Raw genomic sequence first — 57671 nt, 5'->3', positions numbered from 1 at the left:
TTATCGGATTTATCGTTATGTACGTTGGAATCTTCTTTAGAAATTCCCCTCTTCTCATGACAATATTTATGCTGCTAGGAATGCTATTTATCCTCGCAAGCACCGGTGTATATTTTTGGATCGGCATGCTTTCAACTAAAACCGTACAGGTGGTTTGCCCGAATTGCGGCAGGCATACGAAAATGCTGGGCCGTGTTGATATGTGCATGTATTGCAAGGAGCCCTTAACGCTTGATCCAAAACTTGAGGGCGTTGAATTTAATGAAAAATACAACAAAAAAAATACGAAGCAGAGCTAATAACTAAACCGCTTCATATTCAAAATGGCCGGCCAGCTAATGGCCGGTTTTTTTTTATTATAAATTTTCGCACTCCCGGAGGACGTTGAATAAGTATCTTCGAATAAAACACCGCACAAAGAAAATGCGAATGAATTTTCGAGGAGCTCGTGCCTTCCGCTCTAATCAACAGGGTGCTAAAAACAACATAAGCTTTAACAGATCCTAAGAGAAAAGAAAAAGCTGTCAGCATCCAGCCGGCAGCTTTGTACTATTTGGTTAGTGAGCTTCTTTGCTTGCACATTCAGGGCAGGTTCCATAGATCTCCATTCTATGATGGCTGATTTTAAAACCTGTTACATGTGAAGCAAGATGTTCTACTTCATCAAGACCAGGATAGTGGAAGTCTACAATCTTGCCGCAGCTCTCACAAATGACATGGTAATGGTGAGTAGTTACAAAATCGAAGCGGCTCGATGCGTCTCCGTATGTCAGTTCCTTTACCAGGCCAACCTCACGGAATACTCGTAAATTATTGTAAACTGTAGCCACACTCATATTAGGGAATTTACCTTCTAATGCTTTGTATATATCGTCTGCAGTCGGGTGTGACATGGAGTTTATTAAAAATTCAAGTATTGCATGACGCTGCGGAGTGATACGGACTCCTGTCTCTTTCAAAGTATCCAGCGCCTCTTTTAATTCCATTTGCGCCACCGCCATGCACCTCTTTTCCAACAAATATTATTACTTTATAATCTTTATAAATAGTGTACTAATTTTTTACCACATTTGTCAATATTACAAACACCTTAATAGAGGGAAGTCAGCTTTTATCAGCATGCAATGTATGTTCACTGGATCCTAAGTGATGATTTACAAAGCGAGCTGAGACAAACAGCAAATCTGATAAACGATTTAAATAGGCCAGAACCAGCGGGTTTACATCTTCCCCCAGGGAGACCGCACACCGCTCAGCCCTCCTTACAATTGTTCTTGCCACATGGAAGGCAGCTCCAGATGGATGACCGCCTGGAAGAATAAAGTTAGTTAGGGCAGCAAGTTCTGCTTCCCATTCATCGATTTGCTTTTCCATGAAATCGATATCCTCTTCTGATATAACCCATTTAACTTCCCTGCCTTTGGGCGTTGCCAGCTCTGTCCCAGCGTGAAACAAGTCAGTCTGTACTTTGTGAAAAACTTTTTCTATCATTTCTTTATCTGTAAAAAATTCGGCTGTTAAGTGGCTTAATGCCATCCCAATCATGGAGTTAGCTTCATCACAAGTACCGTAAGCCTCTACACGAATATCATCTTTATTGACTCTCTGCCCGTATATTAAAGAAGTGGTTCCCTTGTCTCCAGTTTTTGTATAAATTTTCACCTTAATACCCTCTTTCTAGGTCAATCACATTAATGTAATCTTTGTTATTTTTTATATATGTATGAAGGTTATGCTTAAAAATTTCAAAAGATCGCGGTATTTTAGTAACGCTTGAGAGTTGAGGCATGACAGTTACATTCTCCATTTTCCAGAAAGGATGACCCTTTGGAAGCGGCTCGTTTCTTAAAAGGATTCCTTTTTGCTTGCAAGCTTTAAAAGGCATTTCATCCATTCCGGCGGACATCACCGTGTTCCATTTTAACCTCTTCGATTTATGTATATGGTCCTCCGTTAAATCTTCTCCATATGTAATCAATATCTCTGCATCATATAAAGATTCCCCGGCAGATTTAATTCCTCTAAAAAACTTAAAATCCGCTTGCAGAAATTCCTTTTGTACTTCTTCACGAAGGTTTTCCGGAGGCAAAATGGAAGAAACAATCTTCATAAAGTCACTTCAATACTGTTTTTTTATCATCATATCACCGATGTCTGAATTGTATAAACTATACATTGCTTGTTTTTGCAAACTTTTTTGCTTTTTAAACAATGTAGACAGGAGAGATTGATTACACTCCTTGATAATCAGCGAAGAGCGGAGTGGACTTGAATAAACACCCTCGAACCATCACCGCACGAAAGAAATGCGAATGCATTTTCAAGGATCTCGCACCTTACGCTCCATTCAACCAACCTTATTTATCAATGTTTTTATTCACAGATCTATTTAAAAACAGCAATCTTTTGGAAAACAGCCTTTAATAAAAAAAACGGACCAGATAAGGTCCGCTTCGAAAAAAGTATCTGAGGAGGTATGCCCTAATAAAATGATATGCAAAACTTGTTTTTAGGAATGGACAAAAGCCTTGGTCCCCTGAAAATAGGCCACCCATTTGCATATTTATCTTCTTTGCATTAGCCCTACGCCAGGTATTCTTTAATATATTCAAGAGCTTCTTCTACATGCCCTTTTACTTTCACTTTCCGCCACTCTTTAACGGGTTTGCCTTCCTGATCAATAATAAAAGTGGAACGTTCAATTCCCATATATTCTTTCCCAAAATTCTTCTTCAGCTTCCATACATCATATGCTTCTGCGGTTTTATGATCTTCATCAGCAAGCAGCAAAAATGGCAAGCCGTGTTTTTCGATGAATTTTTCATGTCTTGTAAGCGGATCGGGGCTTACACCTAATATAACTGCATTCACGCCCGCAAAGTTTTCATGCTGGTCCCTGAAATCACATGCCTGTGTTGTACAGCCTGGCGTCATGTCTTTCGGGTAAAAATATAGAACCACATTTTTACCGCGGTAATCTGAAAGCTTTATCTTTTTACCATTGCTGGCCTCCAGCTCAAAGTCCGGAGCAAGGTCTCCAATTGCAACTGCCATACTTTATCACTCCCGTTGGATAAGTTTTTCTTTCTTTAAGCCTATCCAACTTTTCACTTAAAAACAACCATTAGGCAGGCAGTTATGTCTGCTTTTCCACATCAAAAACAACTCTCGCCACAAAGGCTGCAGGTATGACGTAGCCAATCAGAGCTTCCAAAACAGCAATCATCCTGCCAATCCCAATCGGGCTAATATCTCCATATCCAACAGAAAATAGAGTTACTGCACTAAAGTAAAAGCCCGTCTCAAGCCGTTCCAGGAATCCTGCTTCTATATAGTTTGTACCATCTATTAAAACAACAAGTCCATGCAAATCAAGCAAAATGTAAATTAGTCCGAAACCAATCATGATTGTAGCATACAAACTAATCAGATAAAGGAAATTCTCCATAGAGACCCATCTGCCTTTTATCTTCGTGGATGAAAAAAGAGTTTGCAGACTCATAATCATGCATAAAACAATCAGAATTAACGACAAATAAAATGCCATAATGCAACCTCATTTCGAAATGGCTTCAACTAACTTATTTATACGCTTCTAAAGCATACTGTATGACTGCCTGTCTGCACACAAGAAAAGCGATTGCGCTGCAGCTAGACTATTATCGAAGAGGAAAGTTTTACATACACAAAAAAAGCCAGGGATATACCCCAGCTCCGATTTCAATTACCTGCTCCTCTATACCGTTTTACACCTGAATTCCAAATCAGAATTGAGATTCCAAAGAATACGATTCCGATTACCGGAGTTAAGAATGAGTAGAGAAACCACTCTTCCTTCCCCAAAAAGTAAGCGGCAGGATAAACACCGACAAAGGCGAATGGCAGCACCCAAGTTAATACAAAGCGAATAACACTATTATAAATATCTACTGGATACCTGCCATAATTTCCAATGTTGTACATCATCGGCATGATCGAAGTACGGGCATCAGCCCAAAAACTAATGCACGCAATCATGATGAAAATACCGCCATACACGAGCATTCCTCTTAATACAAAAAGAAGGAATAAGACAGGATCTGCCCAGGATAGCTCCAGGCCAAGACTGTTTCCCGCATAAACCATTACAGCGATTCCTGTAACGGCTCCGAAAAGGGATTCAAGCTCCATCCGTTCCAAAACAATTTGAAACAGGCTATGGATCGGACGGGTCAAAATCCTATCAAGCTCACCTTTGACAATATACCTTTCGTTAAAATCCCAGATATTAAAGAAAGAAGAAAACAGAGCATATGGGACAAGGAAAAATCCGTAAATGAAAATAATCTCATCCCTCGTCCAGCCTCCAAGAAGATTCGTATGGCCGAAAACGACCAATATAAGAATTAAATTGACTGCCTGAAATAATAGGTCTGAGATTATCTCCACAAATAAATCTGCTCGGTACTGCATCCTCGTTTTCATATATTGGGCGACATATTGGAAGAAAATTTTCAAATAAAACATCCGTCACCCTCCCTGAATAATAAGCTGTTTTTTCGCAATCACCCATAAAATCTGAATGGGGATTACCAGAATAATCACCCATACACCCTGAAGAATAATTGCTTGAATGGCTTCATTATTTGAAAAGCTATTTGTAAAGATCATACTTGGTACATAACTGATTCCCTGAAAGGGAAGATACTTCAATAAATCCTGAGCCCATATCGGAAAAAAGCTGATGGGAATAAGAAGGCCTGAAAAGAGATCAATTACAACTCTTTTCGCCCGTATAAGACCCGTATTATTAAATAGGAAGAAAGTGGTAATACCTGTCAGCAAATTAATTTGCGTATTAATAAAGAAACTTAATAAAATCGATATCGCAAAAAAGAGCCAAGTGGATAAATCTGCAGAAAACTGGAGCGGGAAAATGAACGAAACAATCACCATACCCGGAACCGAGAAGAAGAACAGGCGGAATATCCCCTCGCCAAGTCCCTGCATTGTTTTCATGCCAAGGTAATTGTACGGGCGTATCAGTTCTACCGCTACCTTCCCTTCTTTAATTTCCGCAGCCATTTCACGGTCAATATTATTAAAGTAAAAAGCCCTTGCCATCCACGCTACTGCTACATACGTAGACATTTGGATAACAGACATACCTTCAATCGCATCCTTTTCGCCATATATTGCCGACCATAAAAAATAATAGGCCCCGATATTAATGCTGTAAATCAAAATACCTGTATAATAATTAGTTCTGTAAGCAAGCATCATCAGGAAACGGATCCGGATCATTTCAAGATATTTATCCATGAACACACCCCCAGTTATGGAGCGGACGGAACCATTCCATTACGATATCCCCCTGTCATAAATATTTCGGATGATTTCCTCAGTAGAAGTTTCTTTAATATTGATATCTTTTATTTTTAAAGCGGCAACCACCTTTGCAATTAAGAGTGATATGAGCTCATCATCATCTTCCACCACTGCCGTAAAAATAGCCTTCTTCTCATCCTTCTCCCATTTCACTTCAGACGATGCGGTTATTTTATTTAAATTAGCCAGTTCGACTTCTTCGAGAAATTGGAATTCAATTTCTTTTCCTTCTCCCCATTTTTCCTTCAGGCTTTTTAATGCACCATCGTAAATGATTTTACCATCATCAAGCATAACCACCCGTTCACACAGGGCCTCGATATCTGTTAAATCATGTGTGGTCAGCAGAATGGTTGTATTATACTTTTCATTAATCTCTTTAAGGAACTCCCTGATTCGTAGTTTAACCAGCACATCAAGCCCAATGGTAGGTTCATCCAGAAACAGAAGCGGCGGGTTATGGATTAATGCGGCAGCAAGTTCGCATCTCATTCTTTGCCCAAGGGAAAGCTTCCGGACCGGCTTATCCAGCAGTGGCTCAATATCCAATGTTTTGATGACATGTGCCATATGGCTTTCATATTGTTCATCAGATACTTTGTACACCTTCTTCAGCAGCCTGAAAGACTCCTGAACAGCAATGTCCCACCACAGCTGCGATCTTTGTCCAAAAACCACACCAATAGTGCTAACGAACTTTTCACGGTCTTTATGCGGGTTCATACCATTTACAATGACTTCACCGCTGGTTGGGGTTAAAATTCCAGTCAGCATCTTAATGGTCGTTGACTTGCCTGCTCCATTTTCACCAATATAGCCGACCATTTCTCCTTGCTTCACATTAAAGCTGATGTCGTTAACAGCTGGTACAATCTTGTAGTTTCTTGTTAAAAGGTCCCGAAAAGCGCCTTTTAATCCGGAGCGGCTTGAATAGGCCTTAAACTCTTTCTTTAAGTTCCGGACTGTTATTGCATCTTTCATGATTACTCCTCCTGCCAATTAATGCCCTAATGAAATAGTTTAGACAAACACACACTGCAACACAAATAGAATGCACCTGATCTTTATGTAGAAATCTATAGGTCGTGTAACACATTGGGTTCATCTGGATCGCTTCATTAAGATACAGAATACTCTGCCTCCCCTTTTAGATTGGACTAATTGCCTTTCAATCATGTTAAAATAATAGCTGCACCATATTTGATTCATGTCAGGAGGAAAATAATGCAATTTACTAATTCTGAACGATTACATAAACAAGCTCTAGAACATATTGTCGGGGGAGTCAACAGCCCTTCCCGCTCTTATAAAGCAGTTGGCGGAGGTTCCCCGGTCGCGATGGAAAGGGCACAGGGCGCATATTTTTGGGATGTTGACGGCAACCAGTATATTGATTATTTAGCCGCATATGGACCAATTATTACCGGCCATGCCCACCCTCATATTACTGAGGCGATTAAAACTGCCGCAGAGCGCGGAGTGTTATACGGTACTCCAACCCCACATGAAGTGAAATTTGCGGAAATGCTTAAAGAAGCAATGCCTAATTTGGATAAAGTCCGTTTTGTAAACTCAGGAACAGAAGCAGTTATGACAACCATCCGTGTAGCACGGGCCTACACAGGGAGAGACAAAATCATTAAGTTCGCTGGCTGCTACCATGGACATTCAGACCTTGTACTTGTTGCAGCAGGATCCGGCCCTTCAACATTGGGCACTCCCGACTCTGCCGGAGTACCAAAGAGCATCGCCCAGGAAGTTATAACGGTTCCTTTTAATGAAATAGAGCCCTATAAGGAAGCTTTGGAAAAGTGGGGAGACCAGATTGCAGCTGTTCTCGTTGAACCAATTGTCGGCAATTTTGGGATTGTAGAACCTAAACCGGGATTTTTGGAACAGGTAAATGAATTAACCCATGCAGCAGGAGCACTAGTTATCTACGATGAAGTTATTACGGCTTTTCGGTTCATGTATGGCGGAGCACAGGATTTGCTGGGCGTTAAACCAGATTTAACTGCTATGGGTAAAATCATTGGCGGAGGCCTGCCTATAGGTGCTTATGGGGGCAAAAAGGAAATCATGGAAACCGTTGCTCCACTCGGACCTGCCTATCAAGCCGGGACTATGGCAGGCAACCCTGCTTCCATTCTGTCCGGCATCGCCTGCCTTGAAGTACTTAAACAGCCGGGTGTCTATGAGTATTTGGACCGCCTTGGCGAAAAGCTTGAAGAAGGCATTAGCGCCGCTGCAGCAGAATGTAACATCCCGATCACCATTAACCGCTTAAAAGGCGCTCTCACCATTTACTTCACAGAGGAAAAAGTTGTAAATTATGAGCAGGCAGAAAACACGGATGGCGAGATGTTTGCAAAGTTTTTTAAGTTAATGCTCAATCAGGGAATCAACCTGGCACCTTCTAAATATGAGGCGTGGTTTGTAACGATCGCCCATACAGAGGAAGATATTAACGCAACTATCCACGCAGTCCAAAATGCATTTCAGCAATTAAGCGCCGAATAAATATTCACTATTTTATACATTAGCGGGAACATTAAAGTTCCCGTTTTCTTTATTAACAACTATGAAAACGTTTACAATATTAGTGTTTTTTTATACACCATTCGTTTTGTCCCCCTAAACTCTATCCAACTTTTTGTATAAATAATTGATTTCTGAAAATTCATATGATATGATAGGAGAAATCTTTTCTGTAAGTGCGGAGTACGCCAGCAAAAAGATGGGTATAAAGGCAAAAACCTTTCCCGAATAATCAAACTATTCATTTAATAAATGCTTATGCATTTATCCTTTCAAAAGCATGACTTTTTGAACAACCTCATTTAAAACCCGTAAACAACTAATTTTTAATAGATTACTAATCAGGAGGTGAACGGCTTTAAGGCAAAGCCTTATTTTCAGCCGAATACTATGACATTACAACAATGGAGTCCTTCACTTTTTAAAGAGTTTAACCGTCAGGAACATGATGCGTGCGGCATCGTTTCTGCTATGGAAAAAAAGAAAGTACCTACACAGGAGAATATTTTCAGCTGTATCAATGCCCTTGTCACCATGAATCACCGTGCCGGCTTTATTAACGGAGAAGGAGACGGTGTTGGCATTCATATTGATATCCCGAGGGCGCTTTGGAAAGAAAAGTTAAAGGAAGCAGGAGCCGATCCCGCAGCTGCAACCAGTGAGGGGTTTGTCGTTGGACATGTATTTATGTCCAGAAGCAAGGACACTGAATCTTTTAAAAAGCATTTAATGCAAAAGCTTGCCGATTCTCAGCTTGAAGTCATCTTTGAATCTGAAGAGGTAACCGAATCCTCTGCCCTTGGTCCAATTGCCATTCAGGAAAATCCTGTATTTTGGCAGTTTGCCTGTTTATCAGAACAAACCGGGGGAGAGCTTTCCAAAAAGCTTTTTGAATTGATTGTTGATTTTGAAGAAAATGAGCATGTGCATGTCGCTTCACTAAGCCAGCATCATGCCGTTTATAAGGTAATGGGCGCTGGAGATATTTTGCCTAAATATTATCATGATTTAGCAAGCCCGCTTGTTGCTTCAACCATGACACTTGGACATAACCGCTATTCAACTAATACATTATCAAGCTTCTTTCGCGTGCAGCCATTCAGCATCCTTGGCCACAACGGCGAGATCAACACGATTGCAAAGCTAAGAGATGAAGCGAAAATGGTTGGCGTTCCGCTTGTAAAAGACGGAAGTGATTCCCAGGATTTAAGCAGAACGCTTGAAACATTTATTTGCCGTGATGGTTTTTCACTATTTGAAGCGATGGATGTTATGTTCCCGCCAATCGTGAATGAAATCAAGTCTTACCCAGAACACCTTCAGGATATGTATTCATATATTCGTGAAGCATGGGGCCATTTTGCTCAAGGACCGGCAGGAATTATCTCCCGCTTTGCTGACGAAGCTGTGTTTAGCGTAGATGCTTTGGGCCTTCGTCCGCTGTGGATGCTTGAAACAGGAAGCTCTTATCTGTTCTCATCTGAGCCAGGAATTATTCCATCAAGTGAATATGTCAACGAACCTAAGCCGCTTTCACCTGGTGAAAAAGTCGGACTTAAATGGGATGGCGATACTCTTGCTGTTTATGAACACAGCGATTATCAGGCTGAAGTTTTCGAAAGATTCTCAGTGCGCGTTAGTGCTGATAACTTCCGTATTCGCCTGCAGGAGCCAAAGTTAGAAAAAACAATTTCCGTAAATTATCCGGATAAAGTCCATAATGGACAATATAAAGCGTTCGGCTGGGAAAGAGACCATGTCCAGCTTGTCGAACAAATGGCTGAAAAAGGAGCAGAGCCAATCCGTTCACTCGGACACGACTCTCCTTTGGCTGCACTAAATCCGCAGCGCAAAAATATTGCAGATTTTATTAAGGAAAGCGTTGCAGTCGTTACAAACCCTGCCATTGACCGGGACCGTGAAACCGAGCATTTCTCTACACGCACCATTATAGGAAAGCGTCCGTCATTATTCGAAAAACAACAGCCTGGTGCTGTAATTGAATTACAGACTCCTATTTTAATAGAAGGAAAAGCAGGTTTTGAATGTTCCGAATCTCTAAAACAGCCAAGCTACGATCAGGTCACCAGCTTCTATCAGGAACAAAAGCTTATTTCTTATCTGTCTACCACATTTAAGAAAGATGAAACCGTAAAAGAAGCTTTGGACCGATTATCAGCAGAAGCAGTTGAAGCTGTACACAGCGGAAAAACCCTGCTTGTCCTCGACGATGCAAACGCACACCAGGAGGATGCTTATTGGATTGATCCGCATTTAGCCGTGTCTGCTATTGACCAGGCCCTAGTAAAAGAAGCCTTACGCCGTGAATGTTCCCTTTTGGTGCGCTCTGCTTCCATCAGGTCTTTGCATGATATCATCACTGCATTTGGCTTAGGTGCAGATTTGATCAGCCCTTACTATATGTTTATGACAGTGCTTGGCGATTCTGTAACGCCATTAACCAATTTATATTCAGCCCTTACTAAGGGTCTTGAAAAGGTTATCTCAACGATCGGCATCCATGAGTTAAGAGGCTATGGCCGGCTGTTCTCTGCAATCGGTCTGCATGAAGACTTGGCCGAGTATCTAAATATCGTAAACTTCTTCGGTTCAAAGGATCTTGCATTTAATTTCGACGCAATGAAAGAAGATGCTTTTGCGAGAGCAGAAGATTATCAAAATGAAAAAGAGAGGATTGGAAAGACGTTCAGCCTTTTCCCTCGTATCTGGAAAGCTATTGGCGAAGTTGCATCAACAGGCGACTATAGTGCATACAAAGAAAAAATCTCTGAGCAGGAGGATCAAAATCCTACGACAATCCGCCATTTAACCGGATTTAAAGAGACAGCCTCAAACCTAAAGCCGGAGGATATCAGCTTAAATGTAGGAGAGCATGACCTGCCGTTCGTAATCTCATCCATGTCCTTTGGTTCTCAGAATGAGACAGCCTTCAGGGCCTATGCAGAAGGTGCAGATCGTTTGAACATGGTCAGCCTGAATGGTGAAGGCGGGGAAATTAAGGATATGCTCGGAAAGTATCCAAAAACCCGCGGACAGCAAGTGGCATCCGGACGATTTGGTGTTAATGCCGAGCTGCTCAATTCATCCAACTTGCTTGAAATTAAAATCGGGCAAGGTGCAAAGCCTGGTGAAGGCGGACACCTTCCTGGCTCAAAGGTTACAGCAAAAATTGCTGAAGCTCGTAATGCAACAATTGGTTCAGATTTGATTTCACCTTCAAACAACCATGATATCTATTCAATTGAAGATTTGGCACAAATGATTCATGAGCTTAAAACAGCCAACGACAAAGCAAAAGTAGCTGTTAAGGTACCGGTAGTACCGAACATCGGAACAATCGCAGTTGGTATTGCAAAAGCCGGTGCAGATATTATCACACTAAGCGGTTTTGACGGCGGTACTGGTGCTGCCAGGATCCACGCGCTCCAGCACGTAGGCCTCCCTGTTGAAATCGGCGTAAAAGCTGCTCACAATGCCCTATTGGAAGCAGGTATACGCGATAATGTAGAACTTTGGGCTGATGGTGGAATCAAGAGTGCTGCAGACGTATTAAAAGTAATGCTTCTTGGAGCTAATCGAGTTGGCTTTGGTACGTTATCCATGCTTGCCATTGGCTGTACAACCTGCCGCGGCTGTCACCTTGACACTTGCCACGTGGGGATTGCTACACAAATTGATTCTGAAGCACAGGCAAAAGAGCATGGGTTAAGAAGATTCGTTCCTCGCCAATTTGACCTTGCTGTTCAAGGTATTATGAATCTATTTACAGCATTTGGCCAAGAGCTTAAAGCACTTGCAGCGTCAATTGGAGTAAAAAATCTTCAGGATGCTGTTGGACGTTCTGACCTTCTTGTCCAAACAAAAGGTGAAAATCAGCTTAATTTGACTCACCTGTTAAAAACACTTGAAATCGGCCAATTTTCTCCGCAGGAAGCTCCTGCTGCACTGCAAGAAGCACAGCTGCAGGTTGCTGTTGGAGCAGAATATCTAGATGCAAGTGTTGAAGAATTACATCAATCACGTGAATTCGAAAGCATAACTTCCGAGCAGCGTGTGCTTGGCAGCCGTGTTTCCTGCCACCGTGTAAGAGGCCGTTTGGATGGTTCCTATAAAGGTCTTCCGCCGGTTGACTTAAAATATAAAGGCGGATCTATTCCTGGAAATGGCCTGGGAGCTTACAACAGCTTCGGCATTAATATTGAAGTTGCTGGAGGAGCGCAGGATGGAATCGGTAAGACGTCATTTGGCGGCCAAATCAAAATCTTCAAGGCAAAAGGAAAGAACGGCAAGTTTTATAACGGTTCTGTTGGAAAAGGCTTTGGATATGGAGCACAGCACGGCTTGCTTGTAGCCCAGGGAAATGCTGATGCACGTGCAGGAATCAGATTATCCGGTGCAGATATGATTATTGGCGGCCAATTGAAAAAGCCGCTTCCTGAAAAGGAATACGGCAATATCGGAACAAACGCCAATATTAAGGGCTTTGCCTTCGAATATATGACAAACGGAAGAGGCCTCGTCCTTGGTGATCCTGGTCCATGGATTTGCGCAGGTATGACCGGCGGTGTTGTATACTTAAGACACCAGCCGGAAATGGGCTTAACAAAAGAAGCCATCCAGCGCAGAATTGCAAAAGGAGCAAAAGTTTCTGTCTCTTCTCTTTCAGAAAAAGGAACAGAAGATGTAAGAGAACTCCTTGGCCAATACATTGCAATGCTTAAGGATCAAGGCCAGGCTGATGAAGCATCCCAGCTTGCAGCCCTCCTTGATCATCCGGCAGACCACTTCGTACAGGTCATTCCGGTTAAAGAACAAGCTGACCCATCTGTTTCTACAGAGTGATTGTTTAGCAGCATAATGAAGAACCGTCCGTGCCTGCGGACGGTTCTTTTTATATTTATTAGTCGAAATCACAATTGATATACGGGGTTATTTATGTTTTATTTCCCAACCTTGGCTGTATTCCCCGTTCATAGGCATTATTTACTCGGCTTCAGCTCACTCCTATTCTCCTATGCTTCATTCAACGGCACTATTCCCTCGCTTTAAGTCCCTTCATAGCTCGGTTACTCCATCCAGCGGCACTATTCCACCGCTTTAGATCCCTTCATGGCTACTTTTTTCCGTTTTCAGCATTATTTCTCCCTATAACTCCAAAAAGTGCATTTAAGCTATCAAATACAAATACCCGTCTATTTACTTTTTCTTAATAAAATTTCATTAAAATGCCCCTTGAACTTCTTTCCATATCCCTGTATAGTACAATATTGTTTAATAATGAGCAAAAGAGTTTAAAGTAGTTATAATTAGTACTTTAAAAGGACCTATCGGTAAGACTATTAATCAACCAGAAGAAAAATTCTTCTGGAGGAAAGGACATATATTGTATGAAGCTTGGCGCCCGCATACTTAAGACGGGAATTGCAATTATTTTATCTTTATTTTTATCGGAAGTGTTTAATCTCCCTTCACCTATCTTTGCAGGGATTGCGGCTATTTTCGCCGTTCAGCCGACCATTTACAGATCTTATCTTTCCATTATTGAGCAGATCCAAGGGAATGCCATCGGCGCATTAATTGCCGTTATTTTCGTGCTTTTATTTGGAAATGATGTCTTTATTATCGGGCTTGCAGCTATTATGGTTATTACAATCAATTTGAAGCTGAAAATCGAAAATACGATTGGTTTATCACTGGTAACCCTGATTGCTATTATGGAAACACCAGGAGACACCTTTTTGCAGTTTGCACTTATTCGCTTTTCCACTATCATGCTAGGGGTTTTATCTGCATTCATCGTTAATCTTGTTTTTTTGCCTCCTAAATACGAAAACAAGCTTTACAACAGAATTTCCAACAACACGGAAGAGATTACAAAATGGATCCGGCTTAACATCCGGCATGCATCCGAGCACAAACTGCTGAAAAATGATATCGACAAAATGAAAGAAAGCAATGTAAAGCTAGAACAATTATATTTAATGTACAAGGAAGAACGGAATTATTTTAAGCGAAATGATTTGGTTAAGTCACGTAAGCTTGTGATTTACAGACAGATGATCTCAACCGTAAAGCGTTCATTGGAAACCTTAAAGAAATTGCATCGCTTTGAAAATGACTTGCAGCAGATGCCTGAAGACTTTCAGCATGCAGTTCAGCAGCAGCTGGATATTTTGATTCATTACCATGAGCATGTAATGCTCAAGTTTATTGGGAAAGTCCGGCCGAATGTTGTATTTGAGGAAGGGGATTTCAGCTTAAGCAGAAAAGAACTCGTAAATCTGTTTTTATCACAGCAAAAGGAGCTCAACCTTGAAGATGAATCAATACTCCCTCATACTATGCAAATCATCTCTGCTATTGTGGATTACGATGAGCATGTAGAGCATCTCGATAAGCTGATCACAAGTTTTCAGGCTTATCACAAGGACGAAAATGAGGTTACAATACAGGAGAATATTGAATAATAAAGAATGCTCAATAAAACCGGAGCAGAACATAGAAAAAGCAGCTGGGTCTCAGCTGCTTTTTTAGGTTAATTCTTCATTCTCGGATCGAGAGCATCTCTTAGTCCGTCCCCCATTAAGTTAAAACCGAGAACAGTAAGCATAATCGCCAGACCTGGGAAAATCATCGTCCATGGAGCCTGTACAAGATATGCTTTTGCATCAGCCAGCATTTTACCCCATTCAGGATTCGGAGCCTCTGCACCAAGTCCAAGGAATCCTAATGCAGCTGCTTCTATAATGGCAGTCGCAATAGCAAGGGTCCCCTGCACAATGATCGGCGCCATACTATTCGGCAGCACGTGCTTGAAGAGAATGCGGCTGTTGCTCATTCCAACCGCTTTTGCAGCCATAATATACTCTTCCTGTTTTACACTTAGTACCCGCGAACGGATAAGCCTTCCGAAGTTTGGTATATTAATGACCGCGATCGCAATCAGGGCATTTCGCAATGATGGCCCCAAAACAGCTACAATCGCAATCGCCAGCAAAATACTTGGGAAAGCAAGCATAATATCAAAAACACGAGAAATAATTGCATCAACCCATTTGCCATAGTAGCCTGCGACTACACCCAGAAGGCACCCGACAACAATGGATCCCATTACTGCCAGAAATCCGACCCATAAAGAGATTCTCGCACCATAAATAACCCTCGATAAAATATCCCTTCCAAAGTCATCCGTTCCAAACCAATGCTCACTCGATGGGGCTTGGAGCCTTTTTGAAAGCATTTGTTCATTTATCCCCTGCGGTGCAATGAGCGGTGCAAAAACAGCCAGAAGAATAAAGAATAAGACGATGATTGATCCAATCAAAGCCAATTTGTTTTTTCTAAAGCTCCTCCATGCTTCCATCCAGGGGGAAACCACTTTTTCATCAGCTGGCATAATCGGCGGCTGAAGGTCTTTTTGAGTTGAAAGTTCCAAGCTATTCTCCCCCTCCTTAGTTATATTTAATGCGCGGATCTATTGCTGCATAAAGCAAGTCCACCACTAAATTGATCATGACAAAGAAAAAAGCAATCACAAGAATTCCAGATTGAATAACGGGATAATCCCGGTAATTAATGGCTTCATATATATATCGGCCGATTCCAGGCCAGCTGAAAATCGTTTCCGTTAATATCGCTCCACCAAGCAACAAGCCCATTTGCAGGCCGATAATCGTTAGAACCGGAATAATTGCATTTTTTAATGAATGTTTATAAACAACCCAGAACATTCTTAAGCCTTTTGCCCTGGCTGTTCTGATAAAATCAGATCTCATTACCTCAAGCATCGTCGAGCGCGTAATTCTCGCAATTATAGCCATTGGTATGGTGGCTAATGCAAATGCAGGCAAAATCAAATGCTTGATAACATCCCAGAATTGATCCATCCTCCCCTGCAGAAGGGTATCAATCATATAAATATGTGTAATGGCCGTTACAGGGTTTCTTACCTCTTCCCTGCCGGACGTTGGCAGCCAATCCAGCTTTATCGCAAACGCCCATTGCTCCATCAAGCCAAGCCAGAAGATTGGCATGGATACGCCAATAAGTGCAAGCACCATGGCTACATAGTCAAACCATGAATTTTGGTACCAGGCACTGATAATACCTGCATTTACACCTATAAAAACTGCAATTAACATCGCTACAAATGTCAGCTCCATAGTGGCAGCCAAATACGGCCAAATTTCCTGGCTAATTTCTGACTTTGTTCTAATTGACTCTCCAAGGTCACCAGTCAAAAGCCCGCCTAGATATGTAAAATATTGAAGGTACCATGGCTGATCCAGCCCCAGCTGCTTCGTTAATGCCTCCACAGCCTCTTTTGTTGCCAATTGTCCCAGAATAATCTGTGCCGGGTCTCCGGGGATTGCCCGAATCATAAAAAAGACGATTAGGGAAAGTCCAAGTAATACCGGTATTAGTGAAAAAATTCGTTTGATCGTATAGGACATCATTACAGGTTTCACCTCTCTTGAAGGTTGGTACAATATTTTGGAATAGAAAAGGGAGATACAAAACTGTACTCCCCTTTCCTTGGATTATAAGAAGTATAACTCTCTTGCAATTTTCATTGTCATGACTGAGAGTCCGTAAATCTCCTCAGACTATAATCTTATTTAAATTCAACAGTTGATAATAAATCAGAACCTGTTGGATGCGGCTTGAAGCCTGAGATATCTGCTTTACCCGCAAGGATTGGCCTTGAGTGTACAAGCGGAATCCATGGAGCATCTTCTTTGATAAGAAGCTGAGCTTGTTTGTATAGCTCTTCACGCTCTGCCTGGTCTGCACTTGCTTGTGCTTTCACCAATAATTCATGCACTTCAGGGTTTTGGTAGTAAGAGTAGTTATTGGAACCAATGCTGTCCTGGTCAAGAAGTACGTATAAGAAGTTATCGGCATCTCCGTTATCGCCTGTCCAGCCAAGCAAGAATGTATCTGCTTCACCATTCTTGGCTTTATCCAGGTAAGTACCCCACTCATAAGAAACAATTTTAGCTTTTACGCCGATCGCATCAAAGTTGGCTTGAAGAGCTTCTGCCACTTTTTGTCCATCTGGCATGTATGGTCTAGGAACAGGCATAGCCCATAGTTCCATTTCAAATCCGTCTTCATAACCTGCTTCTTTTAAAAGTTCTTTCGCCTTCTCAGGGTTGTACTCATAATCTTGAACATCATCGTTATATCCTGCTACAACTGGAGGCATTGGGTTTTTCGCAGGTTCAGCAGCGCCAGCATAGAATGCGTCGATTAATGCTTGCTTATCAACTGCATAGTTAAGTGCCTGGCGTACCAGCTTTTCTTTCAATGGTCCGCGAGTGCTTGTTAATCCAAGATAAGCAACGTTTAGTGTTGGACGCTCAAACACCTGTAAATCAGGATTTCCTTCGATTTGTCCTACATCACTGAAGTTAACGCCATCAATCAGGTCAACCTCGCCTGTAGCCAATGCATTCAAACGTGCAGAATTTTCAGGAATAACTCGGAAGATTACTTGATCTAACTTAGGCAGTCCTTCTTGCCAGTAATCCTCATTTTTTACAAGAGTGATACGGTCATTGGGCTTCAATTCCTGGAATTTAAAAGGACCTGTTCCTACAGGGTTTTGAAGGAACTTATCCCCGTGCTGTTCAACAGCAGCCGGACTGGCAATGCCAAATGGAGACATAGCCAGATTCTTTAGGAATGGAGCAATTGGCTTGTTTAAAATAAACTCTACTGTATAATCGTCAACTGCTTTAACTTCAGAGATCTTATCTCCAAATTGAGAGTTGTAATAGTAGAATTGCTCAGCGCTTCCTGCTTTCCATCTTTCAAAGTTGAAGACAACTGCTTCCGCATTGAAATCTGTTCCGTCGTGGAACTTAACGCCTTCGCGAAGCTTTAATGTGTGCTTCAGGCCATCTTCGCTTGTTTCCCATTCAGTAGCAAGGCCCGCTTCAATTTCAGTATCCTGCTCACCGAAGTTAATAAGTGTTTCATAAATGTTTTTTGTAACTTTAAAAGATTCACCTTCTGTTGTAATGGCCGGATCAAGTGAAGTAGAATCACCGCCGCGTCCAAAAACAAGCGTACCTCCTGAAGATGTTTCTTCTGTATCTGTGCCTTTCTCATTATCCTCTTCCTTTGTTCCGCTGCTTGAGTTGCTGCTGCAGCCGGCTAGTGCCAGTGACAGAAGCATAGCTGCAACAAGGAACCAAATACCATTGCGCTTCTTCATTGTTTTCCCCCTTTTTCTTTCGCCTGCTTTGCAGGCATTTTTACATATTTATCATCCATGCAGCGCTGTCATTTTTGCCAGCTCATCAAGACCTGTATAAATGACAGGCTGCAAAGTGACCAGGTTCAATTTCCTCTAATTGAGGTCTTTCTGTTTTACAGATATCCATGCATTCTTTGCATCTCGTGTGGAAAGCACATCCTGCTGGAGGATTCTGCGGGCTTGGAATATCCCCGGTTAAAAGCTCCCTATCTTTCTTTAATGTCGGATCTGGAACTGGAACTGCACCAAGCAAAGCTCGCGTATACGGATGCAGCGGTTTATCGTAAAGCTGATCCGCTGTTGTGATTTCTACCAGCCTTCCAAGATACATAACTCCAACTCTATCACTGATATGTTTAACCACCCCCAGATCATGGGCAATGAATATATAAGTAAGCTGAAATTCCTTCTGCAAATCTTCAAGCAGGTTTAATACCTGTGATTGAATCGAAACATCGAGGGCTGAAACTGGTTCATCAGCAATAATCAGCTTAGGCTTTGTCATAAGTGCCCTCGCAATTCCGATTCTCTGCCTTTGGCCACCGCTGAACTGATGAGGGTAGCGTTTTGCATGGTAGCTGCTAAGGCCGACAACTTCAAGCATTTCCCTTACCCTTCGTTTTCGTTCCTCTTTGTCGCCAATGCCATGGACGATAAGCGGCTCTTCCAAAATCTGTTCAACCGTATGGCGGGGATTCAAGGAAGCAAACGGATCCTGAAACACCATTTGCATTTCCTTTCTCATTTTGCGCATTTCCCCTGAGCTTAAGCTTGTCAGGTCTTTGCCCTCGAAAACCACTTTTCCTTCTGTTGGTTCAATCAGGCGCATCAGCATTCTTCCTGTTGTGGATTTGCCGCAACCCGACTCACCTACAAGACCAAGCGTTTCACCTTTATTAACAAAGAAACTAATGTCATCAACTGCTTTAACATCACCTGTTTTTCTGCCAAAAAGTCCGCCTGTCACAGGAAAGTACTTTTTTAATTGATTAACTTCCAACAGCACTTCGGTCATTCACTACACCTCCTGACTCGTGCAGGAAACAGCGCACAGTGTGCTGTTCTGCCTCTTCAACATGGTAAAGCGGAGGACTTTCAGCCATGCAGCGGTCATGGACAAACTCGCAGCGTGCTGCAAATCGGCAGCCTGTCTTGATTGACCCCGGCTTTGGCACATTTCCTGGTATAGAATATAGACGATCTTTCTTTTCCCGGACATCCGGTACAGATAGAAGCAGCCCCTGTGTATAAGGGTGCTTCGGATTTTTAAAAATTTCTTCTACCGGCGCTTCTTCGACGATTTTTCCGGCATACATGACAATGACCCGCTCGCAAACTTCCGCGACCACGCCTAAATCATGGGTAATCATAATAATTGCTGTATCGAGTTTCTCATTAAGGTCCTTCATCAGGGAAAGGATTTGAGCCTGTATCGTTACGTCGAGCGCGGTTGTCGGCTCATCGGCAATCAGGAGACGCGGATGGCAGGACAAAGCCATCGCGATCATCACCCTCTGCCTCATCCCTCCGGAAAGCTGATGAGGATATTCCTTCATAATTTGCTCTGCTCTCGGCAGGCCGACAAGCTTCAGCATTTCAACTGCCTGCTGGAAAGCAGCCTTCTTGTTTACTTTTTTATGTATTTTAATGCCTTCTATTAGCTGATCGCCAATCGTGAATAAAGGATTCAATGATGTCATCGGCTCCTGAAAAATCATCGCCACTTCATTGCCTCTTATTTCCCGCATTCTTTTTTCTGAGGCGTTCACTAGATTTTCGCCGTCTAAAAGAATTTCTCCGCCAACAATTTTCCCCGGCGGCTGTGGAATCAGTTTCATTATGGATAGAGAAGTAACACTCTTTCCGCAGCCGGACTCGCCGACTATTCCAAGGACCTCTCCTTTATTAACTGAGAAGCTTATATCATCGACGGCAGGTACTTCACCATCCGAAGAGAAAAAGGAAGTCCTTAGCTGCTTTACATCTAAAACTGGAGCTTGAGTCACACGGATACTCCTTTCTTGATCGTCCCTTTCCTATGAAATAGGACATTTTTAACAATTTGGACTTTAGGTCACTCTTTTTTTCATTCTATAAAAAAAGATTGTCGAAGTCTACTCATTTTTCTAAATTATTTAAATATAGTAAACATTATATATATTTTGACGTCATTCTATATCTTTCCGACTAGAAATTTAATCGTTTTCTACTAATATCTATGAAAAAGCTGGACCTTAATGACAGTTTTTTACTACTTAAAATATTGTTACACTATAGCAATTTAACGCACTACCATAAAAGAGTACCAAAAAAGCCGGCTCTCTTTAGAGCCAGCTTTTAGTCCTAATGTTCAAGCTGCTGAACTTGAAATAGCTTATAATAATTTCCATGTTTTTTCATTAATTCTTCATGACTTCCCGCTTCCGAAATTTCTCCATGCTCTATTAGGATAATTCGATCAGCATGGGTGATCGTGGAAAGACGATGTGCCACGATAAAGGTCGTACGATCCTTTGCCAATTTTTCAAGTGCTTCCTGTATCAGATGCTCACTCTCAAGGTCTAAAGCAGAAGTCGCTTCATCCAAAACAAGGATAGGCGGATTCTTCAAAAAGATTCTCGCAATGGCAATCCGCTGCTTTTGTCCCCCCGATAGTTTGACACCGCGTTCGCCGACCTTTGTTTCATACCCATCAGGCAAATTCATGATAAACTCGTGTGCATTGGCAGCTTTGGCAGCTTCGACTACTTCTTCATCTGTTGCTTCCGGCTTGCCAAGAAGAATATTTGTTTTTACTGATTCACTAAACAAGATATTATCCTGGAGCACCATACCAATTTTATCGCGCAGGCTTCTAACTTTAAAGGAACGGATGTCCGTGCCATCAAGCAGAACTCTTCCTTCGGTTACATCATAAAAACGCGGGATCAGGCCGACCAATGAAGACTTTCCGCCGCCACTCATTCCAACAAGCGCAATTGTTTCCCCTTCCTTTACATCAAGTGATATACCTTTTAGTACAGAAGCTTCATTCTCATTGTATGAAAAGCTTACGTTTTCGAACTGGATATGGCCTTTTACATCCCGGCATTCAATGGCATCAGGCGCGTCATCTATATCGTATTCCTCATCTATCAATTCGAAAACCCGGTCCATGGAAGCAATCGATTGTGTTAAAGTTGTCGATGAATTTACAAGCCTTCTAAGAGGGCTGTATAGCCTGTCGATATAGGCAATAAACGCCATCATCACACCAAGTGAGATATCACCCTGAATTACTTGATAACCTGAATAGCCAATAACAAGAAGCGGTGAAACATCAGTAATCGTATTAACGACAGCAAATGCCTTTGCATTCCATTTTGTATGGTCGATCGCTTTCGTCAGGAAGTTTTTATTTTGTGCATCAAATTGGGTTTGTTCATAATCTTCAATGGCAAAGCTTTTCACTACAGCCATCCCCTGGACCCGTTCATGCAAATATCCCTGGACCTCCGCGAGAGCCTGTGAGCGGGCTCTCGTCAGCTTTCTGAGATTCCCGAAAAAGTATTTAACTGAAAAAGCATAAAACGGAAATAAAAGCAGCGATACAATTGTCAGGGTAACATCCATATTTAGCATGATCACAACAGCGATTAAAATAGTCGCTACATCAAGCCAAAGATTCATTAGCCCGGTTACAACAAAGGTCTTGGTCTGCTCCACATCATTAATAACCCTCGAGATAACTTCCCCCGTTCGGTTATTAGCGTAAAACTTAAAGCTCAGCTTTTGAATATGGGTAAAAAGCTTATCTCGGATATCAAATAAAATTTTGCTTGCCACCCACTGGGCAAAATATTGCCGGTAATACTCAATCGGTGGCCGTGCAACGACAAACACCGCGATCATGATTCCCATAACGATTAAAAGTGTATTTGTTTTGTCGCTCTGGCTTAATGCCTCATTGCCGATAATATCATCAATAACATACTTGATCAGAAGCGGAATCAACAGCGGAATGGCAAACTTAATAATGCCAATTATGATGGTTCCGATAATCTGAAGGCGATACGGCTTTACAAATTTTAAATATCTTTTTATACTGTCCAACCTGCTCGCTCCCCCTCTCTATCTAATTCTGCTTTACTAACGTTGAAATAAAAGCTGATCATTGATATATCCTTGTTTTCGCTGAAAAATGGAGCAAATTGTTTATTGCCCGTAATGCTCCCGTAAAAGTAAGAACCTGTTGATTTAAAAAGCTCCATCTCCTCAAATGGACAGTTATTTTCTTAAAATTACCCCTAATCCCAGCAAACATGCAAAAATAAGCCAAAAATAAAAACCTGCTGACCCGAGGTCCAACAGGCGTTATTTTGGCAATTTCACCACTTTTTTTAGCGTCTGTAAGTTAAGTATCGTTCATACCATATATCAATAAAATCCGGTGCAAAAGGGCCCTTTCTCTGGCGGATCCAATGGATGAGGTTATCCACATTGGATTTTAGGATGCTGTCAATTACATCGGGATAATTCATTTCCTGACGGTGCCGTTCATACTCATCTTCGTCCAATAGATTAAACGTCATATCCGGAAAAACCTTAATGTCCAGATCATAGTCAATATACTTTAACGCTTCTCCGTCAAAAATAAATGGCGAGCTAATGTTGCAGTAGTAATAAACTCCGTCCTCCCGAATCATTCCAATCACATTAAACCAGTGCTGGGAATGAAAATAACAAATGGCTGGCTCTCTTGTAACCCACGTTCTTCCGTCAGATTCTGTTACAATCGTCCGGTCATTACCGCCAATCACTAAATTTTGTGTCCCCTTTAATACGGTTGTTTCCTCCCAGACGCGGTGGATATGCCCATTATGTTTATAGCTGTGAATTTGCATTGGTTCGCCTTCTATGGGTACCGCCATTTTTTTCCCCTACTTTCCTATTCCGGAAGCTTTGCAACCTGTAAAAAAATTTCTGCGCATTTTTAAGCGCCATCTCCTCCATGCCGAAGCTTAACATATACAGCATGATTTCAATAATATACATAGACAAAAGGCAACAAAGTACGATTCCTGTTTTCTACTATTATAACGGTAAAAGGAAAATTTTAAAACAAAAGAGCCATTGAAATGTATCAACGGCTGACAAAAAAGGATATAATAGCTGAATTTAAATGTTTTTAAATCACTTAATTGTTTATCATATGATGCCGAATTATAGTCAAATAGAAGTTAGAGCTGCTCTTTATACGGTTACATTTACCTCCTGGTAGGAGCGGATCACCTCTTCGGTCTGTTCCTCAAAAACACTGTGAATCTCTTTCAGTTCAGTTTTCATCCTTGCAATTTCGTACTGGACACTTTCCAATTCCGTTTCCTGTTGGATCGCTTTAAGTTCTTCCTCAATCTCCTGGCATCTTTCCAATTCACTTTGCAGATAAAGAAGCTTTTCCATTGTTTTCATTTGCTCTGACACCAAACTGTTAAAGTTTTTCATGATCGATTCACCGTCCCGATTATTTTTCCTAGTATGTACTATTCGCTGCCCCTTCTTACAACCCTTTGACTACTTATGTTGACTTTATGGAAGTTTTGTCGATTCCTCTTTTTCTTAGGAAAACTGGAATCTTTTGATAACCGACTATTGAATATACGAGGAGTGATTATGATGAAACTTTATTGGACTTTGATATGTTTACTATTATTCTTATGGCTCATGATTTCCACTTTTTATTTAGAACCTGTTTGGTGGTCTATTTATTCATCAGACCGCTCAACGCATACTCCCCTAGTTGAGCAAATTTCATTGGATAAAGTTACGCTATTTGTGCTTATTTCTTTAGCATTGCATTATGTTTTGCGCAAAATGGGCGTATAGTTCTAATGCCCCCTATTAAACCAAACAACCAAGTGTTCCGGTTTATGGATAAAATAGAGTCATTTTTACCCAAAAAAAGAAACCGCCCATTCCAAATGAAGGGCGGTTTCAATTAAGTACAGCTAATTTTAATTAGCGGCTTTGACGGCCAGCGTTTTGGCCTTTTTTAGCTTCAGCTTGCTGGTTTTGCTGTCTTACTTCAGCAGCGTTAGTTTCGCTGGCAAATTCAGTACCGAATTGTCCTTGACCAGCTTGGCCTGCAGATTGAGCGTTTTGTTGTCTTACTTCTTGTACGTTAGTTCCAGCTTGAGTTTGGTTTGGTTGTTTAGCCATTGTAATCACCTCCACGCTCATTAATTTAACCCGGCGAGGAGGAAACTATCCTACTTTTTTCAAAACCAAAAATATCCAATTATTATTTTAAACCAGCAGAGAAATACCTCCATCCACAATAATAGTTTGGCCGCGGATCATGCTTGATTCTTCGCCAATTAGGAACATTACTGTATTTACCATGTCTTCAATTTCAACCATACGTCCCGCAGGAGTTTTGGACTTTGCTTCTTCAAGCAGCTCTGCACGATTAGGGAAATGCTTTAATGCTTCTGTATCAACCGCACCGCCTGAAACAGCATTTACAATAATATTTTTAGGTGCCAATTCAACTGCCAAATAACGTGTGAGTGCTTCTAAAGCTGCTTTAGAAACACCAACTGTCGTGTAATTTTCAAGATAGCGGATCGATCCCAGAGAGCTGATGCTTACTATTCTTCCGCCTTCGTTTTTTTCCATTAGCTTTGCTGCTTCCTGCCCACAGAATAATAAAGCTTTGCTGTTAATATTCATGGTCCAATCCCAATGGGATTCCTCCAGTTCCATCGCCGGACGCAAAACACCTGAAGCTGCGTTATTCACAAAAACATCCAGCCTTCCAAATTCGCGTTCAATTTCCTGAAAAAGCCCTTTAATTTTCTCCACATCGCCAACATTCGCTTTTACAACCAGCACCTTTCTTCCCAGTGCTTCAATTTCGGCTGCCGTCTCATTGGCGGCCGATTTGCTGCGGGCATAATTGATGACAATATCATATCCTTCCTTTGCAAGCCTGATGGCTGTGGCCTTTCCAATCCCTCTGCTGCTTCCTGTTATAAGCGCTACTTTTTGTGTCATGATTCATTTCCTTTCTTTTATGTATTCCTTTATCTAATCTGTTTAAGGATTGAAATTCCGGGAATTTTAAAATACATCCCCTGTTTCGCTTATCATTTTAGCTTTTTCCATGTATAGATGGCAATTCTGATTAAAACACTATCATTAATTAAATCGAGATGAAAGGAAGATAGTATATGTATGTTGGCCGTGATATGACCGAGCTTTCCATGATGCCAAAAACTGACTGGAAGGATAGCGAACTTGCTTTTTACCATCATTCATTTCAGCAAATTATGCCCTATTTGAATTCCGAAGGACAAACCATTCACAGAGAAATAGTCGAAGAAATTGAGAGCCGTGGCGGGCTAAAAAGGCAGGAAGCCGATTATACCCATGGAACACGTGTAAGTTACGATTGAGCGAAAATTTAAATTTAAGGGGGGATATCCCCCTTTTTTCTATGCTTCACTATTCAAAAACTGCTGGAACATCTTCTGGTGTGAAACCGGAAAAGGGAATTTTCTTATTTCATCAAGTGTAACCAATTTTAAATCGGCTTCTTCTTTTACAAGTGAAATAATTCTCCCTTTGTAAACATTAATGTTCCATGTTAAGTGGGAAAAAACATGTTCGATCTGGCCTGTCATTTCATCAATCTCGATTTCAGCACTATATTGAGTGTGAAAGGCATCCTTCATTTGCTCTTTTTCACTTACATATGCAAGATTTATCTCAACCATCGGAAACTCCCAAAGATTTGCAAGGAGACCCTTTTCCGGCCGTTTATGAATCAAGATTCTCCCCTGATCATCTGCGAGGACCGCCGCTGCCAATTGCACATTACGCTGCTTTTTGGTTTTCGTTTTCACAGGCAGCTCATGCTGAGTCCCTGTATGAAAGGCGGTACAATGCTCCCTGACAGGACATAATAAGCAGGAAGGTGACGTCGGTGTGCAGATTAAAGCTCCGAGCTCCATCAGCGCCTGATTGAAATGGGATGGATTTTCGTGTGAAATCAGTTTTCGGACCGCAGCTTCAAAAATCTTTCTTGTCGATGGCTTTGCGATATCGTCCCAAATGGAAAGAATACGGGAAAGGACACGCATAACATTTCCATCTACTGCTGGTTCGGGAATACCGTAAGCGATACTTAAAATAGCTCCTGCTGTATAGGGTCCCACTCCTTTTAATGAGGAGATTTCTTTGGGTGTGTCGGGGACTTTTCCGCCATATTTTTCATGTACTTCCCGGACAGCGGACTGCAGATTTCTTGCCCTTGAATAATAGCCCAAACCTTCCCAGGCCTTTAATACCTTTTCTTCTTCCGCTTCAGATAGATCTTTTATCGTAGGAAACTGCTCAATAAAACGGTTGAAATAAGGAATGACGGTATCGACTCTGGTTTGCTGAAGCATAATTTCTGATACCCAAACCTTGTAAGGATCCTGATCCTTTCTCCATGGAAGGTCCCTTTGTTCGTCTTGAAACCAGCTTAATAAATCATCCTGAAAACCTTTTATATCAATTGAATCAATATTGTTTTTGCTTATTTCTTTCAATTTTTGCTCCTCCTGATGTTAAACAATCGGAAATATGGGAATATATTAGTACAGTTGCTTTTTTAGAGCCCAGCAATCCATTTTGGCCAATCCGCCAGAAATAAATGGATCCAAACTGCCAAATACATTGTGCTTTTTGGATTTGCGAAGTTTTTTCAAAGCAAAGTAATGGGACTCAGTTGGAACAATAAAGGATTCAATAATCATGTACGAATCCTCATCATAGTGAGAGATATTAATTTCTGCCGCATCATAGGCAGGCAGCATATCAATCACATTTGACATCACTTCCTGATACTGGGAAAAAGATGAGTTTTTCACTTCATATTGCACAATCATTTGAACACTTTGTATCATTTTTAGCAACTCCTTTAAAGGTACCCATAATTAGCTGTTAATACAAGAATTTTGTTGATACACTTTAGAAAAGCGAGAGCGCCTTGGTTCAACGGAACGCAGACTAAAACCTTTGCGCCCTCCCAAAACTCACCTTCAGTCGTTCGAAGTATTTTGCTGCGGAGTTCTGGGGAGGAACTTCCAAGACCTCAGAGGGGTTACACTCTGCAGGTAGACAGGTGACGAAATTCAAAATTCACACAATTTACTTAAATCATGTTCCCAAGGAAGGAGGTACTTTCCTCTTGGATACTGGCACACATGTAGTAATGGGACTGGCGATTGGCGGTATTTCCACTCTTGATCCGATTGTTGCACAAAGTTCGGCTACTGCAACCAGCGTCATGATAGGAGCCATCGTTGGTTCACAAATACCAGATATAGATACAGTATTAAAGCTTAGAAATAACGCCGTTTATATACGCAACCACAGGGGAATTACCCATTCCATCCCAGCAGTTCTGCTATGGCCGCTGGTGATATTAGCGGTTATTTATCCGTTTTTTCCGGAAGCAAATTTGCTTCATCTTTGGATTTGGACATTTCTGGCCGTTTTCCTGCATGTATTTGTCGACATTTTTAATGCATATGGAACACAGGCATTGAGGCCTTTTTCGTCGAAATGGGTTGCATTGGGCGTTATTAACACGTTTGACCCGTTTATTTTCGGGATTCATGTTGTCGGATTATTTATTTGGGCATTTGGTGTACATCCAGGATATACATTTTTAGTCATATACGGAATTATAGTGGTGTACTATCTGCTGCGTTTTGCAGCCCAAAGAAGCGTCATGGAAGCTGTAAAGGCCATTATTCCTGATGCAACCGAAATCATCATTGCCCCAACCATGAGATTTAACCACTGGCGGGTTGCAGTAATGAGCAAGCATCAGTTTTTCGTAGGACGCGCTGTTAAAAATCACGTCCGGATTCTCGATCAATTCAATCGCATTCCCGTTCCTGAAACCCCGGTGCTTGAGGCAGCAAAAAAAGATAAGAACCTCTCTGCATTCTTATCCTTCTCTCCTGTTTACCGCTGGGAAGTGGATGAATATGATGATTATTATGAAGTTCGGTTCATTGATCTGCGTTATCGAAGCAATGGCCATTACCCATTCGTAGCTGTTGTCCAGCTGGATCGGGAATTAACCATCCAATCTTCCTACACAGGCTGGATTTTCAGTGAAGAAAAACTGCGTAAAAAACTGGATATTATTCCTGGGTAATCGAAAGATGCGCTGGGACCAAAGATAAACCGGCTGCCTTCAAAGGCAGCCGGTTTTTTAATTAAGTTTATTCATATCCTGCTCGAGCAGATGTTTATATTTTGGATTATTAGCCACAAATTCATGGAGCCTGCTTCCGTAATTTTCTACCCATTGCCTTACAATCCGCTCCGTCATTTCTCTGCCTCTATATTCTCTGCCGGCTTTAGCATAGGTAGCTTCAAAATCCTCCCACAGAAGTTCAATCCATGTTTGGGCCTGGCTGGCTGACAGCTTATCATTTTTTTCCAATAAAAGTTCATAAAGCTTTTGCTGGTATTCATTCATAAAAATCACCTCATTACCATTTATTAAAGGCCTTTATTTATCATAGCCTGTCAAACAAAAACAAATAATAGTACTACGTGATTAGCACCAAAGCTGATCACGCTCTTATTCCGGTTTAGGAGGCTGCTTATGCGCAATAAAGCGAGAAATTTTCCAAATCAAAATAACAATAAATTTGAGGGTGAGCCGCGGGCTAAAGCGGAGTACGCTTCACGCCGGGCTGACGGCACCATCAATACACATCCACAGGAACGGATGAGAGCTTCATCAAACCGAGAAAACGATACACCTGAATTTTAAAATTCGAGGAGGCTTGGTTATGGGAAACAGCAAAAACTTTTTTGGCGACAATCCGTATTCCAGTCCATTTACTTCACCGCACTTTAGGCCAAAGCGTGCGCATTCTCAAGTAAATGGAGAAACCCAGCAAACTCAAGACCTCATCATTTTAAAACGACAGATTCGTAAAAATTCTTAAAAACCGGAAAGAGGATGTTCAAATCATCCTCTTTCTTCTAATTTTTTAAGCATAGATATCGGCAAAGCCTCTTCACCCTTGCTTCCATTCAATCGAAATCCCCAAGCAAATACTCCATTCATATATTCAATCTTAAAATACACTCCTGGATCCCCTTCAATTTGATATAATTCCCCTGGCTTAAAATCATCCGGATTAAGCAGGTAGGACTTAGCCATTATCATTTTGCGCTCCAGTACCGCGAATTCATTCACCATACCCATCTGTTCTGCTTTCCTGGCTTTTTCATTCAGGCTGGCGATTTCCTGCTGCAATTCATACGTCGTCATTGTGCTATATCTTTTCTCCTGCATAACGATCCCTCTGACTTTCTCTAGATAATTAAATCCTGTTTTGAACACTCTAACCTATATAGGAGTTGTTATTTAAAAAACTATTCTACATAGCTAAGTATATGGGAAAAAACATGGTTAGAAAAGACTGGAGCTTTCAATCTAAAGCCTGCGAAAAGAAATACACTGCCGATTTTGTTAAAATATTTTTATAGAATAGTTCACAAAAGGAGTGATACAAAAATGAAATCCCTTATAGTTACGGGTGCAGGATCAGGGTTAGGAAGGGAGCTTGCATTATTATACGCGAAACAAGGCTTCCATATCATTTTGACGGGACGGACACACGAGAAACTGAAGAAAGTGGAAAGGGAAATACAAGATGCCGGCGGAAGCGCCCAATCCTTTGCTGTTGATGTAACGAAGCTTGCAGAAGTCCGCCAATTTATAAAGGATGCAGCCGGAAGCATTCCACTCTTCGGCTTGATTAATAATGCCGGTGTTGGCCACTTCGGACCATTTGAAGAAATGAAAGAAAAAGAAATAAGTGAAATGCTTGATACAAATGTGCTCGGCACCATTTATATGTCACAAGCAATTCTGCCTTATTTAAAAGAAAGAAACGAAGGATTGCTGATGAATATCATATCCACGGCCGGGTTAAAAGGAAAGGTAAATGAAGCTGGATATGTTGCAAGTAAATTTGCAGTACGAGGGCTCACTGAGAGCCTGCAGAAAGAGCTTGAGGACACAAATATCAAGGTGAAAGCCGTATATATGGGTGGCATGGACACACCTTTCTGGGATGAAAGCGAGCATATCAAGGATAAATCAAAGCTGCGTTCTCCTAAGGAAGTGGCTCAGATGATTTTAGAAAGCAATGAGGAAAATGCAATTGTGATTGAATCTAACAGAAAATAACACATGGCTTTATGCCATGTGTTTCTTATATTTCCTCGTCTTCCCTTAGATACTGCTCAATTAAATCAAAGGAAAATCCTTTGCGGAATAATGTTTGTTTCATTTTTTGCCTGTATTCAAATTCAGGGAGCTTTGCATATTTTCTCTTGGCTTTTTCTGCCTGGAATTTTAAGGCTGCCATCTCTTCGTCTTCTTCTTTTTCAAGCTCTGTTTCCGCAATGGCTGCTTGAATAATTTCAAAGTTAAACCCTTTACGCATCAGCATTTGTTCCAATTTTTGCTTGATGATCTTTGATGAATCACGGGAGAGTTTTTGTGCCTGTTTACCACAAAGCTTTATTGCTGTATTGAGCTCAGTTTCCCTCGGATACTCCACCAATGCTTCTTCAATTAATTTTGAAGAAATTCCTTTTTCCCTGAGTTCATTGCGAATTAATCCTTTGCCTTTATCTGAAGTATTCATTTGTGTACGCACGAAAGCCTTTGCGAATTCTTCATCGTTTAAAAATTTATAATCATATAATTTGTGTATAACTTCCTGTATGACAAGTTCTTCAACTTCTTTTTCAGCTAAATGTTTGCGGACTTCGGTTTCTGAGCGCATCCTTCTGGATAAATACTGAATAGCCGTGTTATAGGCTTTGCGTATATCATCCTTGTAGCCAATTTCACTTAGTGCGAACTCATCGAGCTCCAGCCCTTTTTTCAGCTGGTGTTTTATTAAAACATCTTCATCCACACTAAACGCGTATTCTTCACCCTTGCCATAATCCATATATATATTGTAGCGGTCTGTTTTCTTTTTCTGGACAGTGATTTTTGTAATAATCGGCATTTTCTCCACCTCTTTTTTAATGTAACACATTTAAAAAAGGTTTTAGAAAGAAAACGTCGTAAGATGTAAGAAAGTATTGCCACTTGAAAGGGGAATTTCCCATGAGAATAGCCATAACAGGAGGCACCGGTTTTGTTGGAAGCGCCTTGGTAAAAAAATTATTGCAGAATGGACACGACCTTTTGATTTTAACCAGAAATGCTGTAAACAAACAAAATTCCAAAAACCTTCAATATGTCCAGTGGCTGAATAAAGATGATTCACCGGAAGATGAGCTTGAAGGAATAGATGTGTTTATAAACCTGGCAGGGGAGTCTATTAACAGCGGCAGGTGGACAGAGGAACGCAAGAAGCGTATCTTTAACAGCCGGATTACAGCAACTAAGGAAGTACTGCGGATTATAAGCCGTTTGGCAGAAAAGCCCTATACCTTGATTAATGCAAGTGCAGTCGGATATTATGGGACTTCAGAAAAAGAAACTTTTACTGAAGCATCAAAAAAACCAGGCTCAGACTTCTTAGCTGAGACAGTAAGCCGCTGGGAAATGGAAGCCTCCAAAGCAGAGGAATGGGATGTTCGTACAATTTTCTGCCGCTTTGGCATTATTCTCGATAAAAATGATGGTGCCCTTCCACGAATGGCCCTCCCCTATAAATTATTTTCCGGGGGTACAGTCGGATCTGGCAGTCAATGGGTTTCATGGATCCATTTGAAGGATGTTGTCAGCGGGATTCTATTTTGCATAGAAAATGAACAGCTGCAAGGGGCGGTTAATTTCACTTCGCCCAATCCGGTTACAATGAAGGAATTTGGCAAGATTCTTGGAGAGGTTCTTCATCGTCCGCACTGGCTTCCTGCTCCAGACTTTGCTTTAAAAATAGTTCTGGGTGAAATGAGCACCCTTGTTTTAGAGGGGCAAAAGGTGCTGCCAGAAAAGCTGACAGCATCCGGATATGAATTTTTATTTAAGAGCCTGAAGCCAACATTAGCGGATATATACTCATAATTGGATTGTTGGAATTTTTGATTAGGCAGCAAAATCCATTTTTCGGTTAATCTCCAGTATCAATTCTTTCAAATAAGGGAAAAATAAGGAAAGACGGAAAGCATATTTGAAAGGATGAGCAAATTGGACAAAAAGAAGAAGGACAAATCAAAAAGTACATTATCCAGCATGCAGGAAGTAACCTATTCCAGAGAATTCAAAAGAGCGGACAAAGCCGGCGGATTTGCTGGAAGGCAGCCAAAACATTAATTACCATCTATACAGCCCTTAAAATGGCACATGATAAAAGTACGGAAGCATTCAGTTTCCGTACTTTTATTGTTGAAAGGGGTTTTCATAATGGGCCGTGCACATGGACATAAAACTCGTGACCGAAACAAAGCATCACTTCCACAAGTACCAAAAAACATGAAATCGGATGGTTTAGACGTCGAATTCGACCGCGATCTAGCCGATCACGATGATCTCGAGGCAATGGCACGTTCCAAGGCTGCTGACCAGCGTGCTAGAAGCAAACAAAAACGCTAAGTGGCCATTCATACACCTTCCCTCATGGAAGAAACTCTTTTTCAGCTATAAAAAAGAAGCAGGGCAATGTGTCCCTGCTTCTTCCATTTAGATTCAGTGATGATGTGCTTCTCTTTTACCGATGCCGTGTCCGCCTTTTTTCATCATTGTCTTGATATATGGGATTGCAAATCTATCAACGCCCCAGAAATACGCGCCGCTTCCTGTAAAGAGAAGGATGATTGCTGCAGTATATAATACTGGATTTGTGCTTGTAGTTCCTGCCATTAAGAAGTTAAGGTTCATAAATGCTCCTGCGATTAAAGCCGGGATGGTCGCTGCACCAAGGATAAGTCCAATACCAACAAGCACTTCGCCCCATGCGACTAAAAAGCTGAATAAATCTGCGTTAGGCACTGCTACACTTTCAAGGAATCCTGCATACCAGGCCTGAACTGCAGGATGGTCGCCGCCTGCTTTTGCAATGGCACCCTGCATAAATCCGCCTGCATCAAATCCATCTGCTACTTTATGCCACCCTGCTTCAAGCCACTGTATGCCAAGCCAAATTCTTAATATCGTCCACGCTGCTGCCGCTTGCGGAGTTTTCCACCATTTCATGATAATCATCTCCATATTTTATATTGTGAAGTTATTCACATGTTTAATAAAAAATTTTTAACCCCTATTGGGTTTTTAAAAGCCGGCCAGCTCTTTGGAAGAAAGGATACTTTAGCGAATCATTTTGTGAAATGTTTCACTATCTTTCTTCACTTTTAATATACTCCTTCTAACAGCATTCTGCAATGCACTTCACCAATTCTTCACAAATATTGGGCTAAGTTTGATCAAGTTGTGAACAGGCCTTTATCCACAGGGATGTGAGTAATGTTAATAAGTTGTATAACTGCTTTCACCAAGGTATATTACACATCCATATGGATGTTAACAAAATTCTGTGGGTAAATCCACCGAATCCTGTGGATAGTGTTGATAAGTTTGCGAATCTCTTTTAAATCAATATTTACTATGTTGATAAATTCGTGAATAAATAAACAGCCTAATTATCATACCTTTTTTTCCTCTTGCTGGGAAGGGGCCAGACGGCAAAAAAGTATTTGTGCAAATGGATGAAGATGGAAATGCTGAACTAAAGCTGCCTGAAAAATAGTTATGAGACTAAGGAACCGAGCTTTGTTTCCTTTTTTAGTATTAAAATTAATTCTTAGAATTTAGATAGCTATCGCCTTGAAGGGAATGAAAGTTCTTCTTCTAAAAGGAATTTTTAAAAGTACGATTTCTTCTGCCTAAAGCCGGGAATAGGAATGATATCTTTGCAAAACTTATTCAGATATAAGGAGGACCTTTTAAAATATGCTGGAGAATGTATTGAAGGATCTCATTTCAATTAACAGCTCAACCAAGGAGGGGGCAAACCGGGCAATCGAATATTGCCATCAGTGGCTGTCAGGCCATGACCTCCCTTCTGAATTGATTGAAAACAATGGGTATAAAATGGCTGTCTGCGAAATTGGAAGCGGCGATCAAACCGTTATCTTTAATGGCCATGTCGATGTTGTTTCAGGAAAGGATGAGCAATTTATTCCTGTGGAAGTTAGAGATAAAATATATGGACGCGGCGCAGCAGATATGAAAGCAGGAGTTGCTGCAATGATGTGTGCGGCTAAAGAACTTCATAAGAAGCCAATAGGCGTGAAAATACAGCTTCAAATTGTATCAGATGAAGAAATTGGCGGGTTTAATTGTTCAGGCTATCTTGCAGAGCAGGGTTATCGCGGTGATTTTGTCATTTGTTCCGAGCCGACACAGCTGGGTATCGCGCTGGAAGCAAAAGGCGTTATCAGGCTGGATATTGAAATAGAAGGTGATCCCGCACATGGAAGCCGTCCTTGGGAGGGAGTCAATGCCATTGAAAAAGCTTTTAAAGTTCATCAAAAACTGCTGAAATTGCCTTTTGCAAAAGAATCATCCGAGTTCTATCCCTATCCATCTATTAATCTGGCTAAAATAGATGGCGGTGATGTATATAATAAAGTTCCCGAAAAATGTGTGATATCCTATGATATCCGCTACTTGCCAACACAGAATCATGAAGACGTCATCAAACAAATTGAAGGCATTACAGATGGCGAAGTAATCGTTAATATGTTCAGCAAACCGCTTATTACCCAAAGGGACAACCCCTTTATTTTAATGCTCGAACCGATCGTCGAAAAACATACTGAAAGTAAAGCGGTGTTCTTTGGTCAGCACGGTTCTGCGGATACGGTCTTTTTCGCCAATTACGGAATACCAGCAATCGAGTTTGGCCCTTCCGGCTTAAACTGGCACGGGAATAATGAATATGTTCTTCCGCATTCTATTCATTTATATGAAAAGATGCTTATTGACTTCGCTATGAGGTTTTCAAATTGAGGAACATCTTAGAAGCTTTTAATTTCTCATTATGGTAAATTTTAGTTGTGATTATTTACTTGAGGAGAGATATTATGGGGTCTATAAGTTTATTAAAAAAGTCTGCCGGGGTCATACTGGAGAAAAAGAATTTAAACAATGTAACTGCCAGAGTCGGCCTTGTTCTGGATATTTCAGGCTCTATGCGGCGGCTATATAAAAACGGTACAGTACAAAAGGTTGTCGAAAGAATCCTGGCTGTTGCCAGCCAATTTGACGACGACGGGGCATTAGATATTTGGGTTTATGATAATGAATTTTCCCGGCTGAAGCCTGTAACAGAAAATGACTTTGAGGATTATGTGGATCGATACATCTTAAATAATGATCTAATTCATAAATTCGGCAGAAATGATGAACCTCCTGTTATGGAGGATGTCATTCAGAAATACACGGTCGAAGACCCAAGCAGAGATCCTGCCTTTATTGTTTTTATCAATGATGGAGGCTGCAAAAGAACCATAAAAAAACCAGTTGTTTCATCTTCTGATAAACCGCTATTTTGGCAATTTGTCGGGATAGGAGATTCCAGCTTTGAAGCATTGGAAAAGCTTGACGAAATGGATGGCCGTTACATTGATAATGCAAACTTTTTCCATATTAAAGATATTGAAACCATATCAGATAACGAGATTTATGACCTATTACTGACTGAATTCCCGGACTGGCTGAAAGAAGCAAAAGAAAAAAAGGTCATTTTATAGAAATCAAAAGCGGATTTGATTCTTACTCAAATCCGCTTTTTATTGGGGTAGACCGTGTTTTCTATCTTGCATTCACCGCAGCGGGCTGGGGACGAACACAGTCAAGCATGCGCCTCCGCTGCAGCTTTACCATGCAGCTGATAGTAAAAGCCCTCCTGCTTGAGAAGCGATTCATGCGTACCTTCTTCAAGAATACACCCCTCTTCAATTACAAAAATCTTATCTGCATTTTGAATGGTATTTAAACGATGGGCAATGACGAAGCTGGTCCGGCCCTTCATCAGCTCCTGCAGGGCATCCTGTATTTTTAGTTCTGTCACAGTATCAATGCTGCTTGTTGCCTCATCCAGAATCAAAATGCCTGGATTAGCGAGGAATGCCCTGGCAATAGATAACAGCTGTTTTTGCCCCTGGCTGATACCGGTTCCGTCCTGGCTTAAAACAGTGTCGTATTGCTGGGGAAGCTTCATGATAAAAGAATGGGCGTTAGCGAGCTTTGCTGCTTTCACCACTTCTTCATCTGACGCGTCCAGCCTTCCATAGCGGATATTTTCACAAACCGTACCCTTGAACAAGAAGGAATCCTGCAAGACAAAGCCCATATTCTTCCGTAGACTTTCTTTTTTCACAAGGGAGATATCCTGGCCATCTATTAAAATGCTTCCTGTGTCCAGCTCGTAAAAACGTGAAAGTAAATTGATCATAGTTGTTTTTCCTGCACCGGTCGGACCTACGAAAGCAGCCGTCTGCCCAGCTTTCACATGGAGGTTAACATTCCTTACCGTGTTGCCATCCTCTTCATATGAAAAAGATACATTGCAAAACTCGACATTTCCTTTAATATGCGAAAGCTCTTTAAGATCCTTTTCATTCTTAAACTCTTCCTCTTCATCCATAATGTCAAATACCCGCTCAGCTCCTGCGATCGCAGACAGCAGCGTGTTAAATTGGTTTGCCAGGTCATTCAACGGACGGGTAAATTGACGGGAATACTCGGTAAATATGACAATGACACCAATCGAAATCATACCGTTTAGAGCAAACACGCCCCCTATCCCCGCAATGATGGCAAAGCTAAGGTTATTCAGGACATTCATTAGCTTCGGAATAAACCCTGAATAGGTCTGGGCCCAAAATCCTGCTCTTCTAAGCCTTTCCCCTTTTTCATGGAATTCGGCAATGACCTTTTTTTCCTGTGAAAACGTTTTGATGATTCGTTGTCCTGATATCGTTTCTTCAATATAACCATTCAGCTCGCCCAGATTTCTTTGCTGCTCCTTGAATAGTTTTCCTGTCCTCTTTGTAATCCATTTCATGCCAAGAAACATTAATGGAACAATAATGAGCGTAATCAGCGTCAATAGCGGACTCAGCCAAAGCATCACAGAAATCGTGCCAATTAGGGTAAGCAAACTGGAGAACACCTGGATAAACGAGCTATTCAAGGTAGAGCTGACATTCTCGATATCATTGGTAACCCTGCTCATTAATTCTCCTTGCTGCCGTTTATCAAAGAAAGGAATCGGCAGCTTATGCAAATGTCTGAAAAGCTTTGTTCTCATCGTAAAAACAGTCTCTTGTGCAATGCCGATCATCCAATAGTTCTGGAACCAGAGTGAAAGCGAGTGAAACACATAAATCACTGTCAGCCCTGCCAGTAAGGTGATAAAACCATCGCCATTTTGTGTGACAATATATTCATCAATGGCCACCCCCACTAAAAATGGGCCTAGCAAAGCCAATGCCGAACTGATGAGCACCATGAGAAGAACGAGGAACAACAGGATCTTATTATAGGAAAGAAAGGTCCAAATCCGCTTTAAAGTTGCCCCCATATTTTTTGATTTCGCCTTTTTTCCTGGTGAAACCTTTTCGTCAAGCTGGAGAGGAATTTTTTTATATTGGAATGGTCTTTTCAGCTGTTTAAGCATAGTCTCTATTCTCCTCTCCTGATTGGGATTGGAAAATCCTTTTATATAATCCGGATGTTTTTAGCAAGCTGTCATGATCGCCTTCAGCCAGCAGCTTTCCATCCTCCAGAAGCAAAATCCGGTCCGCTTCAATTGCGGTGCTGATTTTCTGCGTGATAATCAATGTCGTGCAAGTATACTCCTTTAGAGCGTCCAGCAGCTTTGCTTCTGTTTTCATATCCAGCGCGCTTGTGCTGTCATCGAGCAGCAAGATTTTCGGAATTCTCACAAGAGCCCGTGCAATCGACAATCTTTGTTTTTGCCCGCCGGATAGATTAACACCCTTTTGCCCCACTCTTGTATCATATTGCTGAGGAAGCTTCATAATGGTTTCGTGAATTTGTGCATTTACAGCTGCTGCAGTAATCTCCGCCATAGTAGCCCCTTCCTTGCCCCATGAAATGTTTTCTTTCACACTTCCTGTAAAAAGCAAGGCTTCCTGCGGCACGAAACCGACCTTCCTGCGGAGGTTTTCCATTTTCATCTCGCGGACATCATGCCCATCAATTTTAACTTTTCCTCCAGTTACATCATAAAGTCGGGGAATGAGCTGGAATAAAGAGGTCTTGCCCGCTCCTGTGGCACCCAGAATGGCGACCGTTTCACCGGGATTGATTTGAAAGCTGATATCCTCGAGAACCTTTTCAGCCGTTCCCGGATATTGAAATGAGACATTTGTGAATTCAATTTTTCCTTCATTTACTGTTAAATCTTTGCGGGAGTCCGAAAGATCTGCTAAATCAACCTCTGTTTCCAATACCTCAGTGACACGATTTGCAGAGGCACGGGCTCTAGAAAAGGCCATAATAATCCAGGAGAAGATCGAAAAAGCTGCCGTTATCCTAGTCGCATAGTTGACAATTGCGACAACCTCTCCCACCTTCACATCCCCTGTATTGACCTGAATGCTTCCAAACCATAATACACCCAGAATAGAAAGGTTCATGATCAAAAGCAGCACCGGCATAGTTACTTCCATAAGCCGCAGTGCATTGACTGTTCCATCTCTGAGATCCTTATTGGTTTCTGTAAAACGTTTCACCTCGTGCTTTCTACGGACAAAAGCTTTTACTAAACGAATGCCTGACAAATTTTCCTGCATAACACTATTTACAGCATCCAGTTTTTCCTGAACCCCTTTAAACATTACTCTGCCTTTGCCCATCACCCAAAACAGGAAAAGAAACAGAAAAGGGGCCATTATTGATAAAATGAGCGCCAGTTTTACATTCACAACAAATGCCATCCCAAGGCCGCCGATAATTAATAGCGGCGCTCTCATCATAATTCTAAGACTCATGAAGACTGTATTTTGCAGCTGTGTAATATCATTAGTCATCCTTGTGATCAGAGAAGAAGTAGGGAAATGGTTAAAATTGGCAAAAGAGAAGGATTGCACTTTTTCATATAAACTTTTTCTAACATCAAAACCGAAGCTTTGGCTAACATGGGCAGCATAGAAGGAATTGATTACACCTGCAGCAAAAGCGGCAAAAGAAGCTCCGACCATGATTCCTCCCCATTTCATAACCTCCTGAAGATCATTTTTCATAATACCGTTATCTATGATCTTTGCCATTAACAATGGCTGAATAAGCTCCACCACAAGCTCTGTCAGCATCAGCAATAGAGCAACCATCACCGCAATCCTGTACGGCTTTAAGTATGATAAAATCCTCACCATTCGTAGTCCCCCAAGCTGTAGTTGCAAAATTTAATATATGTATAAAAAGGCATCTGAAATCCTTCGGTAAACTAAATAAAAGAATGCTATAAATATAATATCCCTTTTTACAAAATTTTTAAATAATTTAACAGTAAAAAAATTAGAAAAGGGCAGTCTCCTTAAACTCCTGTGTGAAGATGCCCAAGTTAACAGTCTATAAAAGCAGAAAGCTTGGATTACTCCAAGCGTCAATTTCCCTTATAGAGGGGTCCGATTAGATCAATCCGGTTTGTCCATATCCCCCCGGAATAGTCAGCAGGAAGCCGTTCCAGATCTGCTGGTTTATCAAACCCTTCAGACCAGCCGCCGTCGCCTGCAACCACGATGACATTTGTACCAGCTTGATCCATACGATTTAAAAACTTATTAGGCCAGCCCCACATCCATTTTGAATAAGCTTCAGGGATATGCAGCTGCGTGTCTTTACAGGAATTAGGAATATATCCTGTCCAGCCAGCAGCCAGATAGGGCAAGAGACAGCTCTTCAGGGTTGCCTTTGACATCACACGCATACCGGGCATTTTCTCCTGAAGCGCAGCAATAGGCTCATCTCCCCCATATACCGTTATCTCCTGCAGCCGGCTTTCCGGGAAATTTGAAAAATATTCAGCAAGCTGTCTTCCTTCATTCGGATCATTGCTTTTAATATGGATTAAAAACTTGCCTTCCGGAAAATACTTCATTACTTCATCAAGCGAAGGCATAAGCCCAGTTCCTTTTCCGCGAAACGGAAAAGTTATTCCCTTATCGGCTGTATAGCCGTATCCAATGTCGAACTGTTTCAGCTCATTCATTGTATGTTCCCTGGAACCCCCTGGCCATCTGTCCGGCATTCCAGTGTCCAATCATGAAAAACAGCAAACTGGCCATCTTTTGTTGGCTGAATGTCCAACTCTACTACATCAGCTCCGGCTTCAAAAGCTGCTTCCATGGATGGAATTGTGTTTTCAATAAAAGGATGTTCAGGTTCATAAATTCGCTCTGCCGTACACGTATCCCCGGTTATTCCTTCCATATAAAAGGTCTGTGTCATTCCTCTATGCGCCAGCAGCAAGGGCTTTTCGTCTCTTTCCTTAGTAAACAAGGAGCTGTTATTGGCAAACATAAACACAGCAAGAATGATAAGAAACAGGAACATTCTTTGAAAAAACTTTTTAATCCTTTTCATCTATCCTCCAAAATGGTTGCCTTAATATAAAATCGATTTTAACATACTCTTACCTTCCAACATACAAAAGACCAAATCAATAGATTTGGCCATCAATAAATAGATTAACTTGATTTCCGTCCCAGATAGGCTTCCATGATTCTTGGATCATTCAACAGCTCCTGGGAACTTCCTTCTGCTACGATTTTTCCGGTTTCCAGCACATATCCATAATCGGATATGCGCAGAGCCTGTCTTGCATTCTGCTCTACCAGGAGGACTGTTGTTCCAGCTTCATTAATTTCTTTTATAATTTTAAAAATATCAGCCACGATCAGCGGCGCCAATCCCATAGATGGTTCGTCAAGGAGAAGTAGCTTTGGCTTGCTGAGAATGGCTCTGGCAATAGCGAGCATTTGCTGCTGCCCGCCTGATAAAGTCCCCCCAAGCTGTTTCTGTCTTTCTTCAAGAATCGGGAACCTTGCCATTACATTTTTAATATCCCGGTCAATTTCATTGTCCTTTCGGTGATATGCCCCCATTTCAAGGTTTTCGAGCACTGTCATCCCTGAGAGGATCTGCCGGCCTTCCGGAACAAGAGCAATTCCTTTTCTCAGCAGCTGATCAGGCCGTAGCCCCTTTACTTCCTCACCTTGAAATTCAATGCTGCCCTGCTGCGGTTTCAAAAGCCCGGATATGGTCTTCATGGTCGTTGTTTTCCCGGCTCCGTTTGCTCCAAGAATGGTGACAATGCTTCCTTCTTCCACCTCCAGACCAATGTTCTTAAGGACCTGGATTTTACCATAAAAGGCGGAAATGCCGTTTACTTTAAGCATACAAATCTTCCTCCTCGCTGCCGAGATAGGCTTCGATGACATCAGGGTTATTCTGAATGTCGGCCGGTGTTCCTTCTGCAATCTTCTTGCCGAAGTTAAGTACCGCAATGCGGTCGCATAATTTCATCACAAGGGGCATATCATGCTCGATTAACAGCACAGTAATCCCCTGCTCCTGAATTTTTTTAATAAGTTGAAATAGTTCGCTTGTTTCTGTTTCGTTCATTCCAGCTGCCGGCTCATCGAGAAGTAGAAGCTTGGGGCTGCTGGCCAATGCTCTGGCTATTTCCAATCTTCTTTGCTGGCCGTATGCCAGGCTGTCCGAGATTACATCTGCATATCCTCCCAAACCAACAAATTCAAGCAATTCATTTGCTTTGCGGCGGATTCTCTCCTCTTCCTGACGCTGGTTTTTTGTCCGAAAGACACTGCTTAAAACCCCTGATTTGCTCCTGCAGTGCTCCCCTACCATTACGTTTTCCTCTGCAGTCATTTGCGGAAATAGACGAATGTTCTGGAATGTCCTGCAAATGCCTTTTTTCGTGATTAGATGCGGCTTCAGGCCATTTATGTTATCTCCGTTAAAAACAATTTCACCGGAAGTGGGTGAGAACATCGATGTAATCAAATTGAACATCGTTGTTTTACCTGCGCCATTCGGTCCGATCAGTCCAAAGATCTCTCCCTTATTTATTGAGAATGAGACATCAGAGAGAGCACTCAGCCCGCCAAAGTTTTTACATGCTTTTTTGACTTGAAGTACCATGCTTTTGCCCCCTCTTTGACGTTTTCAGCTTGATCCAGTTTAAGATATTTACATCAATGAGCCCCTGAGGACGGACAGCCATCATAATAATGATGATTAATCCGTAAATCATATAGCGGTATTCGCTTATAAAACGGAGCACTTCCGGCATGACGGTCAAGAATAGCGCCCCAAATACCGGTCCCCAAATAACTTCACTGCCCCCAAAGACTGCAAAAATTAAAATTTCGACTGCACGGTGATAAGCAAAATCAGCAGGGCTTATGTAAGCAAGCACGTGCGCAAACAATGTGCCGGCAAATCCTGCTACTAATGCGCCTTGTGCAAACGCAAGAACTTTGTAATAAGTAATATTGATCCCCATTGACTCCGCTGCTTTTTCATCCAGCTTAATCGCTGCAAAAGCCCGTCCCACACGAGATCGATTTTGCCTTCTGAAAAACAGGACAATGCTGATGGTAATGAGTAATAACAGCAGGAAGATCGTAAGGAAAACAAATTGGTTGTTTTGCAGGCCTAGCACCTTTGGATCGAAGCCAAAGCCTTTTAGTGTATTCAGGATTTCACGTCCCATATGTGGAATCCCTGATAAGCCAACTGCCCCCTTTGTCAGCGACTCCCAGTTAACAAAAATAACACGAATTACTTCTCCAAAGCCAAGAGTAACAATCGCCAGATAAACTCCCTGTAGCCTTAAAGTTGGAATTCCGATCATAATCCCGAACAAACCTGCCATTAAGGTTCCTGCCAATATCCCCACAATAATCGGCAGATCAAAATTCAGCGTCAAAAGTGCGGAAGTATATGCGCCGATCCCCATAAACCCTGCATTCGCAAGGGACAGCTGACCAGTTGATAGCGTAATATAAATGCTTACTCCTAAAATAATATTGATTAATATGAAGGAAGCAACCTGTAAATGATATGGATTGATTAATTCTGCAAGCATGGATTCACCTTCTTACGCTGAAATTTTTTGGCCAAACAATCCTTGCGGCCTAATGAGAAGTATGACGATAATGGCCACAAAAGCGATTGCGTCCTTGTAGCCGGAATTGCCGTAGACCACAACAAAGGTTTCTGCTAATCCAAGGATCAGCCCCCCTGCCATTGCACCTTTGACATTTCCCATACCGCCTAGAATGATGATGGCAAGCCCTTTCAGCCCTATGGACAATCCCATTTGCGGCGTAACAGAGTTAAAAGCCATCCCGACCAGGATGCCTGCAATTCCACCCATAGCCGATGCTATGATAACAGTCATCGTAATCGTTCTTTTTACATCAACGCCAAGAAGGCTTGCTGTTTCAAGGTTTTCAGCAGTTGCCCTTAACGCCTTGCCTGCCTTTGTTTTGCCAAGCCAAAAAGAAAGTGCGTACATAAGAATGACAGATATGATAAAGATGACAATCTGCACAAGGTATACGGTTATCGATCCGATCTGGAAGCTTATTTCAGCGAATGAAGCCCGGAATGGATGATTGCCTGGACCAAAGAGATGATGGGACAGGTTTTCCAGTAATATTGAAACACCGATTGTACTGATTAATGGCGCCAAATGTGAAACACCTTGTTTGCTTCGCAGCGGCCTTAGAGCAAAACGTTCAAGCATATACCCCATTGCAGCTGTAACCAATATAGCTGCAATGAAGGCGAGCCAAAGCGGCCCTTTGAAGGTAGCAGTCACCACAACACCTATAAAGGCGCCAAACATAAAGATTTCTCCGTGTGCCATATTAATAATGCCAAGCACTCCAAAGACTAATGTGAACCCTAGTGCAACGATTGCATAAATGCTGCCCAGGGTTATTCCGTTTATTAATTGTTCCACTAACAAGGCTATCCACCTACTATCATTTTTTATATAAAGCTTTGAATCTCATTTTTAAAAGTAAAGCTCTGGCACTATTTGGCGCCGGAGCTTTACTTGGAAACCATACTTATTCAAAAACCTTGAAAGCTCCGTCTTCAATCACCAGGACAGTTGGATCCATTACGACATCCCCTTCTTCATCAAAAGAGAACTCACCAAGGATTCCATTAAAGCCCTGGACCTCAGCCAATGCGTCCCGAAGTGCATCACGGTCATTTTCACCGGCATTTTTCAATGCTTCTGCCATAATGTAAAGCGCATCATAGGCCTGAGCTGCAAATTGGTCTGGCTTTTTGCTGTATTCTTCTTCATATTTGTTTACAAAATCCTGAACCTTATCATCTTCTTTTTCACCGTACCAAGGTGTTGCCACAATTAGCCCATTTGCAGCATCACCTGCGATATTGATTACTTCAGGTGAATTAAAGCCGTTTCCACCTACAAAAGGAACATCAATCCCCATTTTGCGGGCCTGGTCCATTATGACTGCCCCTTCGTTATATAGAGCAGAAGCCAAAATCAGATCTGGATTTAAACCTTTTATTTTCGTTAACTGTGCATTATAGTCGGATTGTCCTTTTTGGAAAGTTTCAATCGTTAATATTTCGAGGCCCTTTTCTTCTGCAGCCTTTTTCATCGTATCAAAGCCCGATTTTGTAAAAACATCATCATTTCCATATAGGATTGCTACTTTTTTAGCATCATATTTTTCAATCGCTTTGTCGATTGCAGCCGGGATGGCCAGTGCTTCAGGCAGCGAGTTGCGGAATACATAATCCCCGATTTGCGGGATGCCTTCTGCTGTAGTTGATGTTCCCATGATTGGCACTCCGTTTAGATCTGCTTCAGGGCCAACTACATTCATTTCTGTACTTAATGTAGGCCCGATAATGCCTGTCACATTCTCTGAATTCATCAATTTTTGAGCTGCTGTCAAAGCTTGGTCCTGCTTGCCGGCTGAATCTTCAATAACAAGGTTTATCTCTACCTCACCTTTGCTGTTAATCTCTTCCTGCGCTAGTTTTAACCCGTTGGTGATCGCTTCCCCATAAGCTGCTCCAGGTCCGCTGATATAGGAAATAACTCCAATATCCGCTTGGACTGCTCCTCCGCTGCTTTGCTCCTCTTTATCCCCAGCAGTCTGGTTGCCGCCGCATGCAGATAGGACCAGCAAACTGGACAATGCTGTAAATTGGGCAAATTTCTTTAACTGTTTCTTCATTTTTTAACCCCCATTTTTCAGAAATAAATAAATATTCAAAACTATATTACTATTTAAATACAAAAGCTTGGCAATGTAAATAATAATATGGAAACTTTTCTTACATATTATTTTTAAATCTATATCGGCATCTCGGCATTTTGGAAAATCTCACCTTCTATTGTCTTCTATCAACAAAAGTTGGCCAAAATCTTTGTTTTTCCGGAACATTGCCGGTACTTGTCACAGAATTGTAAGATTAATCTAAAGATAACCAAATGGAGGTGCTTGATGAAATGGAAGCGATTACAAGAGACTTCTTTCTATTTTTATCTAAAAATAGCTTTTTAAATAAACTAGCCCAAAATAGAGGCGGAAGTTTTGCGGCAGGAAAACTAATAGGCGGTGTGGATTTTAAAAGCAGTGTACGCTTTATAAGGGACTTGAACACTCAAGGACTTTCGGTTACTGTTGACCATTTGGGCGAATTCGTTGATTCTGTTGAGGTGGCGAATGAACGGACAGAGGAATGTATCTCTACTATTGAAATGATTAGCAGAGAAGGATTGGATTCTCAAGTATCCCTTAAAATGACCTCTCTCGGTCTGGATATTGATCATGATCTCGTTGTTAAAAATATGACTAGAATCCTGGACACAGCTGAAAAGCACAATATTATGGTTACGATTGATATGGAGGATGTTCCCCGCTGTCAGGCAACGATAGATTTGTTTAAGCTATTTAAAGAAAAATACAGTTGCGTGAGTACGGTGTTGCAGGCTTACTTATACAGGACTGAAAAGGACCTGAAGGATCTAGGCAAGTATCAGCCTTTTTTACGGCTTGTAAAGGGAGCATACAAGGAGTCACCTGAACATGCCTTCCCCGAAAAGAAGGATGTGGACGAGAACTATAAGAAGCTGATTGAACAAAGCCTGCTAAATGAAAATTATACGGCAATAGCTTCTCACGATGACCAAATCATAGAGTATACAAAAGAACTGGCAAAAAAGCATAACATTCCAACTGACCGTTTTGAATTCCAGATGCTTTATGGCATGAGAAATAAAACCCAGCTGGAATTGGCAAAGCAAGGCTATAGAATGCGCGTTTATGTGCCATACGGAATGGACTGGTACGGCTATTTCATGAGACGGATGGCTGAACGTCCAGCGAATATCGCCTTCGCTTTCAAAGGGATTTTCAAAGGATAATTCTCTGGAATTATTTCTCTTTCAAAATATTAAAATCCGGCTATAATAGAATCAAAAAACTATTTGAACAATACAAATGCAAGATATCCTAAGTAATGAGAAGGCAAAGCCAAACGCTTTCTCATAGCTTGTTTTATCTAAATATTTACAAAATTGAAGTACAGAATTATTAAAGGGGGGTTATGTATGGATTATGCATTGCTTATATCCATTACCGTCTATATGATTGGAATGCTTTGGATCGGCTATTATGCCTATAAACGAACTTCCAATCTATCAGACTATATGCTTGGCGGACGAACTCTTGGTCCTGCGGTTACAGCATTAAGTGCCGGTGCATCCGATATGAGCGGCTGGCTGCTGATGGGGCTTCCAGGTGCCATGTATGCCACAGGTTTAAGTGCATCCTGGATTGTTCTCGGCTTAACGCTTGGAGCATGGGCTAACTGGCTGTATGTTGCACCAAGACTGCGTACCTATACTGAAGTTGCCAATGACTCCATCACCATTCCTGGGTATTTGGAAAACCGTTTCGGTGATACATCCAAAATTCTTCGCCTGATTTCAGGATTAGTTATCATGATATTCTTTACATTTTACGTTTCATCAGGCATGGTTTCCGGTGGAGTTTTGTTCCAAAGTACTTTTGGGCTGGATTATCACACAGGCTTGTGGATTATCACTGGTGTTGTTGTAGCCTACACACTTTTTGGCGGTTTTCTTGCCGTTAGCTGGACAGACTTTGTCCAAGGTTTAATCATGTTTATTGCATTGATTCTCGTACCATTAGTGACACTGTTCCATGTAGGCGGGTTCGGTCCCGCTATCGATACAGCAAGATCCATTGATCCGGCACTGCTTGATATCTTCACAGGGACAAGCCTGCTTGGCATCATCTCCCTGTTTGCCTGGGGTCTTGGCTACTTCGGACAGCCGCATATAATTGTCCGCTTTATGGCAATCAGTTCGGTAAAGGAAATCAAAAAAGCCACCCGCATCGGGATGGGCTGGATGATTTTCTCAAGCATTGGCGCAATGCTGACAGGATTCATCGGCATTGCCTATGTTGCGGACACAGGGATAAGTCTTGAGGATTCAGAAACCATTTTCATCTTATTGGGTGATGTCCTATTCCATCCGATTATTACCGGATTCTTAATTGCAGCGATCCTTGCTGCCATCATGAGCACGATTTCTTCCCAGCTGCTGGTAACTTCCAGTTCACTGACAGAGGACTTATATAAAACTTTCTTCCGCCGTTCAGCATCTGATAAAGAGCTCGTTACGATTGGAAGATTATCTGTATTACTTGTTTCAATTGTTGCATTGATCATTTCATGGGAGAAAAATGAAACGATTCTTAACCTTGTTGGCTATGCATGGGCAGGTTTCGGGGCATCATTCGGACCGTTAATTCTCCTTAGCCTGTACTGGAAGCGTATGACTAGATGGGGCGCCTTAGCCGGAATGGTTATCGGGGCAAGCACCGTTATAGTTTGGTCAAGCGCTGGCTTATCCGGTATCCTCTATGAAATGATTCCAGGCTTTGCTGCCAGCTTCATTGCTATCATAGTCGTAAGCCTTCTAACAGCAAAACCTTCAACAGAAATAGAAAAACAATTTGAAGACTTTGAGAAATCATTTAAATAACCTTTATCGCAGGACTGGGCCAGAACGGCCTAGTCCTTTTATTTTCGACAAAATTCGGGTGGTACCTGGTACCGATTTTCTCTATAATAAAAAACAGCAATACTTAGGAGGTAGCCGTATGAGCCAGCCGCTGGAGAAGATCCTTAATATATCAGATATAGATGAAATAACGGAAATGGTCAGTACTTTTTTAAAGAAGCCGGTTGTCATCGAGGATGAGCAGTTTTCGCTGCTTGCTTACAGTTCATACTATATCGAGCATTTTGATCTGGCCAATCAGCAGACAATTTTCTCTAAAAGGTGGCCCATTCCCATCTTAGAAAAGTTTATGGATGAAGGTATTGTCGATCAGCTGAAAACCATTCCAGAGCCTTTTCGCATAAAGAGGATGGAAGATATCGGACTTAACCAGCGTGTGGTGGTCAGCGCTAAATACAAGGATCAGATTTTAGGTTATATTTGGGTTCAGGAAACAGATGGCTTGCTATCGGAGAATGAAATGAGGTTTTTGCTTGAAATCTCTTTTCATATTGGCAAGCTTCTTTATCAGAAAAACTTACTAAAGCTGCGCAAAGATGAGGAAAAACATCAGTTTTACAGAAAGATCATTGACCGGACATACCACACGGAAGACCAAATCAAATGGGAAGCAGCCAATGTGAAAATCATCCTGCCGGAGGCATTTCTTATAAATGTATTTACCGTTGCCCAGGCAGACGAAGAAATTTTTGCCGAGCTGACGGAAACAGTGCGCCTGTTTGCGAACGCACTCAGCCATCCGGCTCACATTTTTACAAATCAGCTTGAGATTATCGTCTTGATTGGCAGCAGTTCTCCGGCGCCAGGAAGCCTCTCAGAAGATGCACATGAATTGACAAACACCGTCCTCAGCCAATTCAAGCTCCAAGCAGTATATGCAGGAATCGGAGGTGAATATACGTCCATCCTTAAACTGCGAAAAAGCTATGCAGAGGCACAAGAGGTCATAAAAGCAGCGAAATTTATCGGGTCGCCTGAAGAATTGCCATATGAATATAAGAAATTATGGGTATTTCGCTATTTGGAGCCTATTGCACAGCATAACAGCAAGACGAATTACGTGAATGAAGACCTTTTGAAGCTGCAGAAAAAAGACCAGGAAAGCCAGACGAATTTACTCAAAACTCTTGAGGTATATTTATTAAACAACTGCCGTCTCAAGCCCACTGCAGAACAGCTCTTCATTCACGCAAATACATTAAAATATCGAATGAAGCAAATTACAGATCTTACTGCAATCGATTTTGACGACTTTAACACAAGATGCCAGCTATATATCGATTTGCAGCTCCTAAAACGGAAAAAATAAGGCTGATTCCTTGAAGGGAGTCAGCTTTTGACTTTAATGGGCAATTACTGGTTTCAGCCTGTTACTTTAGCTGTTTATTCTGTTCTTTTCTGAATATCGTCCTCATGAAGCACTTATGATGACTTTTCTTCACTTTTACTTCTGTATTTCGGCTTCATGAACCCTTTATGGCGACCTTTCTTCACTCTGATTTCTTTATTTCGGCCTCATGAACCCTTTATGGCGACCTTTCTTCACTCTGACTTCTGTATTTCGGCTTCATGAACCCTTTATGGCGACCTTTCTTCACTTTTACTTCTGTATTTTGGCTTCATGAACCCTTTATGGCGACCTTTCTTCACTCTGATTTCTGTATTTCGGCTTCATGAACTCTTTATGGCGACCTTTCTTCACTCTGATTTCTGTATTTCGGCTTCATGAACTCTTTATGGCGACCTTTTTTTTCACTCTGATCTCTGTATATATCGCGGTCTTTTTCCCTCTAGGCCATTGGTAAAGAATAATTTATCTCCCTCTAAATTTCCCCGGATTTTCCACCCTGACAGATATGATTTCTCCGCATTTTAAACAAAACTGATATATTTTGAGAGACCCTGTTGAAAACTTGCTATTTAAAGGTTTAATCGGCATAAAATCAGTGCCTTCAGCGAAGTCTGTATTTTTACATTTTGGACATTCATCTTTGTTTGACATCATCTCAACTCCTCCCCCTTTAGATACGGATCCCCTGTCAAAAAAGTTCCAAAAAATAACCTGTCCCCCATACAGAGGAACAGGCATTTTAGTTTTCATCTTTTTCAGGCTTAAACAGAAAATACGAAATTACACCCGATAAGAGCGCTGCACCGGCTGCTATTAACATTCTGATTGATAGGTCTATTTGCTGATAATCCTTGCTAAGCATCCACATAGCCGCAGCTGCTACCAGGACCATGATCGGAATCACGATGAGCTTTCTATTTTTCAAGATTTCTTACTTCCTTTCATTGCACTTCAATATGGCAGGTTTGTCTACATTCTATTATATAAAAAATGAGAGCAAATGGATAATTACACACCTTTATTGCAACCCCTTCCAATTGTCATAATTATTAAACCTTATTTTTTTGTCCACATTCCCTTTACAAAGGGTGTTTATGGGCTATATAATCCCGTTGTTCCACTTTTTACGGAAAGCGAAAAAAATGTTAGAAAAGGAGGTTGCGGCGATGCGACAAAAAATACTTTCCTTTTTATTGATAAATCTAGGAGCATTCCTTGTTTCAATAAATGTCCACTTTTTCTTGTCTCCCAATAATTTAGCAACAGGAGGAGTCAGTGGATTGTCGATTATAATGAATGATTTGTTTCCAGGGCTCTCAATTGGAACTTTCATGATTCTTGTCAATATTGTTCTGTTTTTGGTAGGATTTATTTTTCTCGGCTCGGGCTTCGGCGCCAAGACCATTTATGCAAGCTTCGCCCTTTCGTTTTATGTATGGGTGCTTGAAAATTACGCACCAATCAGCCAGCCGCTAAGCGATGATATTCTCATACAGCTGATTATCGGCCAGTGCATCGCCGCAACTGGGATGGCCATTGTCTTTAACCAGCAGGCATCCACCGGCGGAACGGACATTATTGCCATGATCTTTAATAAATACTTAAACATTGAAGTAGGACGTGGTGTACTTCTGGCGGATTTATCAATTGCTCTATCCTCCACCATCCTATTCGGCCCGCAAGTCGGCATGTATGCATTCTTTGGTGTTATCATAAATGGATTTGTCATTGATTATGCACTTCAGCAATTTAATTCAAATAAAGAAATCGTCATCATCAGCCGTCACAGCGATGAAATTAAAACCTATATTGTCCATGAGTTAGGTAAAGGAGCAACCATCCACACTGCTACTGGAGCCTTTACCTCAGATCAAAAAGAAGTGATTACAACCATCCTTGGCCGCAAAGATTTTACAAGGCTGAAAGGGTATATCACTCAGGTTGATAATAAAGCATTTATTACCGTCCATACCATGAACGAAATTCTCGGTCAAAACTTCAAACGATTAGCTTAAATATATAAAGAAGCCTCATCCGCCGCGGATGGGGCTTCTACTTCTTTTGCCTTTAACTTATCTTTACTCCCCTCCAGGAGAAAAGGTGCGTTTTGCCAGCTCATTTTCAAGCATAAAGAATGCATTGCTGTCATTATCAATCCGTTTTAGCTTCTGAATTAAGCTATCAAATAAAGCTTCTTCCTCGACCTGCTCTTCAATGAACCATTTTAAAAAGGTCATGGTCGCATGCTCCCGCTCATCAAGGGCGATGTCGGATAATTTGTAAATCCGGCTGGTAACTTCCTTTTCATGGGTCAGTCCTTTTTCAAACACATCCAGAACAGAGCTAAAGTTGTTGTTAACTGGCGGAAACCCTTCGACAGTCACCCTTGCACCGATATCATTTAAAAAATTGTAAAACTTCATGGCATGGAAGCGTTCTTCCTCTGCCTGGACTAAGAAAAAGTTTGCAAAACCATCCAGGTTTTCAGCTGAACAATATGCAGCCATAGCCAAATAAGCATGGGCTGAATAAAATTCATAATTCATTTGGCTGTTCAATTCTTTAATTAGTTTATCGCTCAACACCCTAATTCCTCCTATAATCTTTTCTTCTATTACCATTCCCGATGAAGAGTAAATCAAGCGCAATATCCAGCAAAATCGCTTGTGCAGATTAATTATTTTTTGCATGTTCCCGAAATTGTCAATTTCTTGTGAAAAATTTAGTAATATCCCCAGCATGTTTATGGTATTATTTTCCCATTCTATATTATCTGAGGTGCATTTAGTTGTTTTTTAAAAAATCAAACATAATTAGCGAAAATCAAGTCTTCTTAAAAGGAAATGGAGAACTAATCATTCCAAATGGCAGCGATATTGAAAAGCAAATCCAAATGATTGGACTCACCGTGGAGGATCTGCAGATTATTAATGGCCTTCAGCCTTATGTCCAGGAAAACATTGGCGTTATCGTCGACCGCTTTTATGAAAATTTGGAGAACGAGCCTTTATTGTTAAAAATTATTACTGATAATAGCACTATTCAACGATTAAAAATGACCTTAACACAGCATATTACTGAAATGTTTGAAGGCGTTATCGATGAATCCTATTTTCAGAAAAGGTTTCGCATCGCTCATATGCATGTAAGGATTGGACTGCAAACGAAATGGTACATGTGTGCCTTTCAAGATTTGCTCCTCTCTATTATGAATATTGTTGAGGAAAAGGCAGCGGGCAAAACAGCTTACTTTTCCATAATCAGGGCAGTTTCCAAAATTTTAAATTTGGAACAGCAGCTTGTTCTCGAGGCGTATGATGCACAGAACGATCGATTAAAGAAGCAAGTTGAAGAACAAAAAGCGCTAATCCGTGTAAATGTTGCCAGCGCTTCCCAAAATCTTGCCGCCATTTCTGAACAAACCAACGCGTCCTTTCAGCAGCTTCAGTCACAGTCTGAAGAAATTGTTACGATCGCCAATATAGGTACTGAGCTATCGGCGCTTGCAGAAGAAAGGGCACAAAAAGGAAAAGAACAGCTTCTTAAGCAAAACACGCATATGTCGAACATTCAGATCTCTGTTACTGATATTTCTAATGATGTTCAGGTACTTCTGCAGATTTCAAAGCAAATGCAGGAAATCATTAATATTGTAACGGGCATCGCTGACCAAACAAACCTGCTCTCATTAAATGCAGCCATTGAAGCAGCAAGAGCAGGCGAGCATGGCCGCGGATTCTCTGTCGTGGCGGATGAAGTACGCAAGCTTTCCGAAGAGACGAAGAAATCAGTTATAAATGTCTCTTCTCTTATTTCCAACACAAATGCACAAGCAGAAAAATTAACAGATTCGCTGTCCAAAATTAGCGGGGCGGTAAAAGAGGGAAATAGAAGTATGAAGGAAACTGAAACCTATTTCCATGAAATACATACTACTATGGGTCAAACTAAACAGCAAAACAATCAAATTGAAAAGGAACTTCTTTCATTTGTGAATGTCGTGACTGAATTAGGGGATGCGTTTGAACAAGTAGCGTTATCTGCTGATGAATTAACCATGATAACAAGTGAAATGGAATAGATAGATAGATTTGCGCAGCTCCAATTAGAGGACTGCGTTTTTTGTTTAGCCACTTGGGTTTTAAAAGAACCCTTTGTGGAAAAAGGGTAAAAAAGGAGGCGGTTAAATGAAAGTTATTGTAATTGGTGCCAATGGAGATGTTGGTGAGCATGTAGTCAGGAAGCTGTCAGAGAAAAACATAGAATCTCTTGCAGTGGTCGCCACTGAGAATCAAATAGAAGATCTAAAAAAGCTGGGTGCGTCTAATGCAGTGGTATATGACGAGCAAAATCTTTTATCACACCTTCAGTCATCAGATGCTGTCATTTACTTAACAGGTGTCAATCCGAAAAAGCATACAAGCAAAACCGTCATGGTTGACCATCAATCTGTTTCAGATACAATCCAATTGGCGCAAGAATCAGGTGTAAAGCGATTTGTGATGATGAGCGCAGTTAAAGCGGAAGAGAGTGAGAATGAAACATCCCGTAAAATCGCTGCGAAAGATTTGCCTGAGGATATACTGAAGAGCGCTAATTTAGTTTATACAGTTATTCGCCCTGGCCAGCTTACAGATAACCCTGGTACTGAATTGATAGAGGTAAAGAATAGAATACACGATAAAACAGCTGAAATCCCGCGTGAGGATGTAGCCGCTCTTCTCGTTGCATCATTGGATCATGAAGCCGTTTTTAATAAAACAATAGAAGTATCCTCAGGAGATACCCCTATCCATGACGCACTAAACTTAGTTTAATTGAAGGAGGACCATATGAGCTTAACAGATTATCTAGTCATTGCACTATTTATATTTATTGCACTTGTCATTTTAATACCAGTCTTCCTTTTTATCTACTGGTATATAAAAGATGACAGGCAAAAACAGCATTCCATACTCAGAAACTTTCCGGTTATCGGGAAGGTACGGTATATTACAGAAAAAGTCGGTCCTGAATTAAGGCAATATTTGTTTAACAACGATACAGAAGGCAAGCCATTTTCCAGGAAAGAGTATCAGGACGTTGTAAAAGCGGGAAAGTATAAAGAAAGACTAATAGGGTTTGGATCCATAAGGGATTTTGATAATGAAGGCTTTTATATCCGAAATACATTGTTTCCAAAGCTCGTCGATGAAATGAAGGTGGATAACACCAATAAAATTAAAACACGTGTATATAAAGTTGATGGTGACAATTTGTTTTCAAGAAAAGAACATAGTGAAGAAAAACTGGCAGATCCCTTTTATTTGCGTGATGAAGACGCCGTCGTCCTGGGTGAAACCACCTGCCGGCATCCATTCAGAGTTAAGGGACTTGTCGGACAATCAGCCATGAGCTATGGTTCTCTTGGAGAAAAAGCCATCACCGCCTTGTCAAAAGGTCTTGGCCTGGCTGGCGGCACTTGGATGAATACTGGTGAGGGCGGTCTTTCTCAATATCATCTGGCAGGAAGTCCGGATATCATTATGCAAATTGGGCCGGACATGTTTGGCGTCCGAAAACCAAACGGAGAATTTTCATGGGAGGAATTTAAAAAGAAAAGCGAAATCCCTGAGGTAAAAGCTTTTGAATTAAAGCTCGCCCAGGGTGCAAAAACCCGCGGAGGACATGTTGAAGGCGAAAAGGTTACAGAAGAGATTGCCAGTATTCGCCTTGTTGAGGTCGGAAAAACGATTAACAGTCCAAACCGTTTCTATGAATTTGATGATGCCCCTTCCATGTTTGATTTTATTGAAGAACTGCGTAGTGTTGGCGGCAAGCCGGTTGGGATGAAAATCGTAGTCGGTGACCTTGATGCACTCGAACAGATGATTTCATATATGAAGGAAAGCGGGAAAGGCCCTGACTTTATTACAGTCGATGGCGGTGAAGGCGGTACAGGAGCAACCTATCAGGAGCTTGCTGACAGTGTTGGTCTTCCCATCCAATCCGCTCTGACTGTGGTAGACGAAATGCTGAGACAGTATGAAGTTCGCGATCGTGTAAAAATCATTGCCTCCGGAAAACTAATTACACCGGATAAAATTGCGATCGCTCTTGCAATGGGTGCAGACCTTGTCAATATTGCCCGAGGCTTTATGATCAGCGTTGGCTGCATCATGGCTCAAGTTTGCCATACAAATCACTGTCCTGCTGGTGTAGCTACAACCGACAAAAAGCTCCAGGACGGATTAATTGTCGACGAAAAACATTATCGAGTCTGCAACTACGTTATCTCTTTGAGGGAAGGACTGTACAATCTTGCCGCTGCTGCCGGAATTGAGAACCCCACCTTATTCGAAAGGAAGCATATTGTCCATAAAGATAAATTTGGCAGAGTCTCTCCACTCGAAGAAATTCTGCAGGCAGCAAAAAGAACTCAAATGCAAAAGGAAGGATAAAGAAGAAATAAACCTGGTCCCAACTTGGGATTAGGTTTTTTCTTTTCCACACAAAGGGATAACTGGAAGTAAGGTTTCAGATTGTATGGCCACCTATAGTATTTTGCTCATCCGCCCACTGTTTTTTTAGGCTCTTTTCTAAAAGATTGTTGCTTTTAAATACAATCCATAAATAAAAAATTTGTTAAGTAAGTTTGGTTGATTGGGAGCGCAAGGTGCGAGATCCTCGAAAATGCATTCGTTTTTCCTTTGTGCGGTGATCATTCGAGGATGATTATTCAACGTCCACCGGGAGGAGTGGGACAGGTGAGACCCCACAGGCGCTGCGCGCCGAGGATGCTCACCGCCCGCCCCGCGTTCGCTGAGCATCCTGGAGCGGAAATCAACCACTCCTCATTACTTGTTTAAAAGCAACAAAGTTTGCAAAAACAGCCCTTTTTTAAAAATAACCTTTCTACTCCAAATAAACTCTCTTCATTGATTGTGCAGGTAACTTTTCCCATAATTAAATATATCTATAGATTCCCTTGTATTTAAAGGTGAGCTCTGTATAATAAAAGACGAACAATAATATATTTTATTTTGTTATAGTTCGTATTTAAGTTGAGGAAAGTCTATTAAATCATCCAAGGAGTGACATGATGAAGTTTTTTACAAAAGCAACCTTTTTTATCGCACTTATCTCCCTTTTATCCCTATCGTTATTGGGATGCGCCAGCCAGGAAGTCAAGACATCAGATGGGACAGCCCAGGCAGCTAAAAATGAAAAGCCAGCTGTTGGCATTATTGGCCCAATGGCGGAGGAAATTGAAATACTGCACAGCCACATGGAAGTAAAAGAAACCACTGAACTTGCAGGAATGACCTTTTACCAAGGTACCCTCAAAGGGCAAAATATCGTACTTGTTCAATCAGGAATCGGCAAAGTAAACGCTACAATGGCAGCTCAGCTTTTAATCAATGAATTTAAAGTAGAAAAGCTTATCAATTCAGGAATAGCAGGTGCTATCCACCCGGATGTCAACATGGGTGATATCGTTATTTCGACAGACACCGTCCAGCATGACATGGATGAAACGGCAAAAGGCTATGAACCTGGGATTATCCCAAGAATGGACATCGGTTATTTTGAAGCAGATAAAGAACTTGTGCGCCTTGCAGAAAAAGCAGCTAAAAACCTTTCTAAAGAGGTTAATGTTTTTACAGGCCGCATCGCAACAGGTGACCAATTTATTGCCAGCAAAGAAAAAAGTGAATGGATTCTTAACACATTTGAGGCTTACGTTGTAGAAATGGAAGGTGGAGCAGTTGGACAGGTTGCCCACTTAAATGAAATTCCATATGTCGTCATCCGCTCAGCATCAGACGATGCCAGTGAAGAAGCGGTTATGAAGTGGGAGGATTTTAAACAGCTTGCAGTAACAAATTCCTCATCGATCATTGAAACTATGCTGGAGAATATGGAATAATCGAGTAGGAGGGGG

56 protein-coding genes and 2 pseudogenes (1 of these 58 running past the window's edge) are annotated in these 57671 nt (G+C 41.4%); 23 read left to right on the top strand and 35 right to left on the bottom strand.

All coding sequences use genetic code 11. The features are described 5' to 3' along the window. Positions 1–299, top strand: partial view of a YgzB family protein gene (locus J7I93_RS11745; RefSeq protein ID WP_214726042.1) — the 3' portion only. 58 nt of this gene lie to the left of the window's left edge; 299 of the gene's 357 nt are visible here — the last part of the coding sequence; its start codon lies beyond the left edge, outside the window; its stop codon occupies positions 297–299. A gap of 258 nt (positions 300–557) precedes the next feature. Here J7I93_RS11745 and perR read toward each other — a convergent pair whose 3' ends face one another. From perR to J7I93_RS11705, 8 genes are all read right to left on the bottom strand, one after another. After that, entirely contained in the window at positions 558–995 is a 438-nt protein-coding gene (gene perR / locus J7I93_RS11740; RefSeq protein ID WP_214726041.1) for a peroxide-responsive transcriptional repressor PerR, read from the bottom strand. 109 nt (positions 996–1104) lie between these two features. After that, entirely contained in the window at positions 1105–1662 is a 558-nt protein-coding gene (locus J7I93_RS11735; protein WP_214726040.1) for a cob(I)yrinic acid a,c-diamide adenosyltransferase, read from the bottom strand. Between the two features lies 1 nt (position 1663). Continuing rightward, entirely contained in the window at positions 1664–2110 is a 447-nt protein-coding gene (locus J7I93_RS11730) for a Rossmann-fold NAD(P)-binding domain-containing protein (RefSeq protein WP_214726039.1), read from the bottom strand. A 473-nt stretch (positions 2111–2583) separates the two neighbouring features. Continuing rightward, the gene (bcp, locus tag J7I93_RS11725; RefSeq protein WP_214726038.1) at positions 2584–3054 is read right to left on the bottom strand and encodes a thioredoxin-dependent thiol peroxidase; all 471 of its coding nucleotides are present in this window, start codon (positions 3052–3054) and stop codon (positions 2584–2586) included. An 82-nt stretch (positions 3055–3136) separates the two neighbouring features. Further along, positions 3137–3547, bottom strand: a complete 411-nt coding sequence (locus J7I93_RS11720; RefSeq protein WP_214726037.1) for a potassium channel family protein — start codon at positions 3545–3547, stop codon at positions 3137–3139. A gap of 173 nt (positions 3548–3720) precedes the next feature. Then, positions 3721–4506 carry an ABC transporter permease gene (locus J7I93_RS11715; RefSeq protein WP_214726036.1) on the bottom strand — a complete coding sequence of 262 codons (786 nt, stop codon included), beginning with the start codon at positions 4504–4506 and terminating at the stop codon, positions 3721–3723. 3 nt (positions 4507–4509) lie between these two features. Beyond that, positions 4510–5301: an ABC transporter permease gene (locus J7I93_RS11710; protein ID WP_214726035.1), complete on the bottom strand. Its 792-nt coding sequence runs from the start codon at positions 5299–5301 to the stop codon at positions 4510–4512. A 39-nt stretch (positions 5302–5340) separates the two neighbouring features. Further along, positions 5341–6348, bottom strand: a complete 1008-nt coding sequence (locus tag J7I93_RS11705) for an ABC transporter ATP-binding protein (RefSeq protein ID WP_214726034.1) — start codon at positions 6346–6348, stop codon at positions 5341–5343. Positions 6349–6591: 243 nt separating this feature from the next. Between J7I93_RS11705 and J7I93_RS11700 the strand changes: the two genes are divergently transcribed. The 3 genes from J7I93_RS11700 (at position 6592) to J7I93_RS11690 (ending at position 14393) form a co-directional block, all read left to right on the top strand. Further along, positions 6592–7887, top strand: coding sequence for a glutamate-1-semialdehyde 2,1-aminomutase (locus tag J7I93_RS11700; RefSeq protein ID WP_214726033.1), 1296 nt, complete (start codon positions 6592–6594; stop codon positions 7885–7887). Between the two features lie 408 nt (positions 7888–8295). Next, entirely contained in the window at positions 8296–12768 is a 4473-nt protein-coding gene (locus J7I93_RS11695) for a glutamate synthase-related protein (RefSeq protein ID WP_214726032.1), read from the top strand. 545 nt (positions 12769–13313) lie between these two features. After that, complete coding sequence (locus J7I93_RS11690; protein ID WP_214726031.1) at positions 13314–14393, top strand: FUSC family protein; 1080 nt, start codon at positions 13314–13316, stop codon at positions 14391–14393. 68 nt (positions 14394–14461) lie between these two features. On the opposite strand, the gene nikC is transcribed toward J7I93_RS11690, so the two are convergent. The 10 genes from nikC to fabL form a co-directional block, all read right to left on the bottom strand. Beyond that, positions 14462–15322 carry a nickel transporter permease gene (gene nikC / locus J7I93_RS11685; RefSeq protein WP_214726046.1) on the bottom strand — a complete coding sequence of 287 codons (861 nt, stop codon included), beginning with the start codon at positions 15320–15322 and terminating at the stop codon, positions 14462–14464. 55 nt (positions 15323–15377) lie between these two features. Beyond that, on the bottom strand, positions 15378–16382 hold the full coding sequence (locus J7I93_RS11680) for an ABC transporter permease (protein ID WP_214726030.1): 1005 nt from the start codon (positions 16380–16382) through the stop codon (positions 15378–15380). A 158-nt stretch (positions 16383–16540) separates the two neighbouring features. After that, on the bottom strand, positions 16541–18148 hold the full coding sequence (locus J7I93_RS11675; protein ID WP_214726029.1) for an ABC transporter substrate-binding protein: 1608 nt from the start codon (positions 18146–18148) through the stop codon (positions 16541–16543). Positions 18149–18233: 85 nt separating this feature from the next. Further along, on the bottom strand, positions 18234–19205 hold the full coding sequence (locus J7I93_RS11670; protein WP_214726028.1) for an ABC transporter ATP-binding protein: 972 nt from the start codon (positions 19203–19205) through the stop codon (positions 18234–18236). Beyond that, a complete protein-coding gene (locus J7I93_RS11665; protein WP_214726027.1) occupies positions 19180–20196 on the bottom strand; it encodes an ABC transporter ATP-binding protein in 1017 nt (338 codons plus the stop codon). Before J7I93_RS11665 ends, J7I93_RS11670 begins: the two co-directional genes overlap by 26 nt. 337 nt (positions 20197–20533) lie before the next feature. Beyond that, positions 20534–22282: an ABC transporter ATP-binding protein gene (locus J7I93_RS11660; protein WP_214726026.1), complete on the bottom strand. Its 1749-nt coding sequence runs from the start codon at positions 22280–22282 to the stop codon at positions 20534–20536. 287 nt (positions 22283–22569) lie between these two features. Further along, complete coding sequence (gene ntdP / locus J7I93_RS11655) at positions 22570–23100, bottom strand: nucleoside tri-diphosphate phosphatase (RefSeq protein ID WP_026581721.1); 531 nt, start codon at positions 23098–23100, stop codon at positions 22570–22572. Between the two features lie 322 nt (positions 23101–23422). Beyond that, positions 23423–23674, bottom strand: a complete 252-nt coding sequence (locus J7I93_RS11650) for a YgaB family protein (protein WP_214726025.1) — start codon at positions 23672–23674, stop codon at positions 23423–23425. A gap of 513 nt (positions 23675–24187) precedes the next feature. Continuing rightward, the gene (locus tag J7I93_RS11645) at positions 24188–24388 is read right to left on the bottom strand and encodes a gamma-type small acid-soluble spore protein (protein ID WP_144542318.1); all 201 of its coding nucleotides are present in this window, start codon (positions 24386–24388) and stop codon (positions 24188–24190) included. 87 nt (positions 24389–24475) lie between these two features. Beyond that, on the bottom strand, positions 24476–25225 hold the full coding sequence (gene fabL, locus J7I93_RS11640; RefSeq protein WP_214988698.1) for an enoyl-[acyl-carrier-protein] reductase FabL: 750 nt from the start codon (positions 25223–25225) through the stop codon (positions 24476–24478). Between the two features lie 176 nt (positions 25226–25401). Between fabL and J7I93_RS11635 the strand changes: the two genes are divergently transcribed. Further along, positions 25402–25626, top strand: coding sequence for a hypothetical protein (locus J7I93_RS11635; RefSeq protein ID WP_214726024.1), 225 nt, complete (start codon positions 25402–25404; stop codon positions 25624–25626). A gap of 39 nt (positions 25627–25665) precedes the next feature. Here J7I93_RS11635 and mutY read toward each other — a convergent pair whose 3' ends face one another. Both mutY and J7I93_RS11625 read right to left on the bottom strand, forming a co-directional pair. After that, positions 25666–26757 (bottom strand): A/G-specific adenine glycosylase, encoded by a 1092-nt coding sequence (gene mutY / locus J7I93_RS11630; protein WP_483297132.1) that lies wholly within the window; start codon positions 26755–26757, stop codon positions 25666–25668. 54 nt (positions 26758–26811) lie between these two features. Beyond that, positions 26812–27123, bottom strand: coding sequence for a hypothetical protein (locus tag J7I93_RS11625; RefSeq protein WP_214726022.1), 312 nt, complete (start codon positions 27121–27123; stop codon positions 26812–26814). 284 nt (positions 27124–27407) lie between these two features. Between J7I93_RS11625 and J7I93_RS11620 the strand changes: the two genes are divergently transcribed. Next, positions 27408–28388 (top strand): metal-dependent hydrolase, encoded by a 981-nt coding sequence (locus J7I93_RS11620; protein WP_214726021.1) that lies wholly within the window; start codon positions 27408–27410, stop codon positions 28386–28388. 57 nt (positions 28389–28445) lie between these two features. Here the strand turns inward: J7I93_RS11620 and J7I93_RS11615 are convergent, their stop codons facing one another. After that, positions 28446–28715, bottom strand: coding sequence for a YfhJ family protein (locus J7I93_RS11615; RefSeq protein ID WP_214726020.1), 270 nt, complete (start codon positions 28713–28715; stop codon positions 28446–28448). A 129-nt stretch (positions 28716–28844) separates the two neighbouring features. Between J7I93_RS11615 and J7I93_RS11610 the strand changes: the two genes are divergently transcribed. Continuing rightward, the gene (locus J7I93_RS11610) at positions 28845–29015 is read left to right on the top strand and encodes a small, acid-soluble spore protein K (protein ID WP_214726019.1); all 171 of its coding nucleotides are present in this window, start codon (positions 28845–28847) and stop codon (positions 29013–29015) included. Between the two features lie 19 nt (positions 29016–29034). Further along, positions 29035–29193, top strand: coding sequence for a YpzG family protein (locus J7I93_RS11605; RefSeq protein WP_009335831.1), 159 nt, complete (start codon positions 29035–29037; stop codon positions 29191–29193). 23 nt (positions 29194–29216) lie between these two features. On the opposite strand, the gene J7I93_RS11600 is transcribed toward J7I93_RS11605, so the two are convergent. After that, on the bottom strand, positions 29217–29546 hold the full coding sequence (locus J7I93_RS11600) for a YfhH family protein (protein WP_214726018.1): 330 nt from the start codon (positions 29544–29546) through the stop codon (positions 29217–29219). A 222-nt stretch (positions 29547–29768) separates the two neighbouring features. Here J7I93_RS11600 and J7I93_RS11595 point away from each other — a divergent pair, with 222 nt between their 5' ends. Continuing rightward, positions 29769–30446: an SDR family NAD(P)-dependent oxidoreductase gene (locus tag J7I93_RS11595; protein ID WP_214726017.1), complete on the top strand. Its 678-nt coding sequence runs from the start codon at positions 29769–29771 to the stop codon at positions 30444–30446. Between the two features lie 25 nt (positions 30447–30471). Here the strand turns inward: J7I93_RS11595 and recX are convergent, their stop codons facing one another. Beyond that, positions 30472–31281, bottom strand: a complete 810-nt coding sequence (gene recX, locus J7I93_RS11590; RefSeq protein WP_214726016.1) for a recombination regulator RecX — start codon at positions 31279–31281, stop codon at positions 30472–30474. Positions 31282–31382: 101 nt separating this feature from the next. Between recX and J7I93_RS11585 the strand changes: the two genes are divergently transcribed. The 3 genes from J7I93_RS11585 (at position 31383) to J7I93_RS11575 (ending at position 32816) form a co-directional block, all read left to right on the top strand. Then, positions 31383–32288, top strand: a complete 906-nt coding sequence (locus J7I93_RS11585) for a TIGR01777 family oxidoreductase (protein WP_214726015.1) — start codon at positions 31383–31385, stop codon at positions 32286–32288. Positions 32289–32402: 114 nt separating this feature from the next. Next, positions 32403–32537: a YfhE family protein gene (locus J7I93_RS11580; RefSeq protein WP_214726014.1), complete on the top strand. Its 135-nt coding sequence runs from the start codon at positions 32403–32405 to the stop codon at positions 32535–32537. 90 nt (positions 32538–32627) lie between these two features. Beyond that, positions 32628–32816 (top strand): YfhD family protein, encoded by a 189-nt coding sequence (locus tag J7I93_RS11575; RefSeq protein WP_214726013.1) that lies wholly within the window; start codon positions 32628–32630, stop codon positions 32814–32816. 93 nt (positions 32817–32909) lie between these two features. Here J7I93_RS11575 and J7I93_RS11570 read toward each other — a convergent pair whose 3' ends face one another. Next, positions 32910–33416: a DoxX family protein gene (locus J7I93_RS11570; RefSeq protein ID WP_214726012.1), complete on the bottom strand. Its 507-nt coding sequence runs from the start codon at positions 33414–33416 to the stop codon at positions 32910–32912. Between the two features lie 753 nt (positions 33417–34169). Here J7I93_RS11570 and J7I93_RS11565 point away from each other — a divergent pair. Both J7I93_RS11565 and J7I93_RS11560 read left to right on the top strand, forming a co-directional pair. Next, positions 34170–35231, top strand: coding sequence for a M20 family metallopeptidase (locus J7I93_RS11565; RefSeq protein ID WP_214726011.1), 1062 nt, complete (start codon positions 34170–34172; stop codon positions 35229–35231). A gap of 74 nt (positions 35232–35305) precedes the next feature. Further along, positions 35306–35974, top strand: a complete 669-nt coding sequence (locus J7I93_RS11560) for a vWA domain-containing protein (RefSeq protein WP_214726010.1) — start codon at positions 35306–35308, stop codon at positions 35972–35974. A gap of 101 nt (positions 35975–36075) precedes the next feature. Here the strand turns inward: J7I93_RS11560 and J7I93_RS11555 are convergent, their stop codons facing one another. The 8 genes and pseudogenes from J7I93_RS11555 to J7I93_RS11520 form a co-directional block, all read right to left on the bottom strand. Continuing rightward, positions 36076–37905 (bottom strand): ABC transporter ATP-binding protein, encoded by a 1830-nt coding sequence (locus J7I93_RS11555; protein WP_214726009.1) that lies wholly within the window; start codon positions 37903–37905, stop codon positions 36076–36078. Next, the gene (locus J7I93_RS11550) at positions 37898–39628 is read right to left on the bottom strand and encodes an ABC transporter ATP-binding protein (protein WP_214726008.1); all 1731 of its coding nucleotides are present in this window, start codon (positions 39626–39628) and stop codon (positions 37898–37900) included. The genes J7I93_RS11555 and J7I93_RS11550 overlap by 8 nt, the downstream gene beginning before the upstream one ends. A gap of 230 nt (positions 39629–39858) precedes the next feature. Then, positions 39859–40838: pseudogene (locus tag J7I93_RS11545) on the bottom strand (glycerophosphodiester phosphodiesterase family protein). A gap of 104 nt (positions 40839–40942) precedes the next feature. Continuing rightward, a complete protein-coding gene (locus J7I93_RS11540) occupies positions 40943–41653 on the bottom strand; it encodes an ABC transporter ATP-binding protein (RefSeq protein WP_214726007.1) in 711 nt (236 codons plus the stop codon). Continuing rightward, the gene (locus J7I93_RS11535; protein WP_214726006.1) at positions 41646–42419 is read right to left on the bottom strand and encodes an ABC transporter ATP-binding protein; all 774 of its coding nucleotides are present in this window, start codon (positions 42417–42419) and stop codon (positions 41646–41648) included. Before J7I93_RS11535 ends, J7I93_RS11540 begins: the two co-directional genes overlap by 8 nt. Next, the gene (locus tag J7I93_RS11530; protein ID WP_214726005.1) at positions 42391–43368 is read right to left on the bottom strand and encodes a branched-chain amino acid ABC transporter permease; all 978 of its coding nucleotides are present in this window, start codon (positions 43366–43368) and stop codon (positions 42391–42393) included. The genes J7I93_RS11535 and J7I93_RS11530 overlap by 29 nt, the downstream gene beginning before the upstream one ends. Positions 43369–43380: 12 nt before the next feature. Next, a complete protein-coding gene (locus J7I93_RS11525) occupies positions 43381–44256 on the bottom strand; it encodes a branched-chain amino acid ABC transporter permease (protein ID WP_214726004.1) in 876 nt (291 codons plus the stop codon). A 103-nt stretch (positions 44257–44359) separates the two neighbouring features. Next, on the bottom strand, positions 44360–45514 hold the full coding sequence (locus J7I93_RS11520; RefSeq protein ID WP_214726003.1) for an ABC transporter substrate-binding protein: 1155 nt from the start codon (positions 45512–45514) through the stop codon (positions 44360–44362). Positions 45515–45789: 275 nt separating this feature from the next. Between J7I93_RS11520 and J7I93_RS11515 the strand changes: the two genes are divergently transcribed. From J7I93_RS11515 to J7I93_RS11505, 3 genes are all read left to right on the top strand, one after another. Then, positions 45790–46707: a proline dehydrogenase family protein gene (locus J7I93_RS11515; RefSeq protein WP_214726002.1), complete on the top strand. Its 918-nt coding sequence runs from the start codon at positions 45790–45792 to the stop codon at positions 46705–46707. A gap of 186 nt (positions 46708–46893) precedes the next feature. Then, complete coding sequence (gene putP, locus J7I93_RS11510; RefSeq protein ID WP_214726001.1) at positions 46894–48357, top strand: sodium/proline symporter PutP; 1464 nt, start codon at positions 46894–46896, stop codon at positions 48355–48357. 118 nt (positions 48358–48475) lie between these two features. Continuing rightward, the gene (locus J7I93_RS11505) at positions 48476–49705 is read left to right on the top strand and encodes a PucR family transcriptional regulator (protein ID WP_214726000.1); all 1230 of its coding nucleotides are present in this window, start codon (positions 48476–48478) and stop codon (positions 49703–49705) included. A gap of 504 nt (positions 49706–50209) precedes the next feature. On the opposite strand, the gene J7I93_RS11500 is transcribed toward J7I93_RS11505, so the two are convergent. Together J7I93_RS11500 and J7I93_RS11495 are read right to left on the bottom strand one after the other, a co-directional pair. Then, on the bottom strand, positions 50210–50497 hold the full coding sequence (locus J7I93_RS11500; protein WP_214988586.1) for a hypothetical protein: 288 nt from the start codon (positions 50495–50497) through the stop codon (positions 50210–50212). Further along, positions 50487–50672 (bottom strand): histidine kinase, encoded by a 186-nt coding sequence (locus J7I93_RS11495; protein ID WP_214725999.1) that lies wholly within the window; start codon positions 50670–50672, stop codon positions 50487–50489. The genes J7I93_RS11500 and J7I93_RS11495 overlap by 11 nt, the downstream gene beginning before the upstream one ends. Positions 50673–50913: 241 nt before the next feature. Between J7I93_RS11495 and J7I93_RS11490 the strand changes: the two genes are divergently transcribed. Then, positions 50914–51762, top strand: coding sequence for a YitT family protein (locus J7I93_RS11490; protein WP_214725998.1), 849 nt, complete (start codon positions 50914–50916; stop codon positions 51760–51762). 63 nt (positions 51763–51825) lie between these two features. Here the strand turns inward: J7I93_RS11490 and J7I93_RS11485 are convergent, their stop codons facing one another. Continuing rightward, positions 51826–52332, bottom strand: coding sequence for a ferritin (locus J7I93_RS11485; RefSeq protein ID WP_214725997.1), 507 nt, complete (start codon positions 52330–52332; stop codon positions 51826–51828). A gap of 203 nt (positions 52333–52535) precedes the next feature. On the opposite strand from J7I93_RS11485, the pseudogene J7I93_RS25630 reads away from it, so the two are divergent. From J7I93_RS25630 to J7I93_RS11465, 5 genes and pseudogenes are all read left to right on the top strand, one after another. Continuing rightward, positions 52536–53063 (top strand): annotated as a pseudogene (locus J7I93_RS25630) (protoglobin family protein); the annotation flags it as partial. 51 nt (positions 53064–53114) lie between these two features. After that, a complete protein-coding gene (locus J7I93_RS25625) occupies positions 53115–53828 on the top strand; it encodes a methyl-accepting chemotaxis protein (RefSeq protein ID WP_483297131.1) in 714 nt (237 codons plus the stop codon). A 106-nt stretch (positions 53829–53934) separates the two neighbouring features. Next, positions 53935–54564, top strand: a complete 630-nt coding sequence (locus J7I93_RS11475) for an NAD(P)H-binding protein (protein ID WP_214725995.1) — start codon at positions 53935–53937, stop codon at positions 54562–54564. Positions 54565–54579: 15 nt separating this feature from the next. After that, positions 54580–56187, top strand: a complete 1608-nt coding sequence (locus J7I93_RS11470; protein WP_214725994.1) for an FMN-binding glutamate synthase family protein — start codon at positions 54580–54582, stop codon at positions 56185–56187. Positions 56188–56825: 638 nt separating this feature from the next. After that, positions 56826–57656, top strand: coding sequence for a 5'-methylthioadenosine/adenosylhomocysteine nucleosidase (locus J7I93_RS11465; protein ID WP_251025811.1), 831 nt, complete (start codon positions 56826–56828; stop codon positions 57654–57656). Positions 57657–57671 lie beyond the last annotated feature (15 nt).

The organism is Bacillus sp. ISL-47 (genome assembly GCF_018613175.1).
Taxonomy (GTDB): domain Bacteria; phylum Bacillota; class Bacilli; order Bacillales; family Cytobacillaceae; genus Cytobacillus.
Note: the sequence above shows the minus strand (reverse complement) of the source record. Positions and strands in the feature narration are given on the sequence as shown.

Bases quoted from the DNA above. Each gene is read 5' to 3' on its own strand.
- J7I93_RS11680 (WP_214726030.1), bottom strand. From the start codon at position 16,382: ATGATGTCCTATACGATCAAACGAATTTTTTCACTAATACCGGTATTA.
- J7I93_RS11670 (WP_214726028.1), bottom strand. From the start codon at position 19,205: ATGACCGAAGTGCTGTTGGAAGTTAATCAATTAAAAAAGTACTTTCCT.
- J7I93_RS11695 (WP_214726032.1), top strand. From the start codon at position 8,296: ATGACATTACAACAATGGAGTCCTTCACTTTTTAAAGAGTTTAACCGT.
- J7I93_RS11645 (WP_144542318.1), bottom strand. From the start codon at position 24,388: ATGGCTAAACAACCAAACCAAACTCAAGCTGGAACTAACGTACAAGAA.
- J7I93_RS11615 (WP_214726020.1), bottom strand. From the start codon at position 28,715: ATGAATGAATACCAGCAAAAGCTTTATGAACTTTTATTGGAAAAAAAT.
- J7I93_RS11490 (WP_214725998.1), top strand. From the start codon at position 50,914: ATGCGACAAAAAATACTTTCCTTTTTATTGATAAATCTAGGAGCATTC.
- J7I93_RS11595 (WP_214726017.1), top strand. From the start codon at position 29,769: ATGAAATCCCTTATAGTTACGGGTGCAGGATCAGGGTTAGGAAGGGAG.
- J7I93_RS11580 (WP_214726014.1), top strand. From the start codon at position 32,403: ATGAGCAAATTGGACAAAAAGAAGAAGGACAAATCAAAAAGTACATTA.
- J7I93_RS11705 (WP_214726034.1), bottom strand. From the start codon at position 6,348: ATGAAAGATGCAATAACAGTCCGGAACTTAAAGAAAGAGTTTAAGGCC.
- J7I93_RS11565 (WP_214726011.1), top strand. From the start codon at position 34,170: ATGCTGGAGAATGTATTGAAGGATCTCATTTCAATTAACAGCTCAACC.
- recX (WP_214726016.1), bottom strand. From the start codon at position 31,281: ATGCCGATTATTACAAAAATCACTGTCCAGAAAAAGAAAACAGACCGC.
- J7I93_RS11730 (WP_214726039.1), bottom strand. From the start codon at position 2,110: ATGAAGATTGTTTCTTCCATTTTGCCTCCGGAAAACCTTCGTGAAGAA.
- J7I93_RS11520 (WP_214726003.1), bottom strand. From the start codon at position 45,514: ATGAAGAAACAGTTAAAGAAATTTGCCCAATTTACAGCATTGTCCAGT.
- J7I93_RS11505 (WP_214726000.1), top strand. From the start codon at position 48,476: ATGAGCCAGCCGCTGGAGAAGATCCTTAATATATCAGATATAGATGAA.
- J7I93_RS11570 (WP_214726012.1), bottom strand. From the start codon at position 33,416: ATGAAATGGTGGAAAACTCCGCAAGCGGCAGCAGCGTGGACGATATTA.
- fabL (WP_214988698.1), bottom strand. From the start codon at position 25,225: ATGACACAAAAAGTAGCGCTTATAACAGGAAGCAGCAGAGGGATTGGA.
- J7I93_RS11600 (WP_214726018.1), bottom strand. From the start codon at position 29,546: ATGCAGGAGAAAAGATATAGCACAATGACGACGTATGAATTGCAGCAG.
- J7I93_RS11715 (WP_214726036.1), bottom strand. From the start codon at position 4,506: ATGTTTTATTTGAAAATTTTCTTCCAATATGTCGCCCAATATATGAAA.
- J7I93_RS11465 (WP_251025811.1), top strand. From the start codon at position 56,826: ATGATGAAGTTTTTTACAAAAGCAACCTTTTTTATCGCACTTATCTCC.
- putP (WP_214726001.1), top strand. From the start codon at position 46,894: ATGGATTATGCATTGCTTATATCCATTACCGTCTATATGATTGGAATG.
- J7I93_RS11530 (WP_214726005.1), bottom strand. From the start codon at position 43,368: ATGCTTGCAGAATTAATCAATCCATATCATTTACAGGTTGCTTCCTTC.
- J7I93_RS11500 (WP_214988586.1), bottom strand. From the start codon at position 50,497: ATGAAAACTAAAATGCCTGTTCCTCTGTATGGGGGACAGGTTATTTTT.
- J7I93_RS11635 (WP_214726024.1), top strand. From the start codon at position 25,402: ATGTATGTTGGCCGTGATATGACCGAGCTTTCCATGATGCCAAAAACT.
- nikC (WP_214726046.1), bottom strand. From the start codon at position 15,322: ATGCCAGCTGATGAAAAAGTGGTTTCCCCCTGGATGGAAGCATGGAGG.
- J7I93_RS11700 (WP_214726033.1), top strand. From the start codon at position 6,592: ATGCAATTTACTAATTCTGAACGATTACATAAACAAGCTCTAGAACAT.
- J7I93_RS11690 (WP_214726031.1), top strand. From the start codon at position 13,314: ATGAAGCTTGGCGCCCGCATACTTAAGACGGGAATTGCAATTATTTTA.
- J7I93_RS11550 (WP_214726008.1), bottom strand. From the start codon at position 39,628: ATGGTGAGGATTTTATCATACTTAAAGCCGTACAGGATTGCGGTGATG.
- ntdP (WP_026581721.1), bottom strand. From the start codon at position 23,100: ATGGCGGTACCCATAGAAGGCGAACCAATGCAAATTCACAGCTATAAA.
- J7I93_RS11625 (WP_214726022.1), bottom strand. From the start codon at position 27,123: ATGATACAAAGTGTTCAAATGATTGTGCAATATGAAGTGAAAAACTCA.
- J7I93_RS11605 (WP_009335831.1), top strand. From the start codon at position 29,035: ATGGGAAACAGCAAAAACTTTTTTGGCGACAATCCGTATTCCAGTCCA.
- J7I93_RS11675 (WP_214726029.1), bottom strand. From the start codon at position 18,148: ATGAAGAAGCGCAATGGTATTTGGTTCCTTGTTGCAGCTATGCTTCTG.
- J7I93_RS11575 (WP_214726013.1), top strand. From the start codon at position 32,628: ATGGGCCGTGCACATGGACATAAAACTCGTGACCGAAACAAAGCATCA.
- J7I93_RS11560 (WP_214726010.1), top strand. From the start codon at position 35,306: ATGGGGTCTATAAGTTTATTAAAAAAGTCTGCCGGGGTCATACTGGAG.
- J7I93_RS11585 (WP_214726015.1), top strand. From the start codon at position 31,383: ATGAGAATAGCCATAACAGGAGGCACCGGTTTTGTTGGAAGCGCCTTG.
- J7I93_RS11540 (WP_214726007.1), bottom strand. From the start codon at position 41,653: ATGCTTAAAGTAAACGGCATTTCCGCCTTTTATGGTAAAATCCAGGTC.
- J7I93_RS11515 (WP_214726002.1), top strand. From the start codon at position 45,790: ATGGAAGCGATTACAAGAGACTTCTTTCTATTTTTATCTAAAAATAGC.
- J7I93_RS11535 (WP_214726006.1), bottom strand. From the start codon at position 42,419: ATGGTACTTCAAGTCAAAAAAGCATGTAAAAACTTTGGCGGGCTGAGT.
- J7I93_RS11710 (WP_214726035.1), bottom strand. From the start codon at position 5,301: ATGGATAAATATCTTGAAATGATCCGGATCCGTTTCCTGATGATGCTT.
- J7I93_RS11555 (WP_214726009.1), bottom strand. From the start codon at position 37,905: ATGCTTAAACAGCTGAAAAGACCATTCCAATATAAAAAAATTCCTCTC.
- bcp (WP_214726038.1), bottom strand. From the start codon at position 3,054: ATGGCAGTTGCAATTGGAGACCTTGCTCCGGACTTTGAGCTGGAGGCC.
- J7I93_RS11610 (WP_214726019.1), top strand. From the start codon at position 28,845: ATGCGCAATAAAGCGAGAAATTTTCCAAATCAAAATAACAATAAATTT.
- J7I93_RS11470 (WP_214725994.1), top strand. From the start codon at position 54,580: ATGAGCTTAACAGATTATCTAGTCATTGCACTATTTATATTTATTGCA.
- J7I93_RS11720 (WP_214726037.1), bottom strand. From the start codon at position 3,547: ATGGCATTTTATTTGTCGTTAATTCTGATTGTTTTATGCATGATTATG.
- J7I93_RS11475 (WP_214725995.1), top strand. From the start codon at position 53,935: ATGAAAGTTATTGTAATTGGTGCCAATGGAGATGTTGGTGAGCATGTA.
- J7I93_RS11650 (WP_214726025.1), bottom strand. From the start codon at position 23,674: ATGAAAAACTTTAACAGTTTGGTGTCAGAGCAAATGAAAACAATGGAA.